Raw genomic sequence first — 57,671 nt, forward strand, 5'->3', positions numbered from 1 at the left:
TTTGGAGGAGTTACTGGTGATGTACTTGGTGCTACGGTGGAAGGGACGGAACTTATTCTATGGATGATGGTTTGGCTATTACATTATTTCGTCATGGTATAACAATGGGGAATAAAATGAAGCAATATTTGGGATGGAATGATTCCCCATTAAGTGAGGAGGCTATTCAAGAGTTGTTAGCCTACTCCTTAGACCAAAAACCATATGATTTATTTCTAAGTAGTGATTTACAACGCTGCTTAACTACTTTTTCCCTGCTATTTCCTGAAGAGCATCCAATAACTCTTACGGAATTGAGAGAGATGGATTTTGGAATTTTTGCAGGAAAAACGTATGAGGAATTAAAGGAAAGTAAAGCTTACCAGAGTTGGTTGAATCAAATAAAACAAGTGAAACCTCCTGGAGGTGAATCCTATGCGTTATTTACAACTAGGGTTCAAAAAGGCTGGGATAAAGTGAGAGATATTATCATAGATAATGGAGCAACAAACCCATTTATTGTGACACATGGAGGGGTAATTCGCTACCTGTTGTCTCGGTATGGACCAGTAGAAAAAAGTTTTTGGGAGTGGAATATTCCGCATGGGACAGGGATTGTATTACTGTTTAATCAAGACCAATTAAGGAGGGGAGAGCGATGCACTTTGTTACGGGAGGTGCTTTTAACGGAAAACGAGGATGGGTAAAAAAATATTATCCATCGTATGATTGGATTTCCTTATATGATGGGGATGATTTAAGAAATGATTTTTCACATATGAATAGTTCCATCCTTGTAATAGAAGGGATTGAAACGTGGTTTAAAAAATTGTGTTACGAAATGGATGTAACAGAAGCTATTTGTGAATGGAGAACCATGTTGGAAAAATGGGAGGAATGGGAATGTAAAGATCCCAACCGGCAAGTTATTATTATTGGTACAGATATTACAAAAGGTATTGTTCCGATAGAAAAGATAGATAGAAATTGGCGGGATTTAACAGGATGGGCTTACCAAGATTTAACGCATAAAAGTAACCGGGTTGATATCATCTGGTATGGATTATGTCATAGGATGAAGTAATATAGTGGAAGGGGGAGTTTTCGGTGAATAGTAGAAAAATAAGTATACTAGCCTTATTTATTGCTTTATCTGTAGTTGGTGCAGCAACAAAAATTCCAGCTATCATAGGAAGTGTTGCGTTAGACGCTTTTCCAGCTTTACTTGCAGGCACATTTTTCGGTATAGGAGCCGGTGCGGTCGTCGGCGGATTTGGTCATATGGTGTCTGCATTAATTGGAGGGATGCCAATGGGGGCTTTACATGTTGTTATTGCCATTGAGATGGCATTATTAGTTGCTATGTTTACCATTTTAATCGAGCGAGGAAAAAATATCTTTGCTGCAATTATCTTTGTTATCGGCAATGTTTTACTAGCTCCTGCTCCTTTTATTTTTTTATTTGGAGTTGAGTTTTATATGGCGCTAATACCTTCATTGTTCATTGGTTCTGTATTAAATGTATTGGTAGCACTCATCGTTTATTCTCGTATACGACCATTTTTTGTAGCAACTTATTTTAAGGAGGAAATGAAAGGATGAGAAATGCTATAACCATTCCATTTAATCATGAGGAAATGCTCGTAGTCACTAATGACAATAGTGGAGCAATAGGAATGAAAGAAGCGGACAAGGTTCACGTTCCATATGAAATGGTAGGTTATTATTCTTTCCGAGTAGCAGTAATGGAATGCATGGCTTCAGGGGCAGAGCCTATTTCTGTTGTGATACAAAATTTTTGCGGGGAAGATGCTTGGAAAGGATTAGTACAAGGAATTAAAAAGGGCTTAACTGAGTTACTAATGGAGGATGTCGCTATAACAGGATCGACTGAAAGCAATTTTTCTTTAACACAGTCAGCCGTTGGATTACAGGTTCTTGGCAAAAAGTTAAAAATTAGATCTGAGGAAGAAAAGTTTTATTTGGAAAATGTCGCATTAATTGGATTGCCATTAGTCGGGGAAGAGGTTCTTTCTCAAAAGAAGGATATTGCCCCATTATCCATTTTCCGAGACCTTAACAACCTTCAAGATGTTTTTGTATGGCCTGTTGGTTCGAAGGGAGTACTTTCCGAAATAGAAAAAATGGCACCTATGTTTAGGGACAAAGTGAATGTATCTGGGGAAATTGATTTGAAAAAGTCAGGTGGACCTTCTACTTCATTCTTGGTTACTTATTCCAAAGAAAAAGAGAACCAAATCCGGACGATTGCAGGAACATATTACCACAAACTTTAAGGAGGAATACCATGTTACATATATATTTTGTTAGACATGGTGAAACAGAATGGAATAGAGAAAGCCGCTTACAAGGTCGTTTAGATTCTCCTTTAACAGTAAAAGGGATACAGGATGCAAAGCAACTAGGAGAACGATTAAAGCCAATAAATTTCCAGCAAATAATATCTAGCCCGAGTGAGAGAGCGGTTAAAACAGCGAGATTACTAATTGAAAATCGCAGTTTACCTTTTAAAACAGATAAAAGACTGATGGAGATTGATTTAGGGAGCTGGCAGGGGAAAACGATTAAGGAAATTAGAAAAGAAGATCCAACTACATATAATCAGTATATCCATTATCCCCATTTATATGATAAACAGGATGGGGAAACAATAAGAGATGTTCAATTTAGGATAAGATGCTTTTTGAAGAATCTTGAAAAGGTATATACGGCAGGTGATGTCCTAGTAATTACACATGGAGTTGTTATAAAGGTGTTACAAAGTCTATGTAAAAATATTTCCCTCCAAAGAGTATGGGAGCCACCGGAGATTGATGGAACCAGTGTGACAATTGTTCAATTAACTAATGGAAATAAAAAGCTTCTTTTAGAAGGAGATACTTCACATAAAAATCATATAGTAACATAAATAAGAAAAATAAAGTAGAATTACAAAGCCTTGGGACGCAAGTATGATGGGATTTCTTGTGTTTCAAGTTTTTTATCGCAGGTTAAGGGGCAGTAATAACCCCATTGATTAAAGATTCACTTTATGGCGTTAAATAATATAGGATGTGCAAGTTTTAGTTGTGCGCGATGTTTTCATTGCCGACTGTCGCGGTCCATAAAAAGGTACGGTTTTAGCCTTCTCAAAGAAATCCCCCTTCATGCATGAAAAAATGGGATTAGCTTAAAAATAAGATATATTCCGATTGTGGAGGGGGTGACTGAATATGCGCTTCTTAAATAGTGTTGCATTAACATTGATTATTATTGGTGCTATTAACTGGGGGCTTATTGCGTTTTTTCAATTCGATTTGGTTGCTGCGCTTTTTGGAGGACAAGATGGCTTTTTAGCGAGAGTGGTTTATGGATTAGTCGGTATTAGTGGGCTATATTATCTTACAAGAGCTATATATCCAATAGGTGACAATCCAGCGAATCGTCCGGACCTGAATACGGGGAAATTGAATTATGGAACGGAATTTGGAGAAGAGGAGACCGATATAGATAACCCATCGGCACATTCATTGCAGACATCTGAACAATTTAAAAGACCAACAGGACATCATTATAAAGAGGATTAATTTAAAAGCCCAGTGTACAACTGGGTTTTATTTATCGCTGATTAAGGGACACTAATACCACCACTGATTTAAGATTCTCTTTATTTGATGGAATGATACCTTATATATAAAGGGTGTGGGGAATTCTAAACGAAATAGAAGTCTAAATCTAGTTTTTTAATGGTATACTAGTAAATAGCAATGACCGACTTCTCAGGGGGACGGCTTTAACTCCTAAAACCGATTTTGATATGTTGCGATGTCAGTTCGGAAGGGGGTGAGGCCTTTGGACGATTCTACCTATCAAGTTCTAAATTTACTTTTTCTGTTTGGAACATTGATAGTAATGATTATGTCCAATAAAGATTAAGAGACCTCCTCTGAGTTGGCTGCTCGTAATTGGGAGATCCCTATTATGTGAGTCGTCCCCTTGATGGGGATCGGTCATTGTGAAACGTTCCATGTTAAGTCATGGAACGTTTTTTATTTTATGTCCCTAGCACCTATAGTATACCATTTTTTAAAAAGTTAAGCTGCTTTTGTATATTTTCATGCTTTATTCTCCATTAAAGCTAATACTTCATAATGGTTTGAATTGATTTTTACAAAAAGCTATAGCATATTTCCCTAGCGGTAGTTACAACAATAGAGTTGTGTCCCCATTTACATAGATAAAAATCAAATATGGATTGAATTATCAACCCTAATTCTCGAGTGAAACATAATTGTAATATCTTTATAACAATTATGTTATTTAGAAATGATATACTTCAAAAGCAATAGATTTGAAATATTAAAGTTACTAGGTAATATAGCAAAATATAATTTTTTTAAAGGAAGCAGGGAAAAAATGCGTTATAAAATGACTATCTTTACCTTTGCTTTAGCCTTAATAATAGGATTTACATACTTTGACTCTTACGTCTATGCAGATACAAATCAGGATATAAAGCAGATTCAAAATGAGCGTAAGGATATTAAAGGTAATATAGCGGAAGCAGAGGAAAAAGTATCAAATATATTATCGGAAATAAAATCCTTGAATAACGAGATTAAACAAGTTAATCAAGAATTAATAGAAAAACAAGAAGAAATAGATCATACACAGGAAGATATTGATAGATTAATAGAAGAAATCAATGTACTTCAGGATGAAATCAAAGAGTTAGAACAAAGCATTAATGAACGATATGAAATTTTGAGGGATAGAATCTCATCCTACCAGCATTCTGGTGGTTCGGTTAATTACTTGGAAGTAATTTTTGGATCGGAAAGTTTTAGTGATTTTATTAGCCGTGTAACAACTGTTAATAAAATTGTAGAATCAGATGCATCATTAATGGAACAGCTTGAGCGTGATATAGAGAAGGTAGAAAAAAATAAGGTCGATTCTGTAGAAAAACTTGATTTGCTAAATGCGAAAAAATTAGAGCAAGAAGCGGCAATGAAGGTTATGGAAGAAAAGAAGAGGTTGAATGAACAAAAGAAAGCCACATTAGAAAGTAAGAAAAAAGAGATTACATCATTGGTGAAAGAATTGAAAACGAAAGATAGCAATTTAGCATCATTAGAAGCAGATATTAAGGAAAGCTTGAAACCAGACAAGCAACAAGCTAGTCAAACAGTTAAGAAGGTACAAGAAAATTCCAATAAACAGGAGAATAAAGACAAAGAGACGTTTACTGTTACTGCTACTGCCTATACAGTTAGTAGTGCTGGTGGTTCAGGAATAACATATACTGGAATTAATTTAAGAAAAAATCCAAATGCCAAAGTTATTGCTGTTGATCCAAGTGTGATACCTTTAGGGTCTGTTGTACATGTAGAAGGATATGGCTATGCTGTAGCAGGTGATATTGGTGGTGCTATTAATGGTAAAAAGATTGATGTTTTTGTTCCTAACCAAAAAGCAGCAATGAATTGGGGAGTCCGAACCGTTAAAGTTACTATTCAATAAAAGAAAAAGTTTAATAGCAATAAAAACTGCACCGTAATTGCTGAATAAATTTTTAGCAATTATAGGTGCAGTTTTTTGTTTTATGTTTTTATTTAATATTTGAATGTAGTAAAAAAAGTGATATTGCTATAGATTTTAGGCGACCATTTCAAAGTTGCCTTTTGGATTCTAATTAATCAATAGCAGATAATTCATCTTCTACCACCCATTTATGATTGGTAACCTTTTTATCGGTAATTGTTGATACATAATTAATCATATATACCGTTGTTTTATTTATGGAGTTAATGGTTGCTGTTGCACCTCTCATACCCTTCATGTGATCTGCTTCTAATATTACTTCTTCTCCAATTGAAAAAGGATGCTTGTCGGCTCCTTTTATTTCTTCATGGATAACCCACTTATGGTTGGATATTTTACCTTCACCAGTTGTGGGAATAAAGGATACGGTATATGCAATCGTGTCGTATGCACCAACAATGGTTGCTTTGGCACCTTCCATACCAGCTTTATGTGCTGTATGTATATAAGCTTTACTACCAATTTGGAAAGTTGGATTTGCAGCTACCCTTAACCCCTTAGGAATGATTTCATCCATAACGGAATCGTTTTTTTCCACTTTTATTTCATTTGAATTTTTAACATTAGTAATATTTACTTCGGATGGTTGACTCGCATTCTCCCTCTCCGTATTACTATTTTCACAAGCCGATACAGTTAAAATAGTGAAAATAGCTATAAATCCAATAAAGGCATATTTCCAAGACATTTATTAAACTCCTCCCATTTTTAGACCTTATTAATACACTGCCCAGTTTTCCGTAAGTTTATGAAAGAATGACCTTTGCTCTCTACAAATGGTATTTGGTGGGGCGAGTAACCGCAGTTCCAGGATAGGAAGACCTTAGCGGAATAAAGGAATCAAGCGGATTCGAAAATGTTTAATGTAGAAAATGAATAATATATTGGATTGTATTAACTCATCAGCCTGTTATGCATGTTTTAGTTTAAATCGCTCAAACTAACTCCTATAAGAAGGGAGGAAAAATATACTTCTCCCTTTAAGTTAAAAGTATAGGAGGTATTTTGATGTCAGAAGAGAATAAAAATAAAAATAAAGATAAAGGCAGACAGAGAAATGTAATTAAGTATGATACAGAGCCTGAACGTGGTCGTCGGGATGTTGAATTCGCTGAGGATAGTGAATTTGTGAATATTAATGGTAGAAAAAATAAAAGAAAACGAAAATAGATTCTATGGATAGTATTAAAAAAAAGAAGCATGAAGGAATTTTTCCAACATGCTTCTTTCTTCGGATTTCAATCTTAGCAAAACGTATCTGTCTTTTTAGGGTTATTTAATCCGAATATTGGTCTTATGAGCAATGCTACTCCAGTACCGAGCATAGCCATAATCATCCAGACCCAGCCATGAAGACTGAAGGATGCAATTCCTCCAAAGTAAGCACCAATATTACAACCGAAAGCAAGTCTAGAACCATATCCCATTAATAGACCACCAATTACTGCTGCACCGGCAACACCTGGCTTGATTTTTTTCGGTTTAAAATTACCTTGTGCTGTTGCAGCAATAAATGCTCCAAGAATAATACCGAAATTCATTACACTAGTAGAGTCAGCTAAAACAGTTTGTGTTAATGCTTCTCCATTTGCTCCAGCAAAATATCCCCATGAAGAAACATCAACTCCAATGGCTTGAAGTGTTTTTCCTCCCCAAAGTGCAAATGCGGAGGTAATTCCCCATGGTGTACCTCTTACTGTTAATGTTAGTGCATTAAGAATAGCTAATATAATCCCTGCCCCAAATAAAGGCCATGCTCCTCTAAATATTTTTTTCCACCCGTTCGTGGTAGCCAGTGGTTTCATTTGTGGAGGATTTTTTTTCTTTGCAAACAATACTAGTATATAGTAGATAAGTCCAAATAATAATAATTGTAAAATCCATGCTCCCATATAACCCAAACTAGTTGATTCTGCTAGGGAGAATGGTTCAAGAGATGGTGTACTCATCCAAAATGGTAAATGATATGCACCAATGGTAGATCCGATAATAAACGCAGTAATGGTCAAAATCATAGATGATGAACCACCACCTAGGCTATATAATGTACCAGATGCGCAACCATTTCCAAGTTGCATACCAATACCAAAAATGAATGAACCGAAAATCACGCTCATACCTACTGGTGAGACGTATCCCGATGGAGACATTCCTGTAAAACTAAAACCTGTACTTAAAATAACGGCAAATAACGTTGTTGCAACAGCAAGCATTAGCATGTGTGCTTGTAACCCTTGCACATTACCGACAGACATTAGTCTCCGGAATGCTGAGGTGAAACCAAAACGGGCATGAAGCAAGGTAATCCCTAATGCCAATCCAATCAAATAAAGTATTCCCTGAGTAGCATTTGTTGTACTAACAATAGCAATAAACAATATCGAAGCAAGGATGATACCTAACGATAAGAATGGCTTTTGTATTGGATTTAAATCTTTAATGATTGTAGTTGGACTGCTTGTGTTTCTCTGTTGGAGAAAGCTCTGCTGTTCCATTGTACATTCCCCTCATTTCATATGAAAATAGTGTGAATTAATATGAATATAACGTAAAAGCAGCGAAATGTAAATGGAAATTTTTAGTGACATAGATTATTTAAAATCGTATAAGATATAAAGTGAATCTTCAATCAGTAGGGATTTTCTTTCATCCCACACCTAACCTCCATTTTTGAGGGGGGTATGATTGACCCTTAACCTGCGATAAAAATTATTGGAAAAGTTAAATTTGAATGGAGAACAAAGTTGACAAATTAAGAAAAGAACCAAAAAGTGACGGACACCATAGTGAGGTGAAGGAATAATGAAAGTAAAAATGGAACTAACGTATCGGACGCCAAGTGGTGTTGAAGCGATATTTTATACTGATGAAATGCGTGTAGAAAAAGCGCTTATGTTAATGGATGATATAGAAAAAAAAGGTCGACTAAAGAATGTCATTTTTATCGATAGTCAGGAACACATTTGGACATTAAAAGAACTAAAAAAATGGGAAGAAAGTATCCAAACTGAAACTCATCATGTAACGGTTTGTTTTGATGGGGGATTTAATGAAAGTTCAAAGAAGTCTGGCTTAGGATGTGCGATTTACTATGAGCAGAATGGAAAAAGGTATCGGTTGCGAAAAAATGCATTGGTAGAGGAATTGGATACAAACAATGAAGCTGAATATGCTGCTTTGCATCTAGGGTTACAAGAATTAGAGTATTTAGGTGTTCACCATTTAGATGTTACTTTTATTGGCGATTCTCAAGTGGTTATTAACCAATTAAGTGGGGAATGGCCGTGCTATGAGAAGGAACTATCTAAATGGGCTGATCGAATAGATGCGAAATTAGAACAATTGGGTATCCGTCCAGAATATCAGGCTATCTCCAGAAAAAAGAATCGTGAAGCAGATCATTTGGCATCCCAAGCGCTAAGTGGGATAGAAATTATGAGTACAATCGAAATAACTTCGTAAGCTTAATGTAGTAGTCCTTGTTTCACAAAACTGAACTATTGTAAAAGGGTTTAAATTTAAAAGCTCAATATATGAGAAATAATGGGGATTCTTGGTGTTTTTTTGATAAATATTAGTGCATAAAATATCAAGGTTCAACATTTTTCGGTGAGTACCAGGTACTAAACAGTTGTATTAATTGCTAGATTATATTACCATTTAAGATGGTGGAATATTAAATTTGGAATCGTTTAAATTTATGCATATGTAAAGGAGTAAGACAATTGAAAATAGGGATTGACAAGATAGGGTTTTATACCCCTAATTTATACGTTGATATGAATAAGTTAGCAGTTGCGAGAGATGTTGAACCGGAGAAATTTACGATTGGTATCGGTCAGGAAAAGATGGCTGTACCTCCTCTTACACAAGATTCTGTGACCATGGCTGCAAACGCGGCTTTAGAAATTATAGATGAAGTGGATAAAGAAGCGATTGACTTTGTTATATTCGGTACTGAAACAGGAATCGACCATTCGAAGTCAGCTGCTGTTTATGTACACCATCTGCTTGGGTTACATCCGAATGCTAGGTCGATTGAAGTTAAACACGCATGCTATGGTGCTACAGCTGCAATACAAATGGCTAAAGGACACATTGCTTTAAATCCAGAAAGCAAAGTATTGGTATTAGGGTCGGATATTGCCCGATACGGATTAAATACAGCTGGTGAATCAACACAAGGTGCTGGAGCTGTTGCATTAATCATTAGTGCTAACCCAAAAATTATGACATTGGAAGATAAAAGTACATATCTCACTTCTGACATTATGGATTTTTGGCGTCCAATTTATTCGGATAAGGCATTTGTTAATGGGAAATTTTCAAATGAACAATACATAGCTTTTTTCAATACAGTATGGGATAAATTTAAAGAAGAGACAGATATGGATTTAAATGATTTTGAGGCAATCTGCTATCATCTTCCATACACAAAAATGGGGCTAAAGGCGTTACGTACTATTCTTGATGATGTACCGGAGGATGTACAGGAAAAATTAAAAGCGAATTATCAAGCAAGTACGCAATATAATCGCAATGTTGGAAACATCTATACAGGATCCCTGTATTTAAGCCTACTTTCATTACTTGAAGAAAAAAGTGAGGACTTAGATTCGGGTTCAAGAATTGGGCTATTCAGCTATGGCTCTGGAGCTGTTGGGGAGTTCTTTACAGGTGTATTAGAGCCGAACTATCAAGAACATTTATACAAAAATCATCACGATGAACTATTTGCGTCTCGTAAGGAAATCAGTGTATCTGAATATGAAGAAATCTTTGAAGAAACTCTTCCCGCGGATGGATCAAATATTGAACTAGATATTAATGAAGATCCGGCACCAATTTGTTTATCAGGAATTACGGACAACATGCGTCAATATGTAAATAAACTACGTTAGAAAATAGAAAGAGGCTGGATTTCCGTAGCGGTTTATATGTATTAATCATATTCAAACCTTGCTTATGGAGAATATTATTATTCCAGCCTCTTATTTGTTATAGTGAAAGTTAAAAATAGATGATCTTAAATAGAGGAGCAAGTCAAATTCTACATAAAGATCTAGGTTTCAATAGATAAGGTCTTCAACTTCTTTGATTTTGATTGCTATTTCACTAGTTAATTCAGTTGCAGTTTTAGGAATAACAGTTTTTAATACCGGATTAATTGCAGGCCCTAATACACCTTTTGCTGTAATATCTAAAAAACCTGTGATGCTTGTTTTGGAATCCGTGATTGATCCGGCTTCAAAATAACCCTTCCCTGAAAAATTTTCATTTAGACCGGTTAAATTAAATGTAACTTTTGTAGGCTCTTGCCACATTGTAATGTCTATTTTCATGTGCAAGGTTCTTTTTATAATTCCTATATCACTTACAAATTTCCAAGTTGATTGCTTATCATTTATTATTTTATGTTCAATATACCCGGGCACTAATGGAGCCCAATTGTTTATATCACTCACAAAATTCCATACTCTATCGATTGATGTATGTATTTCAGTGGTGTATTTTCCATTTGGCATGTGAAAACCTCCAATTGGTGAGTTTCTTATATGAAAATATATGGTTAAAATACATTACTATTACCAATTTTATTGCAATTTTTTTAAATGATAATTTAGGTACAACTGTTCATTAGAAAGACAGTCTTTATTATCAGGAATTAAATAATAAAAATAAGGTGTAAGTAATTCCAAAAAAAGAATATCCTTTTACATTTACTTTACTTTGGGCTCCTACACATTCCAGGGATTAAAAAAATATCAATAAATAACCAAACCCAAAGTAAACCTAATGGAATATAGCCAATAAGTATCCAAGAAGTAGACCAACCGATAATTCCTAGTAATAACTGCATGATTCCTGTGCTAATTCTTCCAGTGTAAAAACGATGTATCCCAATTTGGCCAAGAAAGAACCATAGGACATAAGCAAGTGCAATATTTTTTTGACTCATAGGCAGGAAAACCTCCTTTATTTTATCGCAGGTTTAGGGTAGTATGTTTTAAGATTTAGGAGGATTTATATTTTGCCCTATACACCAGCTTAAACGGTAGTAATGTATCCTTATAGCAAACAAGGCGATAGAGTTCGTCTGCCATAAAAAGTGTAATAATGGATGTAATTCAAAAACAAATAAATCCGTTTACTCCCAAATAATAGTTGTGTTCATTATTATTTACCTATTTTACAGGGTTATTATATTTTTTGACTCCAAAATGGACTACGATTTTGATGAGCTGGATTCAGATTTAAAATATATTTATTACGTTAAGCAGTGCATTGTTCTTTTTTTTCAGTGGGGGTGAAAGAATCCCCCACTAATTTAAGATTTACTTTATACCATTATATAGCTTCCTAAAAATATACATCAGATGATAATCACTACTTAAAAAGTCGGGTTGGGTACACTAGGGCATGGATTTTTTGAGGATTTGGACTAGGAATTGTAGTTCTTCTTTGGTGATGGAGAGTGGTGGTGACATAGTTATTATATTGTTGTAGCCTGCTACAGTATCACTTGTTTTCCCTATGATAAGCCCTTGTTCCTTACAGCGTGCAACAACTTGTGCAACTAAGTTTTCTTCAAGTGGTTCTTTTGTTTGTTTATCTTTTACGAACTCAATTCCTGCGAGTAATCCCTTACCACCACGAACGTCTCCTACATTCGGATGGTCCTTTAATGCCTGCAACTCTTCAAACAACCAATTACCTAGTTCTTCGGAGTTTTTAACTAATTCTTCTCTTTCCATAATTTCAAGATTTTCAAGAGCAACAGCACATGCTGCAGGACTACCTCCAAATGTATTAACATGTCGGAAATGATTATATTCGTCGTTCGAGATGAAAGCCTCGTAGATTTCTCGTTTAACGGCGGTTGCTGCTAATGGCATGTATGCACTTGTCAACCCCTTAGCCATGGTAATAATATCTGGTTTCACATCATAGTGTGTAAATCCAAATGGTTTACCTGTACGACCAAAACCATTAATCACTTCATCCGAAATCAGTAAGACCCCATGTTTGTCACAAATTTCTCTTACACGTTTCATGTAATTATCATGTGGAACAAGTATTCCACCACCAGTAATGATGGGCTCCATGATAACTCCAGCAACAGTCTCATTGATTTCCCAGGTAATGGTTCTATCTATTTCGGCTGCAGATTGATCACAGCATTCCTCGTTTTTATTTGGGAAAGGACTTCTGTAACAGTCTGGTGGAGATACATGAACAAAGCCAGGAGCAAGAGGTTCATATTTAAAAGCACGTTGGTTTTGTCCTCCAGCAGCAAGAGTTGCAAAAGAGCTTCCATGATAAGATCGATAACGGGATATAAATTTATGTCGACTAGGCTCGCCTATTTGTTGATAATATTGTCTTGCAATTTTAAATGCTGTTTCATTTGCTTCTGATCCACTATTGGAATAAAAAATAACATATTCGTCACCAAGCCATTCATTTAACTTTTCGCTTAATAAAATACCTGGTATATGACTTTGTGTTAGGGGATAGTAAGGCATTTCTTTTAATTGCTTTGCAGCAGCATCAGCTAGTTCTTCTCTTCCATACCCTACATTTACACACCATAGCCCTGCCTGACCGTCTAAATACTTCTTCCCATCTATATCAGTTACCCACACACCATCAGCTTTCGTACTGATCATCGTACCCTCGGGATTGTATTTCTTCATGGCGTGCCATAGATATTTTTCATCCTTTTTAAGAAGCGATTGCTTTTCAGATTTATTTATCATACTCAAAAACTCCCTTCCCATTATCAATATGGCGATTGTCGTTTGTCGACAATGAAAACTAGACAATTCTAATTAAACACAGGTAAGCGGAAAAGTCAATGATTTTTGAATAAATTGAAAATTACGTCATCCCAATCATAAGGATTTTTTAACAATAAGGTGGATATTTTTTCTTTAACACGTAATAACAGACTGTAAGATTCCGATTCAAAATTAGCTGATAGTGGTTGATAGAAACCTCTGGTAATGACGTTTCATTATATATACATAAAATTGTATTAGTTTCATAACATTTTATGAGAAATATTTTTTAATCATTTCGATTGTCTTTTTATCTTATTTTGCATATGCTGCTATAAGGAGATAAATCATAATAATTATGTTCATAATATATTGACAATTCAAGTTCCAAGATTTATTATTTACTTAGAATTGCCGACAATCGACTAGGATGTTTATAAAAGTGAGAAAGGAGAGGTATTTCATCTTTTACTAATCGCTTTATAAATATATAAAACTATCTTGATCCCTTCCATAACAATAATTACTCCAGTTAGACTTTCTCTTTTCTCCTTAGAATCAATTGAGGTAATCAATCTTTTACAAATTAAAAATGGGTTGTTTAAAAAGATACGAAAAAGCGCTTACAGCATAAACTATCATAAGAAACTTTTATATTTCCAAACAAATTTATTTATTAAGTGAAACTTTATAATTGGAGGGGTTGGTATGGTGTTTTTCCCAATTTCTGAGTATCATGAAAGATTAGCAAAGACGAAACACCGTATGGCCGCCAGTGGAATTGACGTATTGTTAGTAACAGATCCAGCAAACATTAATTATTTAAGCGGTTATGATGCATGGTCCTTTTATGTGCATCAGCTGCTTGTTATTTTTATAGATGAAGATCAGCCATATTGGATTGGTAGGGGGCAAGATGCAAGTGCTGCGATGCATACTTCTTGGCTGGATAAGGAACATGTTTATGCATATGCGGACGATTACGTACAATCAACCATAAAGCATCCGATGGAGTTTGTAGGTGATTTTATTAAATCCAAAAATCGCGATAAACATACCATAGGAGCAGAATTTGATGCTTATTACTTTACGGCTAAAAATTTTATGAAACTTAAAGAGTGTTTACCTAATGCAATGTTTAAGGATGGAACTAATCTTGTTAACTGGGTGAGAATCATAAAATCGGAAAGGGAAATAGAATGCATAAAAATTGCATCCAAAATTTCCGAGAAAGCAATGCAGGCTGCTTTTGATACGATTGAACCTGGTGTAAAACAATCAGATGCAGTGGCAGCAATCTATCATGCGCTTATTCAAGGGACGGAGGATTATGGAGGAGACTATCCTGCTATAGTTCCATTATTACCTACAGGTGATAAGACATCTGCATGTCATTTAACTTGGACAGATGATCCTTTCATTCAAGGTGATCCAGTTATCATTGAATTAGGAGGGTGCTACAAACGATATCACTCACCGCTTGCAAGGACGATCATTTTGGGGATACCTGATGAAAAGTCACAGTATATTGCAGATGTTGTAGTAGAGGGAATTAATACAACGTTAGATGTCATCCAGCCGGGTATGACCTGTGGGGAAGTTGAGTTAGTCTGGAAAAAGGTAATAGAAAAACACGGTATTATAAAGGATTCCAGGCTTGGTTATTCCATGGGATTGAATTATCCACCAGATTGGGGAGAGCATACCGCTAGCTTACGTGCGGGCGATAACACGGTATTAGAGCCGAATATGACATTTCATATGATTCCAGGAATTTGGTTGGATAATATGGGGATTGAAATTAGTGAATCTTTTCGTGTAACAGAGTCGGGATGTGAAGTATTGGCTGACTTTCCACGTGAGCTATTAGTTAAACCAAATATACGCTTGGCTTAAATTTTAGGAGGTTATTTTGTTATCAATACACGATTAAAAAAGCTTTGTCCATTGTAAAAAGGACCAATTCCTTAAAATAAAAGGAACTGGTCCTTTCCATTATGGGTAACAAAAGTAGTCTAATTAAATTCAGCTTTCTTTATTCAAGTTTTCCCATACTTTAGGGTTGATTAGATTTTTTGGTCTTTTTCCATTTAAACCAGCCAGCAAATTTTCAGCTGCTAATTCGGACATTTCTAACTCCGTTTCATAGGTTGAGGATCCAATATGTGGCAATGTAACAACATTGTTTAGATTTAAGAGTTCATTTTGTGGATCGACTGGCTCCTGTTCAAAAACATCTAGCCCCGCTGCAAGAATTTCTTTATTTTTTAATGCATCGATTAATTCATTTTCTACAACAGTACCACCACGAGAAGCATTGATAAAAATTGCGGAATTTTTCATTAATTGGAATTCCCGCTTACCAATCATTCCCCTTGTTTCTTCAGTCAGCGGGGTAATTAAGCAGATAAAATCGGATTCTTTTAATAAGCTATCTAAATCCTTATATGTTGCTGCAAATTTCTCTTCTGCGTCCGTTTTACGCGAGCGGCTGTGGTAAAGAATGTTCATATCAAAACCAAAATATGCCCGTTGAGCAATGGCATTACCAATCCTACCCATACCTATGATTCCTAATGTTTTATGATGGACGTCAACACCGTAATGCTCCTCTGTTAATGATTCGGTCCATTTTCCAGACTTCACAAAATGGTCTAATTCTGGCATTCTTCTTGCCGTAGAAAGTATTAGGCCAAAAACCATATCTGCAACTGTATCGGTTAGAATTCCTGGTGTATTCGTTGCCATAATATTCCGTTTTGTTAATTCGGCAATGTCGAGGTTATTATAGCCAACCGATACATTACTTACTATTTTTAAATTCGGTGCTTTTTCTAGTAATTGCTGGTTGACAGGAAGAGCCAAGCCAATTATTCCCTCTGTTTTTTCTAAAAAATCAAGAAATTCCCTATCACGGTTGGTGTCAATGTTTTTAAAAAACCGGACATCATGCTTCTGTTTTAGTGCTTCTAAAACAGGTTTTTCTAATCGTTCATATACTAAAATTTTCATTCGATATCTCCCCCCCATATAAAGGTAAAACATCCTTTATACATATACGTTCAAAATAACCGGTATATTAATAGAAGTCAAGCGGGAGTTTAAATAATTAAATTATTCAAATTATTATTGACAACTTTAAATTGGGCTATTACAATGGAATTAACTTAATGTCGACAATCGACTAATATATTTTTAATGAAATCCAATGAAGGAGACAATCAGGATGAGTAATGAAGGGATTATAGTGAAAAAGTCATTAGGTGAATTAATTGCAGATCACCTTAGAAGGGATATTTATAATCAACATATTAAATTTGGGGAACGATTAATTGAAGCCGATTTAGCCGAACGATTTGATGTGAGTAGAAGTACCATTAGAGAATCTTTAAAAATCTTGGAACAAGAGGAATTAATAGTAAGTAAAGCACGAAAAGGGACGTTTGTTTCGGAATTCACAAAAAATGATCTTGATGAGATGACTGAAGTGCGTTTACTTATTGAAGCTCATGCATTCGTTACGGCATTAGAAAATTTAAATGAAAAAAACTTCTTAGAGTTACAAGCTATCATCGAAAATATGAAAATAGAGGCAAAAAAAGGTAATTGGAATGAATTATTTGATTTAGATATGAAATTTCATCAGTATGTCGTTAATATGTGTGGAAATTCTAGGATTATAAAAATTTATGAATCCATTCGTATCCAAATTCGTATCTACTTTGCGCATCTTGATCAGTATTATTCTAGTCCTATGTCTTTTTATAAGGAACATAAGGAATTATTTGAAGTTTTATTGCATAAAGATGGAGAGTTGGTTAAAAAACAAATTGAAAACCATATATTTTATGTAGAAGAGAAATTACTTCAGCAACCAGAAAAGTGATAGTTTATGTAAGAAAGAAGTAGGGAATTTTAGAAAATAAAAGATGGGAAGTGCTGTCAATGAGAAAATATCAAATCTATATTAATGGAGAATGGACAGGAGAAGAATTACAAACGTTAGCTGTTACCAACCCTGCTAATGGTCAACTTGTTGGGGAAGTACCTTACGCAGGTGAGGTGGAAACCAACGATGCTATTGATGCCGCACATACTGCCTTTCAATCTTGGTCACAATTAACAGCGTTTGAGCGTGCAGGATACTTAAAGAAATTTTATCAGCTTATGCTAGACAACCAAGAAGAATTAGCCGAAATTATGACTCTTGAGATGGGAAAGCCAATTAAAGAATCGCGCGGTGAGGTTCAATATGCTGCATCCTTTATTGAATGGTTTGCTGAAGAGGGAAAACGCGTATATGGCGAGACCATTCCTTCTCATGTACACGCAAAGCGTCTTCAGGTTTGGAAGAAGCCAGTAGGTGTAGTGGCGGCGATTACGCCATGGAATTTCCCGGCTGCTATGTTAACGAGAAAAATGGGTCCGGCGCTTGCAGCAGGGTGTACGGTTGTCATTAAGCCCTCCAGTGAAAGTCCTCTAACAGCTATTAAATTACTTGAATTATGTGAGAAAGCTGGGTTTCCAAGAGGGGTCGTTAATTTAGTCACGGGTTCTTCTTCTAAAATAGCGAAGGCAATCATGGATAATGAAAAAGTACGGAAGATTACATTTACTGGTTCCACGGAAGTAGGGAAAATTTTAATTCGCCAAAGTGCTGATCAAGTAAAGAAACTTTCCTTAGAATTAGGTGGGCATGCACCTATGATTGTTTTAAATGATGCTAATGTCGATGTAGCGGTAAAAGGTGCTGTTGCATCGAAATTTCGGAATACGGGCCAAACCTGCATTTGTGCAAACCGAATATATGTTCAGTCCGGGATATATGATGAATTTATTGAAAAGTTTGCGACTGCTGTTAAAGAGTTGAAAGTGGGAGACGGAATCGATGAAACCGTAGACATTGGCCCTCTAATTAACCAGGAAGGTTTTGAAAAGGTTACTAGTCATGTAGAGGATGCAGTGAGTAAAGGAGCATCCGTTGTTACTGGTGGAAAAGCGATACGTGATGAGAGTGGGGCATTTTATTCACCAACAGTGATTAAGGATGTAAATGAATCCATGGTCGTCATGCAGGAAGAAACATTTGGGCCAGTCGCTCCGGTTCAAAAAGTAGAATCTGCCCAAGAAGCGATAAAATTTGCAAACAGCACGCCATATGGATTAGCTGCTTATGTTTTCACAGAGAATGTAGCTAAGGGTATGCAAGTCATTGAACAGCTTGATTTTGGAATTGTCGGCTGGAATGAAGGAGCACCGTCAGCAGCACAGGTTCCATTCGGAGGAATGAAAGAAAGTGGTGTAGGAAGAGAAGGTGGTCACGAAGGAATTGAGGCATTTATTGAGTCGCAATATGTTGCAATTGGAATGGAGTAATGGATTGGTAAGCTGTAAAAGCGATGAAGACTAGAGCCGATTAAGGTCAAAAACCCGTCTTTATCACGGGAATGAAGACCAATGGGTGATTGAAAATAAGAAAAATAGGTCTTCATGCCGCAAAATATCCACTTGATTTTAAGGCATGCAAAACACGAAGAATATAGGTTAAAAGTATTCAAGTTTTTCATGAAAGGGGAAGGTCATGAAAAAGAAAATTTATACAGAAAATGCACCAAAGCCAACTGGTCCATATTCTCAAGGTGTTGCGGCCGATGGACTGATTTTCGTTTCCGGTCAGGATGGTGTATTTCCGGACGATACGACAGCCGGTAACAGTCTAAACGAACAAACTGAAGCTTGTTTACAAAATATAGAAAATATCTTAAATAAGGCGGGAGCAACTTTAGATGATATCGTTCATGTGACATGTCATCTAGCAGATTTAACAGAGGAAAATGTTCGCGAGTTTAACCAAGCATACGCTAAATATTTTGAAGATATCGAGATTAAACCAGCCAGAATAACGGTTGGAAGTGTGTTAATGGAAACAGATATAGAGATTACAGCCATTGCCTATAAAAAATAGTTCTCAGGGTATTGGGAGGGGGGATGGTTTATTGACACTTTCTAAGCAAATGGAACGATTAACAGCTGATATGATTTATTGGAGACGTCACCTTCATGCTAATCCAGAGTTAAGTTTTCAAGAACAAGAAACGTCCCGATTTGTGGCGAAGGAGCTTGAAAAAATTCCCGGGATGCGTGTAGACCAGAGAGTTGGTTATCCCACAGCGGTTGTTGGTATGCTTTCCTCTAGCCCCGGGCCCACCATAGCAATCCGTGCAGACATGGATGCTTTACCAATTCAGGAACAAAATGACGTTACGTATAAGTCAAAGAGAAACTCTGTTATGCATGCTTGTGGTCATGATGCACATACAGCAATTGTACTTGGAGTCGCCAAACTATTAAGTAAATATTTCCAAAAGGGTTTACTTCAAGGGACTGTTAAATTTCTGTTTCAGCCAGCGGAGGAACATGTGGATGAACGTGGATATAGTGGTGCAAAATATATGGTTGAAGCTGGAGTTTTAGATGATGTTGATGCAGCCATTGCCTTGCATATGAGTCCGGAAAATCGCGTAGGAGAGATAAAAATAAATGATGGGTATAGTATGGCGAATGTCGATGTGTTCAAGGGAAAAATACTTGCTACAGGTGGGCATGGTGCCTACCCACATTTAGGTACGGATCCTATTTGGATGTCTGCGTCTGTCCTCCAAGCATTATATGGAATTACAGGTCGTAGGATAACCCCTTTAGAGTCTGCGGTAATAAGCATTGGACGTGTTCAAGGTGGGACTACAAGTAATGTTATTCCAAGTAGTATGGAAATAGAGGGAACGATTCGTAGTTATCAACCTGAAGTGAGAGAACACCTTCTTAAGGAAGTAGAAAATGCCTTCAAAATGGTTAAAAACTTAGGTGGTGACTACCAACTTCAATTTATTGAAGAAGACCCGGCTTTAAAAAATGACTCAGAGATTAATAACATAATAAGAAAGATTATAGAAAATAAGTTCCCATATATTCAAGTTATTGAAGAGCCTTTTGGTTTGGGTGGAGAAGATTTTGCCCATATGGCTAAACATATCCCAGCTTCCATGTTCTTTTTAGGGTGTGCAATCGACGATGGAAAAGCCAGGAATCTGCACACTCCCTATTTTGATATAGACGAACAGGTACTCCCTATCGGTGCAATGATTCTTTCTGAAGCAGCTAAATATCTATTGGTTAGTGGAAAAAGGAATGATAGAAATGGGAAGGGAGTGGATTTATGATAGAAAATAAGGTTGAATTACAAGAAATATGGCAGGCTCGAAAAAGAATATCAACTATAGTAAAACATACTCCCCTCATTTATTCCGATGAACTTTCCAAACTAACAGGAAAATCCATTTATCTAAAACTAGAAAACCTTAATACAACGAATTCTTTTAAAATTAGAGGAGCTGCTAATAAGATTTTAAGTTTATCAGAACAAGAGAGAGAGAAGGGAATTACAACCTTTTCAACCGGTAATTTTGGATTAAGTGTTGCTTTTGTTGCTAAGACATTAGGAATTAGAGCAGTAATATGTATCTCCGGTCGAGTTCCAAATGCAAAAGTAAGCGTATTAAAAGAAACTGGTGCTGAGATCCAAATAGTAGGAGAATCACAGGATGATGCTGAAAAACATAGCTACTACCTTGAGAAGGAACAGGGGTTAACGGTTATTCATCCATTTGATGATCCGTATGTTATTGCAGGTCAAGGTACCATTGGATTGGAAATTTTACAGGATTTACCTGGGGTGGACACCGTACTTGCAGGTCTATCTGGTGGAGGACTTCATTCAGGACTTGGTATCGCTTTAAAGAATTCGAGTTCATCCATTAAGCTTATCGGTCTTTCCACTGCAAATGGGGCGGCTATGTATGAGAGCATACAAGCTGGAAAGCCAACTGTAATTGCGGAAAAAGACACACTTGCTGATAGTTTATTAGGAGGAATCGGTCTTCATAATAAGTATACATTTCAATTCGTTCAGGACTTTGTGGATGACATCATTTTATTAAATGAAAAAGAATTTGCTGACGGGATGGTCTATATTTTAGAAAAGCACCGCATGGTCATTGAAGGAGCGGCGGCATCTGGGGTTGGGGCAGTTTTAAATGGAAAGGTTACACTCGGGGAAAATGTTGTGATTGTTTTAAGTGGAAGTAGTGTCGATCTTCCAATTATTATGAATTTAATAAAAGAGCAGTAGAAAACCTTATCATCGTTAATGAAACAGCATAGTTATTCATAGAATATAGTAAGCCTTCCTACATTGCCTTAAGGAGGAGTTACCGTATGAATAAAATATTAATCAATGATTCTATAATGGAAAGAAAGAAAATGATTGATATTGAGGATCGTGGTTATCAATTTGGCGATGGAATTTACGAGGTAATTGGCGTATATCAGGGAAAGTTTTTTATGCTTGATGAACATTTGGAAAGGCTGGAAAGAAGTGCTAGGGAAATTCAATTATCCCTTCCGTCTTCTATAAGTGAGATAAAAGAAAATCTCATGGAATTGGTTCAGGTGAATAATTTGCAGGAAGGTGTTATTTATTTACAGGTAAGTCGTGGTGTAGCGGAGCGTTGGCACTATTTTCCGAGCTCAGATACGAAGCCTGTCCTTGTTGCTTATACAAAGCTAGAAGAAACGATGCGTGAGGAAGAGGATAACGGAGCTACAGCAGTTCTTACAGAAGATATTCGTTGGCTTCGTTGTGATATAAAGACATTGAATCTCCTCCCAAACGTACTTGCTAAACAGAAAGCGGTAGAGCATAAAGCAGTAGAAGCCATTTTTTATCGTGGCGATGTCGTTACAGAAGCAAGTGCTTCAAACGTGTTTATCGTAAAAAATAATGAGGTTTTAACACACCCAGCTAATCATTATATTTTAAATGGAATAACACGTAGAAAAGTACTGTCCCTGTGTGATGATTTGAATATAAACCTACAGGAAAAAGCATTTACGGTAAAGGATTTATTAGAAGCAGACGAGGTGTTTGTTACGGCAACGAAATTAGATGTTGTTCCCATTATAAAGGTCGATCAACAAACGATTGGCACAGGTTCGCCAGGTAGGACCACAAAGAAAATCTTGCACGCTTTTAGGGCATCTATAAAGTGAAACTTCATTCAGCGGAGGTCTTACTACCAGTTAATTCGGTAAAATGATTCGGTTGGATAGCATCCTTACTTAAACCTCGTTTGGAGGGATTGTAATGCTTCAACACGTAAATTCTCTCGTTGAAGGTCACACAGTTGCTGAGATAAATCTAGCTGCTCTCCGTTCAAATGTTCAAGCACTTAAAAATAAAATAGATCACCGCATCTTCTTAGCGGTGATCAAAACAGATGCTTACGGACATGGGATTATTCCGATTGCCAAGGAAGCTTTAAAGGCTGGTGCTGATCGGCTTGGTGTTACAACCGTAGAGGAGGGGATTCTTCTTAGGCAAAATGGAATATATATTCCCATTCATATTCTCAGTACGATTACCCCGGAACAAGCAGAGTATGTTGTTCGTTATCGGTTAATTGCCTCTATTAGTTCAGAATATACCGCTAGAGCTATTAGTAAGGAAGCGGTAAAGCAGAACCAATCTGCATCCGTACACTTAAAGGTGGATACGGGCTTACATCGGTTTGGTATTGATCCATTGAAAGCTATAGAATTTTGTCATCATTGCTATTATCTCCCTCATTTATTCTGGGAAGGAATTTATACTCATTTTTCTAGTGCGGATGAAGGAGAATGGGATACAACAGAAAAACAATTTCAATTATTCATGGATACGGTGAAGAATTTAGAGAAAAAGCAATTTTACTTTCCTTTAAAACATGTTGGTGCATCAACCATTACAATAGAAAGAAAAGATATGCATTTAGACATGGTGCGTCCTGGGATAGCTTTATTTGGTTATCATCCAGCAGTTCGACAACGAAATATAGTTACTTTAAAACCTGTCATGACATTAAAAACGAAATTAGTTCTTAAACGTTCCCTTGCTGCTAATTCTCAGGTTGGATATGGTGGTGATTATGTAACAAAGGGCCAGGAAACAATAGGGATAATACCAATTGGGCATGGGGATGGATATAAACGAAGATTATCTAATAATGGGCATGTGCTAATAAGAGGAAAACGAGTGGAAATTGTCGGTACTATCTCCCTTGATCAAACCTTTATCAATATTACTAATCTTATAGATGCAAAAGAAGGAGATGAAGTTGTTTTGATAGGGAGACAGGGTCAGGAAGAAATTTCAGCTCGAGATATCGCTGATTGGATTCATAGTAATGTAGATGAAGTATTAGCAAGTCTAATGTATCGGATCAAAAGAAAATATATTGATGAATTTTCATAAAGGGGGAGCCAATGAAATCATTTAAAATAGCACTTATACCAGGAGATGGAATCGGCCCGGAGGTAGTGGCAGAAGGGGTTAAAATTTTAAAAGCGATAGAAGAAAAGGATCCATCTTTATCCTTTTCATTTACGGAATTTCCTTGGGGATGTGAGTATTATTTAGACCATGGGACAATGATGGATGAAAACGCGTTAGATATACTCAAAGATTATGATGCTATTTATTTAGGTGCAGTAGGCTATCCAAGTGTACCAGACCATATTTCCTTACGAGATTTATTGATTAAAATACGAAAAGGCTTTGATCAATATGTTAATTTAAGACCGATTGCGTTGCTCCATCCTGAATTAACCCCTTTAAAAAACAAAAAAGAAAAAGATATTGATATGCTAGTAATCCGTGAAAATAGTGAAGGGGAATATTCTGGTGCTGGTGAATGGTTGTTTAAAGATCAACCGGAAGAAGTGGTTCTGCAAACGGGGGTTTTTTCTCGAAAAGGAGTAGAGCGGATTATCCGCTATGCATATGAAGAAGCAAGTAAAACAAATCGAACGCTTACAAGTATTAGTAAGGGAAATGCGCTAAACTATTCTATGGTGTTTTGGGATCAAATATTTGAAGAAGTTGGCAGGGAGTATCCAAATGTTGAAACCTATTCTTATTTAGTCGATGCAGCGAGTCTTTATTTTGTATCACAACCAGAACGTTTTGAGGTGGTTGTTACTTCCAATCTTTTTGGAGATATTGTAACAGATATTAGTGCTGCAATTACAGGTGGATTAGGTTTAGCGACTGGAGCAAATATAAATCCGGAAAGAAATTATCCATCAATGTTTGAGCCTGTACATGGATCAGCGCCTGATATAGCTGGAAAAGGTGTTGCGAATCCAATTGCAGCTATTTGGTCGGTTAGCCAAATGTTAGATTTCTTTGGATTAGAGGAATGGGGCTCTGCGGTTCTTGCTACTATTAAGAAAATTATTCGTGAAGAAACATATCTTACACCTGATTTAGGTGGAATTGCTTCAACACAGGAGTTGGGCAATCATTTTGTTGAGTTATTGATGAAGGATAATTAATCCTTTCATTTTACGTATAGGAAGACCATACTTTCTAGCAAGGTAGCTATTTGCCATAGTAATTAATAATTTAAAAATATATAAGTAGAAAAATCAGCACATTCGTAAGAGGAAACGAATGTGCTGGTTTTCTAATATAAAGAAAACCCAATTAATCAGTTTTACCGATTGAGTAAGTTGTTTCACTTCTTTTTTTCCCTCATATTAGAAGGATTGTGCACCGTAACTCAGTATCAACAAACATCCCTATAGTTAGCTTCATTAATTCTGCATAATCTTTCCACGTAATTCACCGTTTGGTTTTCTTTTTGATTGAATTTGAACAAATGCTTTACCTGTTTCTATCTCATGAGCTAAATCGGATATAGATTTTCCTTCTAGAGGTCCTTGGAGGATTTCCGACGTGATGTAACCTTCCATTACATCGGAGTTAGTGGGATTGGGAAGTATTGCTACTTTTGGCCCGATGATATTTCTTCTACCTAAATGAATATTTGCTTCGGAAATGAAATCAATTCCAGCAACATCTAATCGAAAACGTATCTGATTTCTTCGTTTATCTAAATGAAATAAGGCAATGCCATCCGCATTTGATTGAACAGGTGGAACTTCCTTTGAACCAGTTAATAGAGCCATATAAAACTGATCATGCATGTATAAAGCCTCCTTTTCCACTATTTATCATAGGTTTTAGGGACAGTAACCCCAGCTATTAGGATTTATCGCAGGTTAAGGGGCAGTAATACCCCAACTCAAAAATGGGGGAAACTGCTCTTAAAAACCAGATTTGCTCATCTAACAATTCAGTGGGAAAAGTGGAAGTAGAAAATATGTTGATTCTTGTGATAGGATTTGCATTACTTTTTACGTACCGTGCACTCCACTGGTTGAAGATTCACTTTACTTCATCCTATTTCGGTGGGAAAGGCCTTGCCTGTACTACTGTCATTAGGGATGTTAATTAGATAAAATTTGGCGAAATCCTAAGAGACGGAGGTCTATTTATCGATATTTACTTCATACTTTTTTATTCTGTTATAAAGAGTCACTCTTGAAATTCCAAGTTTTCTAGCTGTAGCAGATTTATTTCCATTCATCTTATTCAGGGTTTCTTCTATTAGTTTTCTCTCTATTTCTTCCTTTTCTTGTGGGAGGGAAAGAGTTTCTTTTACCATTGATTTTGTAGGAGTGGGATTGGATGGTAGAAAAAAGTGATACAGATCCGCTCCATGAATAATTGGTTTCTCAGATAAAATAACAATCCGTTGCATGACATTTCGTAGTTCTCTTATATTACCTGGCCACTCATAATCAAGCATTAATTGTAGTGCATCTTTTTCCAGTTTTGGTATTGGAGTTTGATATTGTGAGGCAAACTGATGGAGAAAAATATGTGATAATTCAGCAATATCTTCCATTCTTTCTCGTAAAGGAGGCATTCTGATTTGAATTACATTCAATCGATAAAATAAATCCGAACGAAATTTTTTTTCATTCATTTGTTTCTCTAAGTCTTGATTGGTAGCTGCTAAGAAACGTACATTGACCTTCTTTCCTGTCGTGTCACCAATACGGTAAATCTCATTTTCTTGCAATACACGCAATAATTTAACTTGCATCTCTAGTGGAAGTTCACCGACCTCATCTAAAAAGATGGTTCCGCCCTCAGCCATCTCAATTTTTCCTGCTTTTCCATTCTTTTCGGCTCCGGTAAATGCTCCACCCTCATACCCGAATAATTCACTTTCGAATAATGCACTTGGAATAGCGCCGCAGTTTACTGGAATAAATGGTCCGTCTTTACGATTGCTTGCTTCATGGATAGCACGTGCACAAATTTCTTTCCCTGTTCCACTTTCACCAAGAATTAATGTAGTGGCGTTTGTATTAGCAGCTTTTTTGGCAATTTGTACTGTTTTCTGTAGTGCTTGGGAATTCCCTTTCAGTTTGGAAAAGGGTGAATCTTCCTTTGCTGTATACACCTTTTTTCTTAATTCATATAGTTCTGCAGATGTGGTGATTAGATTATCGTTTAATTTCACAATTTGAGTGATATCTCGTTCAACAGAAACCGCTCCAATTAACACGCCATGTCTGTCAAAGACGGGTGAAGCATTAATGACTACATGTTTATCATGTCGTGGGCGATGATAGGTGTTTTTAACAGATTCTCTCGTTTTTAGTACAGTAAGAACCATTAAATCATCATGATGGAAAAAATCGTTTATTTTTTTGTTAAGAATTTCAGATTGCCTAATATTGTACGTTTTTACAGCAGCATCATTCCAGAAAATAACTTCTTTATTCCGGTTTATGACGGTTATGGCATCATCTTCAGCTTCTAAAATTGCCTTCATGTAATGGATATCCACCATAATCCCCCCAATTTATTGAAAAATAATTGTTTATATAATGTACAGTATGTTTACATCCTTGTAAAAAGAACTTACAAAATTTTCATATCATTTATTAACCCTTTTATAACTCGACGGAAGACTAACCTCATATCACAAGGGTTTCTACCTTTCTTATAGACGTGGCATGATTTTTGCTTGTTGAGTTGTGATAGCTTTTATCTAGTGATTCGAACGTATAAGAAGGATAAGGAGGTATTAAGAATGGTTTTACCATTTAAACATGAACCATTTACGGATTTTAGTAATGAAAATAAACGTAGGGAATTTGAAGAGGGCTTGAGAAAAGTGAAAGAAGAATTAGGAAAAGATTATCCGATTGTCATTAATGGAGAAAGATTTTTCACAAATGATAAATTAGTATCTATCAATCCAGCAAATAAAAAGGAAGTTATTGGCCATGTTTCAAAAGCAACGAAAGAACACATTGATAAGGCATTTGAATCGTCTTTGGAAGCGTTTAAATTATGGGGGAAAATGGCACCAGTAGCTCGTGCAGATATATTATTTAAGGCAGCAGCAATTGTGCGGAGACGCAAGCATGAATTTTCAGCATGGTTAGCATTTGAAGCAGGTAAACCGTGGGGGCAAGCTGATGGGGATACAGCAGAAGGGATTGATTTCTTAGAGTACTATGGAAGACAAATGCTTGATTTGGTAAATGGAAAGCCGCTAGAGGATCGAGCTAATGAGCATAATTCTTATTTCTATCAACCTATGGGACCAGGTGTAACTATTCCACCATGGAACTTTGCATTTGCAATCGTATGTGGAACAACAGTAGCACCAATTGTTGCTGGAAATCCTGTTTTACTTAAGCCTTCTGAAAATACACCTGTTATTGCTTATAAACTCGTAGAAGTACTAGAGGAAGCAGGTCTACCAAAAGGTGTCTTAAATTTTGTGCCAGGTGATCCTGCGGTGATTGGAGATTACCTGGTGGATCACAAGGAAACTCGTTTCATTAATTTTACAGGTTCCCGCGCAACGGGTACAAGAATAATTGAAAGGGCATCAAAGGTACAAGACGGCCAACAGCATCTTAAACGTGTGGTGGCAGAGATGGGGGGAAAAGACACAATTATTGTAGATAAAGACGCTGATTTAGATCTTGCCGCAGATGCAATTGTCAACTCCGCGTTTGGCTTTTCTGGACAAAAGTGTTCGGCATGCTCTAGAGCTGTCCTTCATAAGGATGTCTATCATGAGGTTCTAGAAAAAGCAGTTCGCTTAACCAAAGAATTAACGGTCGGTAATCCAACCGAAAAAGATGTCAATATGGGTGCTGTCGTTAATAAAAAACAGTTTGAGAAGGTAAAAGAATATATAGAAATTGGTAAAAGAGAAGGAGAGCTAGTGTTAGGTGGAGAAACAGATGATTCAGAAGGATTTTTTGTGAAACCAACTATTTTTAAAGATGTTGCACCAAAAGCAAGACTAATGCAGGAGGAAATCTTTGGTCCAGTTGTTGCTTTTGCAAAAGCAGATAATTTTGATGAACTACTTGAAATTGCTAACAACACGGAATATGGGCTAACAGGTGCCGTCATCTCTAATAACCGTGAGCATCTAGAAAAAGCACGTTACGATTTCCATGTTGGAAACCTTTACTTTAATCGAGGCTGTACAGCAGCTATTGTAGGGTACCAGCCATTTGGTGGTTTTAAAATGTCTGGTACAGATTCTAAAGCAGGTGGACCTGATTACTTACAGCATTTCTTAGAAGCAAAAGTTGTGTCTGAAAGATATTAGATAGTAGTCATCTTTATCGCGGGTTTACTGGCTGTAGGCCCCTAGCAAGAAAGAATTCGAGGAGAATCCGAAAAGATAAGTAGGAATCAACAAACAGGAAAAGCCTGATTCGTTCAAGGGTCTACTGGTCTCTCATGTGATAGCAACAATAGGTGGGGGATAAAGACCCCCACATTGAAGTTTCACTTTTATATTGTAGTAGTTAAGTTTCTACCACAATTATTTATAAATTTTTTTAAATTGGATGTATAAAGGGAGATGCGGAAGATGAAAAATATAACTAGGAATTTTTTCATCGGTCTTTCCAATAATAAATTATTAAATGAAAATGCTAAACGCTGGGGAGGTTGTTTTGGTTCAAGTAAATTTATTGCGGGGACAACTATCGAAAGTGTTGTTGAAACAGTAAAATTATTAAATCAACGAGGTATAAGCTGTACGCTGGATAATTTGGGGGAGTTTGTTGTCGATAAATTAGAAGCAGCTCAGGCTAAAGAACATATTCTTACTATTCTAGATGTGATTGCCAAGCACAAATTAGACTGTCATATGTCCGTTAAATTAACACAACTTGGTTTAGATATTGAGCAAAAATTTTGTGTAGATAATATGAGAGAGATAGTAGAAAGGGCAAAGAATTATAATATATTTATTAATATTGATATGGAAGATCACTCTCATTATGTACAGACACTTAAAGTCCTTCAGGTCCTTCGTGTTGATTATGATAATATAGGAACGGTAGTACAATCGTATTTATATAGAGCCGAAAATGATTTAGAACATCTAAAGGATGTACGACTAAGAATTGTGAAAGGTGCTTATAAGGAAAATGAAAAGGTAGCATATCAAACTAAAAAAGAAATCGATCGGAACTTTATCTTACTTGCCAAGAAACGATTGTTGGGGGATACTTTTACTTCAATTGCAACACATGATCATCATATTATCAATGAATTAAAGGAATTTATTAAGGAAAACAACATTAGCAAGGATAGATTTGAATTTCAAATGTTATATGGATTTCGAACGGAGATGCATCATGAACTTGTTAGTCAGGGGTACTTATTTTGTACGTATATTCCATTTGGAAAAGACTGGTTCGGTTATTTTATGCGCCGTTTGGCTGAGCGTCCACAAAATATGAACTTAATATTGAAAGATTTGTTTGATAAAAGGAATAAGGTGAAAAAGAAATCTGTAATTACCGTGGCAATTGCTACTGCTATTTTAGTGGTTTGGAGGAGAAAGAATAAAATAATATAACCAAGTTAGTTTTCTTAAAGTGCAATCCCACACACTATATTTTTATCTTCAAGTATAGCCCCTTGTTTTTAAAATAACTGAATAATTCGATTTTATGGAAATCTAAAATTAACAATAATGTGATGGAATTTCATGTTATCATAAAAAAATATGTAGAATAAAAGGGGAGATAGAATGACAGAAAATACGTATCAACTATTAGCTATCTTGATCTATTTAGTTGGAATGGTTTTAATCGGCTGGTATGCTTATCGCCGAACGAGTAACTTTGATGATTACATGCTTGGTGGTCGGAAACTAGGGCCGGCAGTATCCGCGTTAAGTGCAGGAGCTAGTGACATGTCACAATGGTTGTTGATGGGTTTACCGGGGGCAATCTATGTATCTGGACTTGTTGAAGGGTGGATTGCTATTGGTTTAACTATTGGTGCTTGGCTAAACTGGATTTTGGTTGCACCAAGGTTACGAGTGTACACCCACGTGTCAAATAACTCAATCACTATACCAAGTTTCTTTGATAATCGATTTAAAGGAAACACGAAAGTTTTAAGAATTGTGTCAGGTATTATTATATTAGTTTATTTTACATTTTACGTTTCTTCAGGAATGGTAGCAGGTGGTGTATTCTTCCAAAGTTCATTTGGTTATGATTACCATATGGGTCTTATTGTCGTATCTGCCGTTGTTATTGCCTATACCTTGTTAGGTGGGTTCCTAGCAGTAGCCTATACGGACTTTATTCAAGGTATGATTATGTTTTTGGCCCTCATTATCGTTCCAATCTTGGGGCTCTCCTTAACTGGTGGAATTGGAGAAACGCTAGATTCTATTCGTGCGGTTGATCCTCATTTACTTAGTTTCTTTGCTACAGCTTCTGCAGCTGGGGTAATTTCATCGTTAGCATGGGGATTAGGGTACTTTGGTCAACCTCATATTATTGTTCGTTTTATGGCTATTAAGGATGTCAAAGAAACAAAATCCGCAAGAAGAATTGGTATTGGCTGGATGATTTTAACATTATTAGGTGCTGCAGCCACTGCGTTAATTGGGGTCGCCTTTTTCCATCAAAATCCAGGAATGTCCTTAACAGATCCAGAGGCGATTTTTATTGAAATGGGACAAATTACTTTTCATCCGTTTATTGCAGGTATTTTGTTAGCTGCTGTCCTTGCAGCAATAATGAGTACGGTATCGTCTCAGTTACTAGTTACTTCATCCGCATTGGTTGAAGATATTTATAAATCTGTGTTTCATACCAATGCTTCTGAAAAGCACTATGTTAACCTAGGTCGAATTGCTGTCCTTGCTATTTCGATTATTGCAGGTATTTTTGCTTGGCAACAAAATGATACGATTCTTGGGTTAGTTTCATTTGCATGGGCTGGATTTGGTGCGGCCTTTGGTCCGATTATTTTACTAGCACTTTATTGGAGGAAAATTACTGGTACTGGAGCATTATGGGGAATGATTGTTGGTGCAGTTACCGTATTTATTTGGGGGAACACAGCATTATCTGGTTACCTGTATGAAATTGTGCCGGGCTTTATTTTAAACGTCATTGTGACTTATATTGTAAGTTTAATAACCTATAAACCCAATAAAGAAATTGAGCAGGAGTTTGATAAAACGCTAGAAATAATTAATGAACAAAAATAGGAAATCAGAGTATAAAAAATGGAATGCGGTTAGCATTCCATTTTTTGTTTAAATACATAGTAGGTCTAATATAGAATATTTTTATGTATAATGGATATAGATAAAGAAGAATTGAAACGAACTACTCTTGCAAACTCTACCATTAGGGTGATGGTTGTCAAGTAAATTTATTATTGTCGAAAACCACCCCTATACTTATGACGATACGGGGTGGTTTTCTTGTTATCTAATATGTTTTTGAATGGTATATGCGAAAAATTCATGGTTGTTATGCCAAAGAAGTATTTAATCAATCCACTCAATCTGAAAAGCCATCCCGCCTTTGATAAATGGTAGTAGGAATCGGTCTTCATCGATAACCCGACCGATAACGTTAACTTTTTCATCAGCAGGGAGGGGACGCTTCGTAATTTGAATCTCTCCTTGATAACGACCGTATTTCTCATTATCTACAGTGATCGATCCTTCTTTTCTTTCGATGGTGTGGTCAGGTTTTATCGGGAAGTCGCCGATTAGCCCGTATTGCCTCGATTCGGCAGAGCGAATGACATCTCTTGCTGCGTCCAAGCGATTAGTTTGTTTTACCCGCAAGCGTTCTTTACTTGTTTTATTGTCGCTATAGCAAAGTGCACGGAGTAAAATGGTATCATGTTCATATTTAGCAAACTGTTTTTCCGATGATTTGCTGATTGATGGATCGCTGATTAAAACTTTATCTACCCATTTGTTGTTCAAAAATTCTAAGTAAGAAGAGAAGGTAGAACGGTTTCGATGTGCTTCTATCGTTGGCAGTCCCTGAAAAAGGGGACCCCGCTTCTCACCATCTCCTGGAATGAAGGCCATCACGTTTACTCCTTCATTTTTTAAGAAGCGGTTTTTTTCATTAAAGTCTTCCAGGCTCAGTCCTGTTTCAGGACGAGGGTAGTAATTATGCCAGGCCTCTATCGATGAAAAGTCAGCATCATATTTTCGTAAACGCTTCATGTTTTCGTGGGTGATTGTACTAGCGTTGAGAGCAATGTTTATTTGCTTGGATAACTCGGCAATGGTTTCGTCCGCTATCCCGTAATCCACACGCAGTCCGGTTACTCCCCATTCCTGCAATTGATGCACATTTTTAAATGTGTAGCCAAGATATCCCAGTGACTTAGGGGAAATATCCGCAAATAATTCCATGTTGTACAATTGGGTGAGCTTCCCTAAATCTGCTAATCTCTCTTTATAATTTTTTGAGTTGTCCTCTGGGATATGCAAGGAGGTGAATACATTGTCAAAGCCCAATTGACGCATTTTTTGAATATAGGATTCTTGCTCTTCCATCGATTGATTGGTTAAATAGATTGAAATACCAAGCATTGTTACACACCTTTCGCGAGTTAACTAGTCTAAGTTATCGGCCATTTCCTCTTTAAATCCGAAGAAATAGGTAATGATAAATCCTGCAGTATAGGTGATCACTACACCTAAGAAATAAAGGAAATACTTGTTATCGACTATTAATGGGATTAACGGGATACCTGAAACACCAACCCCAGCGGCTGCTGTTTGCATAATTGCTTGGAAAGCTCCGCCTACTGATGCACCAAGACAAGCGGTTAAAAACGGCCGTCCAAGTGGCAAGGTAACACCGTAAATTAACGGTTCTCCAATTCCTAAAAATCCAGTTGGGAGTCCACCTTTAATCACGTTACGGAGTCGCCTATTCTTCGTTTTGACATAAATCGCAAGTGCGGCACCAACTTGACTAGCACCAGCCATCGCTAGGATTGGCAATAAGGCGGTTGATCCAAAGGTATTAATTAATTCCATATGAATCGGTGTTAATCCATGGTGAAGACCAAGCATGACTAATGGCAAGAAGAAACCTGCAAGCAAGCCACCTGCAAGGGCACTTCCAATAGTACCGCCTAAGCTAAGTACCGCATGAATGCCGGAGGTGATTCCAGTAGATAGAATACCAGCAATTGGCTGAACCAAAACGAGTGTTAATGTACCAACGACTAAAATGGTTAATAATGGTGTAAAAATGATATCGACAACATTAGGGATAAACTTTCTGAATTGCTTTTCGAAAAATACCATGAGCCAAGCAGCAAACATTGCCCCAATAAGCCCCCCGTAACCCGGACTTAATTCATTTCCGAAGATCGTAATGTCCGCTAGTGCGGGATTCATCGTTATGATCCCTGCAATGGCACCTAATACTGGTGTACCGCCAAATTCCTTCGCTGTATTCCAACCGACAACAATTGCTAAATATCCAAAAATACTTCCGCCAAGTACAGTAAGAATTTGCATCCATGTTAATGTAGGATCCACACCTGAATTGGTTAAGAATCCTGCGGTACCATTGATAATACCAGAACCGACAATACCAGGGATAAGCGGTATGAAAATGCTTCCAATTTTTCGAAGCAAATTTTTCATTGGCGTGTTATTTTTCTTCTTGATGTCAGATTTTACTTTATCTGCTACATCATCCTCATTGACATCTATTGCTTCGCCCATTTTTATTCCTGTGATGTTCGTAATATGGTCAGAAACTTTATTCACCGTACCAGGTCCGACAACAATTTGAAGCGTCTCATCTTCAACGACACCCATGATCCCATCTGTTTGTTTTAAATGTTTTAGATTTGCTTTATCATTATCTTTTAAATCTAAACGTACACGGGTCATACAATGGGTGAAGGAACGAATATTTTCCTCACCACCAATTTGTTCCAGTATCTCTCTGGCCAGTTTCTCTTCTTTTTTCATTTGATCTCCCTCCAAATCAAATTATTTCGATTGACGAATGAATCCATTAGCATCTTTTAACTTTTCAATTGCTTGCTCCAGGCTACAGTTTAGTAGAATCATAACAATCGCAGCTTTCACATTATGACCAGATTTTTCTAAGTAGTTTGCTGCTGTATCGTAGTCTGCATTGGTTGCTTCCATGATAATTCGTTTGGATCGTTCGATTAATTTCTTATTGGTTGGCTTAAGATCTACCATTAAGTTTTGATAAACCTTGCCAATACCTATCATAGCGGTTGTCGTAATCATGTTTAGCACAAGTTTTTGTGCTGTTCCTGCTTTTAATCTGGTAGATCCTGTGATAATTTCGGGACCTGTCACTACTTCAATTGCAACGTTAGCGATTTCCCCTATTTTTGAATTCTTATTGTTACTAATGCTGGCTGTGCTAGCACCAATTTGATTGGCGTATGTTAAGCCACCGATTACATAAGGTGTTCTACCACTGGCAGCGATTCCAATCACGGTATCTTTTGCTGTTAATGAAAGATTTTTCAGGTCATCACCACCTAAAGTTTCATTATCCTCAGCACCTTCAATCGCATCTGTAACCGCCTTCATTCCACCTGCAATTAAACCTTGGACCATGTCTTTCGATACACCGAAAGTCGGGGGACATTCAGATGCATCTAAAACACCTAATCGCCCACTTGTTCCAGCACCGAGGTAGATTAACCTGCCACCTTGGTTAAAAGATTGAATGACGAAATTGACAGCGGTTTCAATTTGTGGAATCTCTTTTGCGATTGCTGATGGAATTTCTTCATCTTCCTGGTTCATCATTTGCAATATTTCATTAATTGACTTTGTATCTATTTGCATGCTTTTGGGGTTTCTTCGTTCTGTTGTTAATTTGTTAAGCATTAACCCTCACCCTTTCTGTAAAAGAATAGTTTATAATTATATCCTACACAATATGAAATTATATGTCAATTTAATTTTTGTAAACAATGAAATTAAATTTCATATCGTGTAAAAAAGGGACATTTCCCAGCTATCTTCTTAATCGTATGACTTCATTCCTTGCTTTATGGTATTGCGGTAAAACATTTTCCCCTTTAGCATTAAATACACTTAGATACAGTGCGTCAATAATCGTCAGTTGTGTCATTCTGGAAGGGATACTGCCAATACGATAGTCTTGTTCAACAATAGGTGTACATAGACGGATATCAGCTTCTTTATATAGTGGTGATTTATCTAAGTTTGTAATTGCGATAACGATTGCACCTTCTTTTTGGGCAAATCTGGATAGCTCCAAAACATCATTTGTTTTACCGGACATACTAATTGCGATAATGACATCATTTTTAGTTAAATATGGGATAGATGATAGCAAAAAGTGAAAATCCTGATGGGCTGTACATGGATATCCAAGTTTAGTGAATTTATAATACCCATCAACGGCTGCAGTTGCTGATCCGCCAACACCGTAAAAGATTAGTCTTCCAGCATGTTTCACCGTTCCCACTGCTTTTTCGAATTCTTTTCTATCAAGTGATGTAGATATAGCTTCAATAGCTGATTTATTAACATGAGTCACTTTTTGAAAAATATCATAGGGTTCACTTTTACTTTGTAAAAAGTTAAAATCAGTAAGGTTCATGTCCTGCGTGGCCAACTCTTTGACAAGTTCCATTTTAAATGATTTAAAGCTTCCTATTCCAATTGACTTACAGAAACGAACGACACTAGATTCACTAGTTCCAGCTTTTTTGGATAGATCTTTTGTTGTCATATTTGGAATGAATTCAGGATTTTCCAAAACATACAAGCCCATTTTTTTCTCTGCTTCCGATAGTGTATGAAGATTTTCTTTAATTCTTGTTAGTAATGAACTCATTAGATAATACCCCTCTTTTTGTAGTTGTAAAATCATTATACATAACCTGAAAAATAAAAAACACCACTTACCTGGTATAGACATTTGTATGTCTATATTGCTTATAGGTTATTTTCCAGTTATAATGAAGTTGTAACATATTATAAGCAGAGGAAATTTGAACTTTGCTCCCACAGAACAAGAGGAAAGCTTCGAAAACGAAGTATTCCTTGTCCTGTAAGAACGGCACGTGTCAAGACGTGAGCAGGAAGTGGCTTTCTTCCAAGGAGACTGAGTCTTGTGCCCACAGAAAGCGTAGATATTTTCTGAGTCCCAGCACTCAGAAAACTTCAGAATAAGTAAGAGAAGGACCTAAGTATTTTTTGATTTAGCTGTCCATTTGAACTTGTTTTTATTGGTGTAAAGGTTGAGTATTTATATTTAAAGTAGGGAACATAAGAAGTAAAACGGTATATATGAAAGGATTGTGATTGGAATGTTTAAAAATCTTTTTAAGAAGGGTAAAAAAGAAGAAAAACTCGTTGCCTCTATGAATGGAAAAGTAGTGAAATTAGAAGATGTTCCAGATCCAGTATTTAATCAAAAAATGATGGGCGAAGGAATAGCGGTAGAACCAAGTGAAGGGGAAGTATTTTCACCAGTGGATGGGAAAGTTTTACAAATTCCTGATTCAAAACACGCCATTGGCCTCGAAACAGACCAAGGAACGGAAATTTTACTTCACGTTGGTTTGGAAACGGTAGCATTAGAAGGAAAAGGGTTTACCCCGAATGTCAATGTAGGGGATAAGGTTTCCGCTGGGCAGTCTCTTATGACATTTGATTTGGAATTTATTCGTGAAAATGCAAGCAGTGTCATAACGCCAATGGTTATTACAAACAGTAAAGATATAGACAAGGAAATCAGCCTTGCGGAGGAACCAGAAGCCAAAGCAGGAGAAACCGTTTTAATTACAATAGGATAAAACAATCAAACACTGAAATGAGGTTCGAAACAGTGGTCCATAAATATTTTAATCAGGTGAAAGATATTTTAGATAAAGTAGAAACAAATGAAGGATTGAAAATAGGAGAAGCAGCTGAGAAAATCAGTGCAACGCTTCAACAAGATGATGGGGTGGTCCACTTATTCGGCTGTGGGCATTCCCATATGCTTACAGAGGAAGTGTATTACCGTGCAGGTGGGTTAGTTCCCGTTCATCCGATTCTCCATGAGCCGTTAATGCTTCATGAAGGAGCCATCAAGTCATCTGAACTGGAGCGGCAGCCTGACTATGCAAGGACGTTTATGGAGGAACAAGACATTCGAGAAAACGATGTGATGATTGTCATATCAACATCTGGAAGAAATCCTGTTCCACTGGATACAGCGCTTATTGCTAAAGAAAAAGGGGCGTTTGTGATTGGTTTGTCTTCCTTTATATATGCAGAAGGTCAGACATCCAGACACACTAGTGGTAAGTTTCTTCATGAAGTTGTTGATTTAGGAATTGACACCCATATTCCAGTAGGGGATGCTTTGTTATCCGATACCAGTGTGGCAGTGAATTTTGCACCAGGTTCCACAGTTGTTGGGGCGTCAATTCTTAATGAGATGATGGGAAAGGTGATATCAAGCATGGCTGAGAACGGTTTTGACCCCCCTGTGCTTTTAAGTGGAAATGTTGATGGTGCAGATATGCATAACAAAAAAATAATGGAAAAATATAAGAAAAGAATTTCTTTTTAATAAAAGATATATAGTGGTATAGATGACTATAAGTATAATCTTGTAATAAGAGTAAAGGAGGCGGTGTCTGCAATTGGTAACGGATGCATTTAAAAATTGTTTAAAGGTAAGTCATAGATTTTATCAATTTTAAAAAGTGGGGTTTTATTTATGATGAAATATCTTCAAAACCTTGGTAAGTCCCTTATGCTTCCAGTTTCTGTTTTACCTGCAGCTGCGATTTTAATGGGGATTGGTAATGCGATAGACTCCGGTGGCGGGAATTTCCTTTCAGCATTTTTAATTAGTGCTGGTAGTGCAATTTTAAACTTTATTCCAATCTTATTTGCTGTCGGTGTTGCGATTGGGATGACCAAGTCAAAAGATGGACCAGCTGCACTTAGTGGTTTAGTCGGTTATTTAGTTGTAACGACAGTACTATCAACAGGTAATGTTGCAAATATACTTCAGATAGAAGTTGAAAGTGTCAATTTAGCTTTTGAAAATATTGAAAACGTGTTTGTGGGTATTATTTCTGGTCTCGTTGCAGCTGCTTTATACAATCGTTATAGTCATGTGAGATTGCCGGATGCATTGGCTTTCTTTAGTGGTAAACGACTAGTACCGATTCTTACAGCGGCAGCAATGGCAGCGATATCTCTCATTTTACTGTTAGTATGGCCTGTTGTTTATACTGGATTGGTTACATTTGGTGAGGCAATTAGTGGATTAGGTGCGATTGGTGCTGGTCTCTATGGCTTCTTTAATCGAATTTTAATTCCAACTGGACTACACCATGCACTAAATAACGTATTCTGGTTTGATTTAGCTGGTATTAATGATATCGGTAAATTTTGGTCCGGTGAAGGTACACTAGGTGTTACTGGAATGTACCAGGCAGGGTTCTTCCCGATTATGATGTTCGGTCTGCCAGCTGCAGCACTTGCGATGTATCATACCGCTAAAACGAAGCGGAAGAAACAAACTGCATCACTATTAATGGCAGTAGCGTTTGCATCATTCCTTACGGGTGTAACAGAACCACTTGAATTCTCATTCATGTTCTTAGCACCAGCACTCTATGTGGTACACGCAGTATTAACTGGTTTATCCCTATTTATTGCAGCTACATTCAGCTGGACAGCTGGATTTAGTTTCAGTGCTGGGTTAGTCGACTTTGTATTAAGTGCTGGACTTCCATTAGCGAATCAGCCGTTCATGCTCATTGTACAAGGTCTTGTGTTCGCGGTTATCTACTACTTCTTATTCCGCTTTTTAATCGTGAAATTCAATTTCAAAACGCCAGGTCGTGAGGATGACGATGAAGGTGAAGAAGTGGTAGATACAGAAGCTAATCAAGCTACTTCTGGAAAAGATAAATATGCGGTCATGGCTGAGCAAATTTATGACGGCCTTGGTGGAGATGGAAATGTTAGATCTGTTGATAATTGTGCCACTCGTCTGCGTTTGGAAGTAGAAGACATGGATAAGGTTGATCAGAAGAAAATTAAGGATACTGGTGTTCCTGGTGTCAATGTAGTTGGTAAACATAACGTTCAAGTTATTGTCGGAACTCAAGTTCAGGCAGTTGCGGATGAAGTGCATAAATTAAGAAAGAATGACTAGTAAATAGGGCCGGTATTCTAAAAGGATGCTGGCCTTCCTTTAAAGTTTTACGGAGGGATAATTATGAAGAGGTTGTTGAATTGTTCGGCATCAGACTTTGCTCATATGAATAAACAAGCGTTGTTACAGTCGATTCGTGCAGCGGAAGGAAGAACCATGATTGCAGAGGTTATGTGTCAGACCGCTCCATTGTACCCTGGGTTAACAAATGCAGAATATGCATCGGCTTTTGGAGCAGATATGATTCTTCTAAATTTGTTTGATGTGTATGAACAAAGGGTGGAAGGGTTAGAAAGCATGGAAGAAGGCGAAATCATTCATGAAATCAAGAAACTTATTGGTAGACCGGTTGGAATTAATTTGGAGCCGGTAGATGATACTGCAGAAGCTTTAGAAATATTGGACAAGTTACCAGAGGGTAGGAGAGCTACAGCAGATTCATTAGCAAAGGCAAAAGAATTAGGTGTGGATTTTATTTGTTTAACTGGGAATCCTAAGACCGGTGTATCTAATCAAGCAATTGTAAACAGCATTAAGGCTGCGAAAGACCTGGATTTATTGATTATTGCTGGAAAAATGCATGGTGCGGGTGTGATCGAAGACGTAGCAGCAGTTGATACAGTTAAAGGGTTGATTGGTGCAGGTTGTGATATTGTTTTATTGCCAGGTGTTGGAACGGTTCCTGGAACAACGTTAACGAAAACGGAGAAATTAATAGAAGCAGTACATGAAGCAGGAGCCCTTGTTTTAACAACCATTGGTACAAGCCAGGAAGGGGCCGAAAAAGAGACAGTCCAGCAAATCGCATTATATAACAAAATGGTGGGAGCAGACCTCCATCATATTGGAGATGCTGGAATGAATGGCATCTCTGTGCCGGAGCGCATTATGGATTACTCTATCGCCATTCGGGGGAAAAGACACACCTATATACGTATGGCTAGTTCCATACGAAGATAGGGCACGATACGTGGCACTGATTTTAGTAGAGGTGGAGGCGCCAGCTCTAGTCCCGCTTCATTTGCATTTTAAATTTGTATTTGTCAGAGCGATAGGTGGATGTAACATATTCAATTGGTGTCTCTTTAACATCGTTCAGGTAACTGGTTCGGTGCATGACTAGGACTGGATCATTTTCATTAATGTTTAAGTAATGGATTTCATCCTCATTTGCAAGTGATGCTTCAATCGTTTGATCACCATAATCGATGGTTAAGTTTAATTTTTTTTCAATATAGTCGTAAAAAGATATGTCTATATCCTGCTCATTTAATTCTCCGACCAATGCCTTTGGTGTGTAGACGGTTTCTAATGCAACAGGTTCTTCATTTGCAAGGCGAATTCGTTTGATTTCGTAAATTTTATCCGTTGTTTCCATTTGTAACTTAGAGGCGACTAAAGCGTTTCCACTAGTTTCGTTAAAACTAAGCAATTTACTGGATGGGGTCAACCCACGATTGATCATGTCTTCACTAAAACTAGATAGTCCGGACAAGTCTTGTTCAAATTTTTTATCAGCAACAAAGGTACCTCTTCCTTTTTGGCGGTAAATCAGTCCTTCTTTGACCAAGTTTGAGATAGCCTGTCGAACAGTCATTCTGCTAATATCATACTTTTCGGAATAGTCCCGTTCGGAAGGGAGTATATCACCTGGAGCCAGTTCTTCCAGTATCATGCGACGTATCTCTTCTTCTAGTTGATAGTAAATAGGAATGGGTGAATTTTTATTAATCATGTTTTTTCCCTTTCTATAGTTAATCTAACATTAGTTTACCAAAAGTATTTTAACTTGTACATAAATATATAAATGTATAGACAACTATACTAATGTATGCTAATTTATAGATAGAAAGGAATGATAATCGGTTATGGATACAACAATAGTGATTAAGAATGCAACAATTCTTCTTGAAAATCGGGAAGAGATTAATGGAAGCATTCTATTAAAGGATGGAAAAATCAACACCATTTATACTGAGAAAAATCAACTAGGTAATGTCCTTGAAAACGCTCGAATCATCGACGCTACGAACCTGACTGCCATTCCCGGTTTTATTGATAGTCATATTCATGGGGCAAACGGAGCGGACACAATGGATGCAACCGAAGAAGCCCTTGATGGGATGGCTTCCATTTTACCAAAAGAAGGAACCACAAGCTTTCTTGCAACGACCATTACACAAGCTCCAGAACAAATTGATAAAGCATTGGAAAATGTCGCAATCTATAAAAATAAACCTGGTCATGCAGAACTGATTGGAGTTCATTTGGAAGGCCCGTTTGTTGAAAAAACAAAAGCCGGTGCCCAACCATTAAAATACATTGTGGAACCGGATGTTGATCAATTCATGAAATGGCAGGATATATCTGGGAATACGATTCGGACCATTACTATGGCTCCCGAGCATGATGTCGATGGAACCTTTATCCGTACATTAAACGAACAAGGTGTAACGGTTTCTGCAGGACATACGGATGTAGGTTTTGAAGGTATGAAAAAGGCTGTTGCGCAAGGGGTTACACAGTTGACTCACTTATGCAATGCGATGAACGGAATTCACCACCGCGATATTGGAGCAGTTGGAGCGGCATTTCAATTAGAGGCGTTACAGGCAGAATTGATTGCTGACGGGATTCATGTTGCACCAGAAATGATGCAGCTTATTTATAATAACGTTGGATGTGACAGGCTTATCCTGATTACAGACGCAATGCGTGCGAAAGGGTTACCAGCTGGAGATTATGAGCTGGGCGGGCAACCTGTAAAAGTAAATGAAGATCGTGCGGTTTTAGAAGATGGAACACTAGCAGGAAGTATTTTGAAAATGGATGACGCTGCTCGTAGGATGCTTGGACTTGATGGGGTAGACCTGCATGACGTGGTTAACATGGCTTCCATCAATCCAGCAAAACAAATCGGTGTCTATGACAAAAAAGGAAGCATTACAACAGGAAAAGATGCGGATATTTTACTTGTGGATGATGATTTAAATATTAAATATACCATTTGCCGTGGTGAGATTGCGATGGAAGTGGAGTGATAGGAATGAATTTGATAAAAGTAAAAGACTACGAAGAAATGAGTAATCGTGCTTGCGAGTATCTTGTAAAAAAAATACATGAACTGGATAATCCAGTGCTAGGTCTTGCAACGGGATCAACACCAGAAGGTTTGTACAAGCGTTTGATTGAAAAATATAATAGCGATGAAGTATCATTTAAAGGTGTTACAACGTTTAATCTAGATGAGTATGTCGGACTAAGCAAAGAGGATCCACAGAGTTATCATTATTACATGATGGATAAATTTTTCAACCATATTGGGGATATTTCTTCGGAAAATATTCATCTGCCAAACGGCACTGCCGAAGACTTAGAACAGGAATGCAAAGATTATGAAGTACTTATTCGAAAGGCAGGCCATGTTGATATTCAAGTTTTAGGAATAGGGAAAAATGGTCATATCGGTTTTAATGAACCAGGAACACCGTTTACAAGCAGAACCCATGTGGTTGAACTTGATGAATCCACTCGTCAGGCAAATTCTAGGTTTTTTGATTCCATGGATGATGTTCCAAAACAAGCAATTTCAATGGGCATTGAAACAATTATGGAAAGCAAGGAAATAATTTTGCTTGTCTCTGGCGAGGGAAAAGCAGAAGCATTGGCTCGATTGTTGGAAACGGACGCGGAAACGACTGAAGATTTTCCAGCATCGGTATTAAGAAAACATAATCATGTAACGATTATTGCGGATGAAGCAAGTAGGTTGAAATAAGTGGGAGAAGAAATTATGAAGAACACTTGGGCCTTGGACGGTCCAGGTGTTTTTTTGTTGTATTGGTATGCCGAATGTGGGGAAGGTGGTAGAATTGTAGATGAATAATGACACATCAAAAGGTACCATGCGCGGGCGTCGACACGATTATGTGCGACTCCATCCAACTGACGTGCGATTTAAAGAAGCTATTAGCCTTAATGTACGATTTTAAACCAGGAAAGTGCAATTATGACATCGGGTGATTAAGGAGAATAGTGAGAACCTCAATTTAACACAATTCGACAGCCTACATTTCATTTGATATCTTATATATACAGAATACTAGATTTTTAGACATAGGAGGACAAAAATGTTAGCGCATACAGAAATCCAGACTTTACAAGATAAATTTCCAATCATGAAAGAAATACTGAAGTTGAAACCGGTATTTTGGGTAAATCCGAAGGCTAAGAAATTAGAGGAAGGTAGTTTTTCATTAGGGCATAAAGATGTCGTAGAAGCTGAAAATCTTTGGAGGCGATATACCCCCTTTTTTAAAAAGGTATTTCCGGAAACAAAACAACTTAATGGTTGGATTGAGTCTCCTCTTGAAAAAGTAGATTCAATGAAAAACGAGCTGGAAAAATTCTATGCTACTACACTAGAAGGGGATCTCTTTTTAAAATGTGATAATAAGCTCCCTATTGCTGGTTCGGTAAAAGCTCGTGGGGGGATTTTTGAAATATTACATTATGCGGCAACACTCGCTCAAGATGCTGGTCTTATTGGAAAGGAAGAAAGTTTTGAAAGTTTATCCAATCCGGAGTTTAAGGAACTTTTTAGCGAGTATACCATTGGTGTTGGTTCAACAGGAAACTTAGGCTTGAGCATTGGGATTATGAGTGCAAAACTAGGTTTTCAAGTTAATGTATACATGTCAAAGGACGCTAAACAATGGAAAAAGGATCTTCTCCGTGAAAAAGGTGCAACAGTTTACGAGTTCACCGGAGATTTTAGTGAGGCTGTTACAGAAGGAAGAAAGAAAACAAACGCGAATCCTAAAGGTTATTTTGTAGATGACGAGAACTCCAAGCATTTATTCTTAGGATATAGCACGGTAGCCTTTCGTTTGAAAAAACAACTAGATGAGAAGGGTATAGTGGTTGACCAGGACCATCCATTGTTTGTATACCTTCCATGTGGAGTGGGTGGTGCACCAGGTGGAATAACATTTGGTTTGAAACAATTATTCGGTGATCATGTACACTGCTTTTTCGCTGAACCAGTACATTCACCAAGCATGTTGGTTGGACTTTTAACAGGATTAAAAAATGAAGTAAGTGTGCAGGATATTGGGATAGATAATCAAACAGCAGCAGATGGTTTAGCAGTTGGAAGACCTTCCATATTTGCCAGCAGTTTTAGTGAGCAATTAGTAAGTGGTATTTATACTATTGAGGATGATAAATTATTTCAATTGCTACAGTTATTGGCCAAAAGTGAGAACATCTATGTAGAGCCGTCAGCTACAGCAGGCTTCTCAGGACCATTTGAAGTATTAAATTCAAATTATATGAAAGATAAATCAATGCAAACGGAAAAGGCTACACATATTGTTTGGGCAACTGGTGGTGGATTAGTGCCAGAAGATGAAATGAATACGTTTTTAAATAGGTAAATTATGGTTGATAGTGACAGAAACATATTAATCTGATATGAATGATTTTAGTGGTAAAGAGGTAATTTTATGAAAAGGAAAAAATTGCAAAAGACGAATGCAATTAGATTATTAGAAAAAGAGAACATTGACTATAAAATTCATGAATACAAATGGAATGAAATCTCAGAAGCGAAAAAAATAGCAAATGATGTAGGTATTTCACAAGAGAAAATTTATAAAACTCTAGTTTCTGTTGGGGATAAAACAGGTGTTCTTGTAACCTGTATTCCGTCTTCATCCGAATTAGATTTAAAAGCACTTGCAAAAGTTAGTGGAAATAAAAAAGTTGAAATGCTTCCAATGAAAAATTTGGAGAAAACTACAGGATATATACGTGGTGGTTGTTCGCCTATTGGGATGAAGAAGCTTTTTCCAACTTATATTTCGTCTACAGCTGAATCCATGGAAAGCGTCGTTGTATCTGCGGGTAGAAGGGGACTTCAAATAGAAGTTAATCCGGACGAACTTCTGGCAGTGACGAATGCCAATTATGCTATTATAACCATTTAAAGAAATAGGTAGAAGATCTTAAAACTTCTACCGGACTTCGATAAATACTATATAAGTTAAGTAACTTACTTAAACAGACAAAAAATCTTCAGCTTTTTCTTTAGGTGGTTTAGTTATTAGGCTAACACTGATGTACAGGAAGGTGGATAGAATAATTCCCCATAGTCCCGAAGAGAGACCCAATGGCTTGAGTTGCGTAAATTCAATTACAATCACTACTAATCCACTAATGATAACACTGGTGAGAACTGCTGGGGCAGTTCCTCGCCTCCAGAAAAAAGCACCAATGATTGCTGGTACAACGACTAACAGACCTGCCGAAGATGAAACAGATAATACAGCTATTAAGTTAATCTCTAGCTGTGCGAACAAGAATGCAAGAGCTGCAATGATAGGAATAATGATTTTTCCCACATGAAGCTGCATTCTATCACTAGAGTCTATGTTTATGTTTCCATAAATATCTCTAGCAAATAAAGATGACAATGTCAGAAGAATAGAATCAATTGTTGAAATGGCAGCTGCCATAATACCAACCATCACAATTACACCTAATATCGGTGGTACCAAATCAGATTGTAGTACATAAGGAGTAGCCATATCTGCCTTCTCTAAACTTGGGAACATAATTAATGCTGAATATCCCCAAACAACAGCAACGATTGTATATATAAAGCCAAAAATTAAAAACCCCATAAGCATATGTCTTAAACTCTTTAGTGATGCTGGCATGTACAATCTTTGGCTTACTTGTGGATTGGAAAGGCTGAAGAAGAACCAAGGAATCGTTAAGCCTAAGAAATTTAAAAAGTTGAAAAAGCCGTTGCCTGGTACTGTTAAGTATTCTGGATAGTTCGTTTCAAGTGTATGAACAAAACTATTAATCCCACCTAATCCTTGTATTAATACGATGACAACAATCGTTGCAGTGATAATCATGAATAAAGCTTGTAAAGAATCTGTCCAAGCAACAGAACGTATTCCTGCTATATAAGAAAATAAAAGTGCTAGTAGTGTTGCAAGAATTACTCCTGTTGAATAGGAAATCGCATTATTTGTAACACCTTGCATAAGATAACCAACACCGGATAATTGAACGGCACTGTATGGTATTAGAAAAATTAAACTTGAAATAGCGGTAATAACTGCTACTCCTTTGTTTTGATAACGATCCCCTAACATTTCTGATGGAGTTACATACCCGAACTTTTTCCCAACTTTCCAAAACCTTGGTCCAAAAAAAGCAACAAGAGTAACCCCCATCAGGTAAATTAGCTCGAATCCGAGTGCACCTACACCACCATTATAAGTAAGTCCAGCTAATCCTACTAACATAAAGGCACTATAGGTTGTTGCACTATAACTAAGTGCAGACACAAACCCATTCATTTTACGATCTCCAAGAAAATAACTGTTCATATTATTTTGTTTACCTGACCTAGAAAGAACAGCTATAATAATCGCTATGATGACATATATGGTGATAGCCCACCAGACAATCGTGGAACTCATTCTTCTTTACCCCAATTCTTTGTTAAAATATAATTAATAACGATAACGATTAATGTAAGGAACGTCCATAATAAAAAACTACCATACCACTTTGCAACATTTGAAAGCACTGTATAGGGTAGAATATAAGAAATAAATAAAATTAATAAAATGAAAGCAGCCCATTTCTCCTCATTTAAATTCAAATAAACCCCCCCAATCTGTTATATATTGAGAACTTCCTATTATATTTACCAATCCGGTATCTAATTATTCCTTTTAAAAGCTTAATGTGAATATATTCACATTAAATAAAAGCGTTTATCATGTGTTCAGAATAATTATAGCAAATTAACCAATTCTTAGAAACACTTACTTTAGGGTAAGAAGGAAGAGAGAGGAGAGGCGTGACTTTATTTGTGGAAAGTGAAATAGGTTAAGGGGGAAGAATGGAATGAGTTAATCATTCATTTCTTCCCATTGTTTTTTAACTTGTTTTAGTGCTAACTCCAATATTTGATCATAATCAGTTTCTCTACTCGTTATGACATTGGTATGATACGACTGCCCTTCATAATCAACCGTTACATTTACTTGAATCATACATAACACTCCTTATATCTTTGTTGAATTTATAATTTTTAAATAATTTCCATTTTTAATGAAATTATAGGGTAAGGATATGAATGTGTCAATAATGTGAACAAATATTTTACATTTATACCTTACAGTATATGCAAATGAAATTTATATTAGTATTGAATTGGCCTATTTATTATGCCAGTTACGATTTGATAAAGGATATTAAACTTGTAATTCCTTAAGTTGAAAGATAATTGACATGAATACAAATATACCATTTTAAAAATATGACTATATTAAATTTGATTAAGCCAAATATGAATGAGTAAAGAATACTATTATTCCTTCAATGAATTAATTTGTAGCAAGATGATATAGAAAGTCTGATAATCTTAAACTAAGTCCATGCTTCCTTTATCATCTGTCTTTATTATTGTTATAATCGTAGTGTTAAATGGAAGGTATTAGGTGATCTATCTACCTTATAAAAGAATAGGGGTTACTTGAATAGCTTAACGTACTAATCTAAAAAATAACCTTAATTGATACTATTTGTCGAATGATTGGTCCTATTTACAATATGGTTTATTTATCATAAGACGATATCGCTTCATCCTAAGAAGAATCCATTTTTGGTTCACTACGTAGGATGGTTTATGTATGGTCTATCGCCTAATATGCAAAATAATGAAAAAGGGAGAAAGGAACTGGGGGTTACCTTCTGAATAGCCATTGGAAGAAAGTTTTTCTTTGTTTAAATTTTTCTTCCTCCTCTGAAGCTGCAGCAATGAGTCGTTGTGTTTCTAACCTTTCCGTAATGGTTCGCATCAATTCCTTATCTCGTTCACTTAACCATTCGTTAATAACTTCCTGCTGTTTATCTAATCGTTCCATTAAACCATGAATTAATTCATTTTGATTTCGAATTAACCTTATTATTTCTTCATGGTTTGCACTATTATTTTTATCCATTGGTTCAACTAAACTAGGAGTGTTGGCGGTTTCTATCTCATTTGTTTCCTCGGTAGATACTTTTTCCATGACTATTTTGGTAGCCTGTTCTACGGTAATATTGGTTTTATCTCTTAATTCTTTTAGATATCGTATTGCTACGATATCCCTATCTACAAATAATCTTGCATTATTTTTATTCTTGAAAAATTTATATCCGGATTTTTCCATATGCTGTGCATATTTCCTTACTGTTGTTACACCCATGTCAAGCATTGCAGCGATTTCGCTTGTCGAATAAGCTTTCTCTGTCGTATTCATAGCATTTTGCATATCCATATCACCCCTTACTATAACATTCTACATTTTATTTCGTTTTCCTTTAGAGTTAATAGTTAATCGTAGGACAAAATTCGATAATAATTGTAATCGTGAGACCTACGGTATATGTTTTATCGCAGGTTAAGGGGCAGTAATACCCCCACTGATTGAAGATTCACTCTTTATTTTAATTCATTGACATATGTTATTTTTTTATGGTAAATTATACTTAATTAAAAATATCTTAATTAATTATATGAGTAGGAATTATGTTTATAATTGGAGGAGTATAAATGAATGGCTTAAAAGGAATGCACCATGTGACAGCTATCACAAGCAGTGCTGAAGAGAATTATAAATTTTTTACGTATGTATTGGGAATGCGTTTAGTTAAGAAGACAGTGAATCAAGACGACATTCAAACCTACCATCTATTTTTTGCGGATGATAAGGGAAACCCTGGTACAGACATAACATTTTTTGATTTCCCTAACATACCAAAAGGTACTCATGGTACAAACGAAATTTACAAAACATCTTTCCGTGTACCAAGTGATGAGGCATTAGAATATTGGGTAAAGAGATTTGATAGATTGGAAGTTCGACACGGTGGGATTAAAGATCAATTTGGTGTCAAAACACTTTCCTTTGTCGATTTTGATGACCAACAGTATCAATTAGTTTCCGATGAAAATATGGACGGTGTAGCACCTGGTGTACCCTGGCAAAAGGGCCCGATTCCATTAGAATATGCCATCACAGGCTTGGGTCCAATTCATGTCCGTATTGCAAACTTTGATTATTTTAAAGAAATGATGGAAAAGGTACTTGAGTTTAAAGAAATCGATAAGAAAGGCTCTTTACATTTATTTGAAGTTGGAGAAGGTGGTAATGGAGCGAGAGTAATTGTTGAAGAGAATGTAGTTTTACCGCAAGCACGCCAAGGTTATGGTACAGTTCATCATGCTGCCTTTCGAGTAGAGGACAAGGATGTTTTAGAGTATTGGATTGACCGTATGGCTAAATTTGGTTTTCAAACTTCCGGATTTGTTGATCGCTTCTACTTTAAATCATTATATGCGAGAGTTGCTCCGTACATTTTATTTGAGTTTGCAACAGATGGTCCAGGATTTATGGATGATGAACCATATGAAACACTTGGTGAAAAATTAGCTTTGCCACCATTTTTCGAATCGAAACGAGAGCAAATCGAGGGCTTAGTACGACCTATAGATACCGTAAGAAGTACGAAAGAATTTGAAAAAGAATATGAATAAAAATCAGCCGTCTACTTTTTTAGGGACGGCTGATTTTTTTAAATGTTCAACCCAAGTTTCTTTAACTCACGTATAACTCTAGCGACTGGTAAACCGACTACTGAAAAATAATCACCGTTTATTTTTTTTACAAGATACGCTCCAAGCTCTTGTATCCCATAAGATCCAGCCTTATCCATTGGTTCACCGGTTTCAATGTAATTCCAGATTTCTATGTCTGTGAGTGGCCAAAATTCAACAATTGTTTCTTCGTAAAAGGAAACGATTTGTTTGCCTTTTAATATAGATACACCAGTCAGTACAGAGTGTTCGCGGTCTGACAATTGTTTAAGCGTATGAAAGGCATCTTTTTTCGTTTTCGGTTTTCCTAATATTTGTCCATCAAGTTGAACAATGGTATCCGCTCCGATTACAAAGGCATCCGGATATTTATTTGCAATAGTAGAAGCCTTTTGATTAGCTAGTGACATGACAATTTCGCTAGGCGGTAATGTTTTATCAACCGTTTCTTTTACATTACTGACAATAACATCAAATGTAAGATGAAGGTTTTCTAATAATTCTTTTCTCCGTGGTGAACTTGAAGCGAGAATAAGCTGCTGTTCCATTTTTACCATTTTCCTTTCAGGTTAGCTATATTTTAATAGTTAAGTTATGGTATCAAACTGAGAACTTTAAGACAACATTTTCCTTTTTTGGATTAGGACTGCATTAGATGACTACATATTATATTTGCAGAATATTCTACCATCCTATAAACTGTTTATATAAGAAAGGGGATGAGTAAAGTGGAGAAGTTACATGTTGGTAGAGCGACTCTAACTTGGCTTAAGGGTGGTGTAACCTTTTTAGATGGAGGTGCCATGTTTGGGGTGGTCCCAAAGGCGCTTTGGAGTAAAAAGTACCCACATAATGATAAAAATCAAATTGAATTACGAACAGATCCAATTTTATTACAATTGGATGGAAAGAATGTATTGATCGAATCAGGACTTGGCAGAAATAAATTTTCAGATAAGCAAATTAGAAATTTTGGAATTAAAGAAGAATCTTTTATAGAAGATTCACTTAAAGAGCTTGATTTAACAGTTGATGATATTGATATTGTTTTAATGACACATTTACATTATGATCATGCTTCCGGTCTAACGAAAAAGGTCGGGGAGGATGAATATGAGTCTGTCTTTAAGAATGCTACTATCTATACTTCAGCAATTGAATGGAGTGAGGTGCGTAATCCGAATATTAGATCCATTAATACATACTGGGAAGAAAACTGGCAGCCTATTGAGGAACAGGTGGAAACCTTTGCTGATCAGATGGAAATTGTAAAGGGACTTCGAATGATTCATACGGGTGGACATAGTGATGGACATGCTATTCTTGTGTTTGAGGATAAGGATGAAACTTTCATCCATATGGCTGATTTGATGCCAACACATGGACATCAGAATAAATTATGGGCTTTGGCATATGATGATTATCCAGTAACCTCAGTACATGAGAAAGAAAATTGGATGGAGTATGGATATAAGAAAGAAGCGTGGTATACATTTTATCATGATGCTTATTACCGAGCTATCAAATTTGATACTTCAGGTATGAAGGTGGATGAAGTCAAGCGCATCCGTTATGATTATTTATAAAACAATTAAAGCTGCTCCATAAATTTAAGAAGAGCAGCTTTATTGTTTTTTCGGATTATAAAATCACTCATTTGTTTTATTGGATGAAATAATAGCACCTGTTTGTGCATCAACATAGAATTCAAATTGTACGTTATCACCATCAATGTTTCGAGTTATTCCGCCTCTATAAGCATTATAAACAATTCCATTTTTATGTACTTCTTCTGGTTTCATATAAATCCAAGAACCACTTATAGGACCCGATTTTTTAAACGCTTCCTTTGCAGTTTTTAAAGCATTTTCCGGGCTAACCTTTTGTCTCGCACCTATTTGTTGTTTGGTTACATAACCAATCGTAAAGCCCACCCCTAAAGCTAGTAAAATATTACGTTTTTTCATGTTTCTGCCTCCCTGGATAAGTATAAATGTCTATTCGGTTGCTTGTCCTAATAAGTTCTCTGTTTACGCATATCTTATATAATTATAAGTATAACTTATCCTTTCCTAAAATGAAATAACAAGGTCAACACTGGATAAAATTCATGATAATCCGTTATACTTAATACGTACTTAATAAAGTGGAGGTATCGGTATGAATCAGGAAACCCTTGATTTATTTAAAAATCTGACTGAGTTGCAAGGTGCGCCTGGCAATGAACATCGAGTTAGAGAATTTATGCAGAGTGAATTAAGAAAGTATTCAGATGAGTTGATCCAAGACAATCTTGGTGGTGTATTTGGTGTGAAACATGGTCATGGGCCAAAAGTGATGGTGGCCGGACACATGGATGAAGTTGGTTTTATGGTAACACAAATTACCGAAAACGGGATGCTTCGTTTTCAGCCGTTAGGAGGCTGGTGGAACCAGGTTATGTTAGCACAACGTATGCAAGTCATGACCAAAAACGGACCTGTTATTGGTGTGATTGGATCTATTCCACCACATCTATTAACTGAATCACAACGGAAGAAACCTATGGAAATAAAGAATATGCTAATTGATATTGGTGCGGATAACAGGGAAGATGTAGAAAGAATTGGCGTGAAACCAGGTGATTCTATCGTACCTGTCACACCATTTGAGCCAATGGCTAATGAGAAAAAAATTATGGCAAAAGCTTGGGATAATCGTTATGGCTGTGGTTTATCTATTGAGCTTCTAAAAGAACTGAAGGATGAGACACTTCCTAACGAATTATATTCTGGTGCGACAGTTCAGGAGGAAGTAGGCTTAAGGGGATCTAAAGTTGCAGCTAACATGATTAAGCCGGACATATCCTATGTACTTGATGCTTCGCCAGCCAATGATGCATCTGGTGATAAAACAGCATTTGGACAATTAGGAAAAGGTGCTCTTTTACGAATTTTTGATAGAACGATGATTACACATCAAGGAATGAAGGAATTTATACTGGATACAGCAGAATCAAACGATATTCCTTATCAATATTTTATTTCACAAGGTGGAACAGATGCAGGAAGTATTCACTTATCAAATGATGGTGTACCAAGTGCTGTTATTGGTATTTGTTCTCGTTATATTCATACATCTGCTTCCATTATTCATGTAGATGATTATGCAGCGGCTAAAGAATTACTTGTTAAATTAGTGAAAACAACGGATCAAAATACGGTAGAGCAAATCCGCTCTAAGTAAAACATTAAAGTAACTGCTGTCAATTTTGGCGCAGTTATTTTTTGTTTGCGTTGTTTATCAAACGAGAATTAAAGGAGTAAAAAATGAAAATTGTAATTGGTTCAAAAAATCCTACAAAAATTAATGCTGTAGAAGAAGTTTTTCCGGAATTAGAAGTTTCTTCCAAGGATGTACCTTCCAAAGTTGCTGCTCAACCTTTTTCAGATGAAGAAACAAGACATGGTGCTATTAATCGAGCAAAACAGTGCAAAGATATATCAAAAGGAACAATAGGAATAGGGCTTGAGGGTGGTGTTATGTATGTCGAGGATGAGCTATATTTATGTAATTGGGGGGCATTAGTGACAGAGGATGAACAAATTTTTACAGCAAGTGGAGCTCGAATAAAATTGCCTAAAGAAATAGATGAACAGTTAAAGAGAGGATTAGAATTGGGAGATATAATGGATGATTATGCTAAACGTGAAAATGTTCGTAAAAATGAAGGAACGATAGGAATCTTTACAAATGACCTCGTTTCAAGAAAAAACATGTTCCAACACGTTGTTAAATTGCTAAGGGGACAGTGGGAATACTGGGAAAAGCCTTAGAGCGTGATAATTAGATGTCTAGTACCTAATTATACAATCATGGAACAGTAAGTATCCTATTCTAATACACGTAGCTTCTTTTCGAGATATGAGGAGCTACGTGTATTCAAGTTAGATCATCTATTCATATATATATGCTAGAACATCTAGGGCTTGGTCAACGGTTTCTACCGTTACATTGGCTTTATTTGATAGTTCTTTTAAAGGATGTATTAATGAGGAAGGTCTTACTATAATTGTTGGTTTATTCATCGTGATTGCAGCACTTGCATCCATTGCAGTATTCCACTGCTTGTATTGTTCACCAAATAATGCAATAACGACATCAGCTTTCTGCAAGAGTACCTGTGTTCTAAGGTTATTAATGTCAGAGGCTGCATCATCTTTATATAATGGACTAGGTTGTTCCCCTAAGATATCTTCTCCGATGCTATCAGATCGGTCGTGACTAGTTTGTGGTCCAACAAATTTGATAGGAAGTTTTTTCTCCTTTGCTTTCTCTGCTACTAGGTTACGCCAGTCATCGTGTATCTGTCCGGCTAAATATACTACTAACTCCATATAATCTCCTCCTAATTAGTATCTATTTGCATATGTTAAATGAATTTTGATAAAATTTCCAATAAATTGCTTTTAACTCTAGGATTTTATCCCTGCTCTATTTTTAGTAATATATGAATAGTGTAGACCAATTATTATATGGAGGATAAAATAGTGAAGTTACTATATAAATTTTCAATTATAACTATATTATTTTTTGTTGTACTAAGTGGTTGTAATAACCTGTCAGAAGAGGAGGTTGTTCAAGAAGCTAGGGAAAAGGCCATGTTGACCTTTAAAGATGAAGAAAAAATGGAACCAAATAATGAAATCAATGGTGTCCCAATTTATATCCCAGATCGTCTAGACATTCAAAGTGGCGATGAGAATAATCTTATTTTGGAAGATGGAGACCAAACCTATATTATTTTCCATAATAAAATTGAAAATCAAAAAAGTACATTAAACTATAAATCCGCTCAAACTGATGAAGCCATTCTAATAGAAGCATTTGAAGATGCGGAGAAATTTGGCTATATTCGTATCCTTCCACCAAATAAAGAGGAAGGATATGAATTACAAGTTGGAGTCGGTGGAACGAAAATAACAACCTACACAACAAAAAGACAAATGATAGAAGATGCGAAAGATATGATGAAAACGGCTAAAGGTTTTGCATTAAATAATTAATCAGTTCAGTTAATTGAATAAGATGGAAATCAACGATAAGATGTAAATGAAATAGATAAGGAGTGGAAAGTAATGAAAGAGTTAGAATCTGTCAATCAATATAATGAATTAATTGCCAAGGATAATGTAATTATGCTATTTTCCGCAGATTGGTGTGGAGATTGCCGCTTTATTGAACCGGAGTTACCAGAAATTGAAGAAACTTTTCCGACATATACGTTTGTAAAAGTTGATAGGGATAAGTTTATTGAAATATGCCAGGAACATGCTATTTTAGGAATACCTAGTTTTCTAGCATATCAAAATGGAAAAGAAGTAGGTCGCTTTGTGAGTAAGGATCGAAAAACGAAAGAAGAAGTGATTAAATTTATAGAAGATCTACCCTCTATATAAATAAAGGAAATGGTAAGTAAAAGAAAGGAGGTTGTATCGTTGAAGAAAATGACTAGTTTACAGATGAAAAAAAAGCTTGAACAACGATTAAGTAATGATAAATATAAAACTTCTTATAATAGGGACAAGGATACACTTCGAATAGAGTGGAAGGAATCGAAACAAGGATTAACCATCTCTTTACCCAGTGTTATTGCAAAATATAACGAACGTGGAGAAATGGCTATCGAAGAATTAGAGGACCATATTACAGAAGCTCTTCGCATTATGAATGAAGATCATCAATTGTCCGGTAAGGAGAAAAATATATATCCTGTTATCCGTTCAACATCTTTTCCAACTGAAACGAAAAAAGGGAAAAAGCTGATAACAAAGGAACATACAGCTGAAACGAGAATATTCTATGCACTAGATTTGGGTAAATCCTATCAACTGATAGATGAAGGATTATTGGAAAGAGAAGGTTGGGATAGTGGGCGTTTGGATGAAATTGCAAGTTTCAATGTACGTTCGTTGTCTACAGAGCCAAAAAAGGATACGGTAGCGAAAAATGACTTTTATTTTATAGCTACACAAGATGGCTACGATGCTAGCCGTATTTTGAATGATGCATTCTTAGAGGAAATGAGTGCTAACGCTAAAGGAGAACTAGCGCTTGCTGTCCCACATCAGGATGTCTTAATTATTGCTGATATTCAAAATAAAACTGGATATGATATATTAGCACAGATGACGATGAAATTTTTTGCAGAGGGAAGAATTCCAATTACATCATTACCATTGATTTATGAGGATAAGAAATTAGAGCCTATCTTTATTCTTGCAAAAAATCGACCAGAGAAATAGTAGGAAGGATGAACGAAATGGATGTATTTTATAATCCAAATGGAATTGGAGATGTACTAATCCTCCCAATTGACGACGGAAACCGCTATGAAATCAGTCATGAAAAAATTGGGGATGTAGTAAGGATAGTTGCTAATGATGGGAAAGTATTAGGCTATAATATTTTTCAAGCAGCAAAATATTTTCAAATAAATGAGACCGGTGCAATTAAATTAACGGAAGATTTACTTGAGAAAATCAAAAAGCTTTTTACTGAAAATGGAATAAAAGATTCCTTAGATTTTGATTTATCACCTAAGTTTATTGTGGGATACGTGGTTGATAAGCAGCCTCATGAAAATGCGGACAAGCTAAGTGTTTGTAAAGTTGATGTCGGGGAAGATAATCCATTGCAAATTGTTTGTGGTGCACCAAACGTTGATAAAAATCAAAAAGTTGTTGTTGCAAAAGTTGGTGCAACCATGCCAAGTGGTATGAAGATAAAACCTACTGAATTACGTGGGGTACCATCCAATGGTATGATTTGCTCACAAAAAGAATTAGGTTTACCGAATGCTCCAAAAGAAAAGGGAATTTATGTATTAGATGAATCTTATCGTGTTGGTGAAGAATTTCAGTTTTAATTATAAGAACAACCCAAACTTTAGAGTGAGGGTTGTTTTTTTGTATTTCCACAGTGGTCATAAACGATGTTTCCCAATCAAACTAAGAGATTGACAAGAATCTACCAAAAGAGTTTTACCATTAAAATTCACATTTCTAAATGAATACAATTCCCTTACAATTAGTAAATTCTATTTCAATAATAACAAATCATGCTACAATAGTAATTACAAAAAATGAAAGAAATGGAAA

The 57,671-nt window shown here is 36.4% G+C and carries 60 protein-coding genes (1 of these 60 cut by a window edge); 40 read left to right on the forward strand and 20 right to left on the reverse strand.

Annotated elements, in window-relative coordinates; translation table 11 throughout:
* From cobS to CAO17_RS04200, 8 genes are all read left to right on the forward strand, one after another.
* Nucleotides 1-102, forward strand: partial view of an adenosylcobinamide-GDP ribazoletransferase gene (gene cobS / locus CAO17_RS04165; RefSeq protein ID WP_085991584.1) — the end only. The gene continues 690 nt to the left of window position 1, outside the view; only the last 102 of its 792 coding nucleotides appear in the window; the start codon falls outside the window, past its left edge; its stop codon occupies nucleotides 100-102.
* The gene (locus tag CAO17_RS04170) at nucleotides 72-686 is read left to right on the forward strand and encodes a histidine phosphatase family protein (protein ID WP_245831761.1); all 615 of its coding nucleotides are present in this window, start codon (nucleotides 72-74) and stop codon (nucleotides 684-686) included. The genes cobS and CAO17_RS04170 overlap by 31 nt, the downstream gene beginning before the upstream one ends.
* Complete coding sequence (locus tag CAO17_RS04175) at nucleotides 638-1,063, forward strand: bifunctional adenosylcobinamide kinase/adenosylcobinamide-phosphate guanylyltransferase (RefSeq protein ID WP_085991586.1); 426 nt, start codon at nucleotides 638-640, stop codon at nucleotides 1,061-1,063. Before CAO17_RS04170 ends, CAO17_RS04175 begins: the two co-directional genes overlap by 49 nt.
* Before the next feature lie 23 nt (nucleotides 1,064-1,086).
* On the forward strand, nucleotides 1,087-1,581 hold the full coding sequence (locus CAO17_RS04180; RefSeq protein ID WP_085991587.1) for an ECF transporter S component: 495 nt from the start codon (nucleotides 1,087-1,089) through the stop codon (nucleotides 1,579-1,581).
* Nucleotides 1,578-2,276 carry an ATP-binding protein gene (locus CAO17_RS04185; protein ID WP_085991588.1) on the forward strand — a complete coding sequence of 233 codons (699 nt, stop codon included), beginning with the start codon at nucleotides 1,578-1,580 and terminating at the stop codon, nucleotides 2,274-2,276. The genes CAO17_RS04180 and CAO17_RS04185 overlap by 4 nt, the downstream gene beginning before the upstream one ends.
* A gap of 11 nt (nucleotides 2,277-2,287) precedes the next feature.
* Nucleotides 2,288-2,908, forward strand: coding sequence for a histidine phosphatase family protein (locus CAO17_RS04190; protein ID WP_085991589.1), 621 nt, complete (start codon nucleotides 2,288-2,290; stop codon nucleotides 2,906-2,908).
* A gap of 304 nt (nucleotides 2,909-3,212) precedes the next feature.
* On the forward strand, nucleotides 3,213-3,566 hold the full coding sequence (locus CAO17_RS04195) for a DUF378 domain-containing protein (protein ID WP_085991590.1): 354 nt from the start codon (nucleotides 3,213-3,215) through the stop codon (nucleotides 3,564-3,566).
* A gap of 829 nt (nucleotides 3,567-4,395) precedes the next feature.
* Nucleotides 4,396-5,502 carry a PcsB-like coiled-coil domain-containing protein gene (locus tag CAO17_RS04200; RefSeq protein WP_245831762.1) on the forward strand — a complete coding sequence of 369 codons (1,107 nt, stop codon included), beginning with the start codon at nucleotides 4,396-4,398 and terminating at the stop codon, nucleotides 5,500-5,502.
* Between the two features lie 172 nt (nucleotides 5,503-5,674).
* On the opposite strand, the gene CAO17_RS04205 is transcribed toward CAO17_RS04200, so the two are convergent.
* Nucleotides 5,675-6,271 carry a YdhK family protein gene (locus CAO17_RS04205; protein ID WP_085991592.1) on the reverse strand — a complete coding sequence of 199 codons (597 nt, stop codon included), beginning with the start codon at nucleotides 6,269-6,271 and terminating at the stop codon, nucleotides 5,675-5,677.
* Between the two features lie 320 nt (nucleotides 6,272-6,591).
* Here CAO17_RS04205 and CAO17_RS20950 point away from each other — a divergent pair, with 320 nt between their 5' ends.
* Complete coding sequence (locus CAO17_RS20950) at nucleotides 6,592-6,753, forward strand: hypothetical protein (protein WP_179151887.1); 162 nt, start codon at nucleotides 6,592-6,594, stop codon at nucleotides 6,751-6,753.
* Nucleotides 6,754-6,827: 74 nt separating this feature from the next.
* Here the strand turns inward: CAO17_RS20950 and CAO17_RS04210 are convergent, their stop codons facing one another.
* A complete protein-coding gene (locus tag CAO17_RS04210; protein WP_085991593.1) occupies nucleotides 6,828-8,078 on the reverse strand; it encodes a YeeE/YedE family protein in 1,251 nt (416 codons plus the stop codon).
* 307 nt (nucleotides 8,079-8,385) lie between these two features.
* Here CAO17_RS04210 and CAO17_RS04215 point away from each other — a divergent pair, with 307 nt between their 5' ends.
* On the forward strand, nucleotides 8,386-9,045 hold the full coding sequence (locus CAO17_RS04215; RefSeq protein WP_085991594.1) for a ribonuclease H family protein: 660 nt from the start codon (nucleotides 8,386-8,388) through the stop codon (nucleotides 9,043-9,045).
* A gap of 263 nt (nucleotides 9,046-9,308) precedes the next feature.
* Complete coding sequence (locus CAO17_RS04220) at nucleotides 9,309-10,484, forward strand: hydroxymethylglutaryl-CoA synthase (protein ID WP_085991595.1); 1,176 nt, start codon at nucleotides 9,309-9,311, stop codon at nucleotides 10,482-10,484.
* Nucleotides 10,485-10,652: 168 nt separating this feature from the next.
* Here CAO17_RS04220 and CAO17_RS04225 read toward each other — a convergent pair whose 3' ends face one another.
* The 3 genes from CAO17_RS04225 to CAO17_RS04235 all read right to left on the reverse strand — a co-directional run bounded on the left by CAO17_RS04225 (nucleotide 10,653) and on the right by CAO17_RS04235 (nucleotide 13,343).
* Nucleotides 10,653-11,108, reverse strand: a complete 456-nt coding sequence (locus CAO17_RS04225) for an SRPBCC family protein (protein WP_085991596.1) — start codon at nucleotides 11,106-11,108, stop codon at nucleotides 10,653-10,655.
* A gap of 200 nt (nucleotides 11,109-11,308) precedes the next feature.
* Nucleotides 11,309-11,542 carry a TM2 domain-containing protein gene (locus CAO17_RS04230; protein ID WP_085991598.1) on the reverse strand — a complete coding sequence of 78 codons (234 nt, stop codon included), beginning with the start codon at nucleotides 11,540-11,542 and terminating at the stop codon, nucleotides 11,309-11,311.
* 454 nt (nucleotides 11,543-11,996) lie between these two features.
* Nucleotides 11,997-13,343, reverse strand: a complete 1,347-nt coding sequence (locus tag CAO17_RS04235; RefSeq protein WP_085991599.1) for an aspartate aminotransferase family protein — start codon at nucleotides 13,341-13,343, stop codon at nucleotides 11,997-11,999.
* Nucleotides 13,344-14,072: 729 nt separating this feature from the next.
* Between CAO17_RS04235 and CAO17_RS04240 the strand changes: the two genes are divergently transcribed.
* Complete coding sequence (locus CAO17_RS04240; RefSeq protein WP_179151888.1) at nucleotides 14,073-15,260, forward strand: M24 family metallopeptidase; 1,188 nt, start codon at nucleotides 14,073-14,075, stop codon at nucleotides 15,258-15,260.
* A 129-nt stretch (nucleotides 15,261-15,389) separates the two neighbouring features.
* Here CAO17_RS04240 and CAO17_RS04245 read toward each other — a convergent pair whose 3' ends face one another.
* Nucleotides 15,390-16,376, reverse strand: a complete 987-nt coding sequence (locus CAO17_RS04245) for a 2-hydroxyacid dehydrogenase (RefSeq protein ID WP_245831763.1) — start codon at nucleotides 16,374-16,376, stop codon at nucleotides 15,390-15,392.
* 214 nt (nucleotides 16,377-16,590) lie between these two features.
* Here CAO17_RS04245 and CAO17_RS04250 point away from each other — a divergent pair, with 214 nt between their 5' ends.
* The 8 genes from CAO17_RS04250 (at nucleotide 16,591) to CAO17_RS04285 (ending at nucleotide 24,794) form a co-directional block, all read left to right on the forward strand.
* Complete coding sequence (locus tag CAO17_RS04250; RefSeq protein ID WP_085991602.1) at nucleotides 16,591-17,250, forward strand: GntR family transcriptional regulator; 660 nt, start codon at nucleotides 16,591-16,593, stop codon at nucleotides 17,248-17,250.
* Nucleotides 17,251-17,309: 59 nt separating this feature from the next.
* A complete protein-coding gene (locus CAO17_RS04255) occupies nucleotides 17,310-18,740 on the forward strand; it encodes an NAD-dependent succinate-semialdehyde dehydrogenase (RefSeq protein ID WP_085991603.1) in 1,431 nt (476 codons plus the stop codon).
* Between the two features lie 205 nt (nucleotides 18,741-18,945).
* On the forward strand, nucleotides 18,946-19,329 hold the full coding sequence (locus CAO17_RS04260) for a RidA family protein (protein WP_085991605.1): 384 nt from the start codon (nucleotides 18,946-18,948) through the stop codon (nucleotides 19,327-19,329).
* 31 nt (nucleotides 19,330-19,360) lie between these two features.
* Nucleotides 19,361-20,584, forward strand: a complete 1,224-nt coding sequence (locus CAO17_RS04265) for a M20 metallopeptidase family protein (protein WP_245831764.1) — start codon at nucleotides 19,361-19,363, stop codon at nucleotides 20,582-20,584.
* Nucleotides 20,581-21,552 (forward strand): pyridoxal-phosphate dependent enzyme, encoded by a 972-nt coding sequence (locus CAO17_RS04270; RefSeq protein WP_085991607.1) that lies wholly within the window; start codon nucleotides 20,581-20,583, stop codon nucleotides 21,550-21,552. Before CAO17_RS04265 ends, CAO17_RS04270 begins: the two co-directional genes overlap by 4 nt.
* 86 nt (nucleotides 21,553-21,638) lie before the next feature.
* Entirely contained in the window at nucleotides 21,639-22,472 is an 834-nt protein-coding gene (dat, locus tag CAO17_RS04275; RefSeq protein ID WP_085991609.1) for a D-amino-acid transaminase, read from the forward strand.
* Nucleotides 22,473-22,566: 94 nt separating this feature from the next.
* Entirely contained in the window at nucleotides 22,567-23,712 is a 1,146-nt protein-coding gene (gene alr / locus CAO17_RS04280) for an alanine racemase (protein ID WP_085991610.1), read from the forward strand.
* Nucleotides 23,713-23,723: 11 nt separating this feature from the next.
* Nucleotides 23,724-24,794 (forward strand): tartrate dehydrogenase, encoded by a 1,071-nt coding sequence (locus CAO17_RS04285; protein ID WP_085991611.1) that lies wholly within the window; start codon nucleotides 23,724-23,726, stop codon nucleotides 24,792-24,794.
* Between the two features lie 261 nt (nucleotides 24,795-25,055).
* Here the strand turns inward: CAO17_RS04285 and CAO17_RS04290 are convergent, their stop codons facing one another.
* Nucleotides 25,056-25,448 carry a CHRD domain-containing protein gene (locus CAO17_RS04290; RefSeq protein WP_085991612.1) on the reverse strand — a complete coding sequence of 131 codons (393 nt, stop codon included), beginning with the start codon at nucleotides 25,446-25,448 and terminating at the stop codon, nucleotides 25,056-25,058.
* A 104-nt stretch (nucleotides 25,449-25,552) separates the two neighbouring features.
* On the opposite strand from CAO17_RS04290, the gene CAO17_RS21315 reads away from it, so the two are divergent.
* Nucleotides 25,553-25,759, forward strand: coding sequence for a hypothetical protein (locus CAO17_RS21315; protein ID WP_218775531.1), 207 nt, complete (start codon nucleotides 25,553-25,555; stop codon nucleotides 25,757-25,759).
* A gap of 33 nt (nucleotides 25,760-25,792) precedes the next feature.
* On the opposite strand, the gene CAO17_RS04295 is transcribed toward CAO17_RS21315, so the two are convergent.
* On the reverse strand, nucleotides 25,793-27,151 hold the full coding sequence (locus CAO17_RS04295; RefSeq protein ID WP_425435906.1) for a sigma-54 interaction domain-containing protein: 1,359 nt from the start codon (nucleotides 27,149-27,151) through the stop codon (nucleotides 25,793-25,795).
* A gap of 261 nt (nucleotides 27,152-27,412) precedes the next feature.
* On the opposite strand from CAO17_RS04295, the gene pruA reads away from it, so the two are divergent.
* The 3 genes from pruA (at nucleotide 27,413) to putP (ending at nucleotide 31,882) form a co-directional block, all read left to right on the forward strand.
* The gene (gene pruA / locus CAO17_RS04300; RefSeq protein ID WP_085991615.1) at nucleotides 27,413-28,960 is read left to right on the forward strand and encodes an L-glutamate gamma-semialdehyde dehydrogenase; all 1,548 of its coding nucleotides are present in this window, start codon (nucleotides 27,413-27,415) and stop codon (nucleotides 28,958-28,960) included.
* A 267-nt stretch (nucleotides 28,961-29,227) separates the two neighbouring features.
* Nucleotides 29,228-30,226, forward strand: coding sequence for a proline dehydrogenase family protein (locus CAO17_RS04305; RefSeq protein ID WP_085991617.1), 999 nt, complete (start codon nucleotides 29,228-29,230; stop codon nucleotides 30,224-30,226).
* A 174-nt stretch (nucleotides 30,227-30,400) separates the two neighbouring features.
* Entirely contained in the window at nucleotides 30,401-31,882 is a 1,482-nt protein-coding gene (putP, locus tag CAO17_RS04310) for a sodium/proline symporter PutP (RefSeq protein ID WP_085991619.1), read from the forward strand.
* A 285-nt stretch (nucleotides 31,883-32,167) separates the two neighbouring features.
* Here the strand turns inward: putP and CAO17_RS04315 are convergent, their stop codons facing one another.
* The 4 genes from CAO17_RS04315 to CAO17_RS04330 form a co-directional block, all read right to left on the reverse strand.
* Nucleotides 32,168-33,238, reverse strand: a complete 1,071-nt coding sequence (locus CAO17_RS04315; protein ID WP_085991620.1) for a DUF871 domain-containing protein — start codon at nucleotides 33,236-33,238, stop codon at nucleotides 32,168-32,170.
* Between the two features lie 24 nt (nucleotides 33,239-33,262).
* Nucleotides 33,263-34,642 (reverse strand): PTS transporter subunit EIIC, encoded by a 1,380-nt coding sequence (locus CAO17_RS04320; protein WP_085991621.1) that lies wholly within the window; start codon nucleotides 34,640-34,642, stop codon nucleotides 33,263-33,265.
* A gap of 21 nt (nucleotides 34,643-34,663) precedes the next feature.
* A complete protein-coding gene (murQ, locus tag CAO17_RS04325; protein WP_085991622.1) occupies nucleotides 34,664-35,548 on the reverse strand; it encodes an N-acetylmuramic acid 6-phosphate etherase in 885 nt (294 codons plus the stop codon).
* Nucleotides 35,549-35,678: 130 nt separating this feature from the next.
* A complete protein-coding gene (locus CAO17_RS04330) occupies nucleotides 35,679-36,527 on the reverse strand; it encodes a MurR/RpiR family transcriptional regulator (protein WP_085991624.1) in 849 nt (282 codons plus the stop codon).
* Nucleotides 36,528-37,002: 475 nt separating this feature from the next.
* Here CAO17_RS04330 and CAO17_RS04335 point away from each other — a divergent pair, with 475 nt between their 5' ends.
* The 4 genes from CAO17_RS04335 (at nucleotide 37,003) to CAO17_RS04350 (ending at nucleotide 40,820) form a co-directional block, all read left to right on the forward strand.
* Nucleotides 37,003-37,491, forward strand: coding sequence for a PTS sugar transporter subunit IIA (locus tag CAO17_RS04335; protein WP_085991625.1), 489 nt, complete (start codon nucleotides 37,003-37,005; stop codon nucleotides 37,489-37,491).
* Nucleotides 37,492-37,523: 32 nt separating this feature from the next.
* Nucleotides 37,524-38,255 (forward strand): SIS domain-containing protein, encoded by a 732-nt coding sequence (locus CAO17_RS04340; protein ID WP_085991627.1) that lies wholly within the window; start codon nucleotides 37,524-37,526, stop codon nucleotides 38,253-38,255.
* Between the two features lie 150 nt (nucleotides 38,256-38,405).
* Nucleotides 38,406-39,860: an N-acetylglucosamine-specific PTS transporter subunit IIBC gene (gene nagE / locus CAO17_RS04345; RefSeq protein WP_085991629.1), complete on the forward strand. Its 1,455-nt coding sequence runs from the start codon at nucleotides 38,406-38,408 to the stop codon at nucleotides 39,858-39,860.
* A gap of 63 nt (nucleotides 39,861-39,923) precedes the next feature.
* On the forward strand, nucleotides 39,924-40,820 hold the full coding sequence (locus CAO17_RS04350; RefSeq protein ID WP_085991631.1) for a DUF7916 family protein: 897 nt from the start codon (nucleotides 39,924-39,926) through the stop codon (nucleotides 40,818-40,820).
* 46 nt (nucleotides 40,821-40,866) lie between these two features.
* Here CAO17_RS04350 and CAO17_RS04355 read toward each other — a convergent pair whose 3' ends face one another.
* Complete coding sequence (locus tag CAO17_RS04355) at nucleotides 40,867-41,595, reverse strand: GntR family transcriptional regulator (protein WP_085991632.1); 729 nt, start codon at nucleotides 41,593-41,595, stop codon at nucleotides 40,867-40,869.
* A gap of 133 nt (nucleotides 41,596-41,728) precedes the next feature.
* On the opposite strand from CAO17_RS04355, the gene nagA reads away from it, so the two are divergent.
* From nagA to ybaK, 4 genes are all read left to right on the forward strand, one after another.
* Nucleotides 41,729-42,901 (forward strand): N-acetylglucosamine-6-phosphate deacetylase, encoded by a 1,173-nt coding sequence (gene nagA, locus CAO17_RS04360; protein ID WP_085991633.1) that lies wholly within the window; start codon nucleotides 41,729-41,731, stop codon nucleotides 42,899-42,901.
* Between the two features lie 5 nt (nucleotides 42,902-42,906).
* Nucleotides 42,907-43,638: a glucosamine-6-phosphate deaminase gene (gene nagB / locus CAO17_RS04365; protein ID WP_085991635.1), complete on the forward strand. Its 732-nt coding sequence runs from the start codon at nucleotides 42,907-42,909 to the stop codon at nucleotides 43,636-43,638.
* A 352-nt stretch (nucleotides 43,639-43,990) separates the two neighbouring features.
* Nucleotides 43,991-45,298 (forward strand): D-serine ammonia-lyase, encoded by a 1,308-nt coding sequence (locus tag CAO17_RS04370; RefSeq protein WP_085991636.1) that lies wholly within the window; start codon nucleotides 43,991-43,993, stop codon nucleotides 45,296-45,298.
* Nucleotides 45,299-45,367: 69 nt separating this feature from the next.
* Nucleotides 45,368-45,850 carry a Cys-tRNA(Pro) deacylase gene (gene ybaK, locus CAO17_RS04375; protein ID WP_085991638.1) on the forward strand — a complete coding sequence of 161 codons (483 nt, stop codon included), beginning with the start codon at nucleotides 45,368-45,370 and terminating at the stop codon, nucleotides 45,848-45,850.
* Between the two features lie 69 nt (nucleotides 45,851-45,919).
* On the opposite strand, the gene CAO17_RS04380 is transcribed toward ybaK, so the two are convergent.
* From CAO17_RS04380 to CAO17_RS04395, 4 genes are all read right to left on the reverse strand, one after another.
* Complete coding sequence (locus tag CAO17_RS04380; protein WP_085991639.1) at nucleotides 45,920-47,362, reverse strand: sodium:solute symporter family protein; 1,443 nt, start codon at nucleotides 47,360-47,362, stop codon at nucleotides 45,920-45,922.
* Nucleotides 47,359-47,547, reverse strand: coding sequence for a hypothetical protein (locus CAO17_RS04385; protein ID WP_085991641.1), 189 nt, complete (start codon nucleotides 47,545-47,547; stop codon nucleotides 47,359-47,361). The genes CAO17_RS04380 and CAO17_RS04385 overlap by 4 nt, the downstream gene beginning before the upstream one ends.
* A 253-nt stretch (nucleotides 47,548-47,800) precedes the next feature.
* The gene (locus tag CAO17_RS04390; RefSeq protein WP_085991642.1) at nucleotides 47,801-47,944 is read right to left on the reverse strand and encodes a BA3454 family stress response protein; all 144 of its coding nucleotides are present in this window, start codon (nucleotides 47,942-47,944) and stop codon (nucleotides 47,801-47,803) included.
* Between the two features lie 693 nt (nucleotides 47,945-48,637).
* Nucleotides 48,638-49,207, reverse strand: a complete 570-nt coding sequence (locus CAO17_RS04395) for a MerR family transcriptional regulator (RefSeq protein ID WP_085991643.1) — start codon at nucleotides 49,205-49,207, stop codon at nucleotides 48,638-48,640.
* A gap of 281 nt (nucleotides 49,208-49,488) precedes the next feature.
* Between CAO17_RS04395 and CAO17_RS04400 the strand changes: the two genes are divergently transcribed.
* Nucleotides 49,489-50,472, forward strand: coding sequence for a ring-cleaving dioxygenase (locus CAO17_RS04400; protein WP_085991644.1), 984 nt, complete (start codon nucleotides 49,489-49,491; stop codon nucleotides 50,470-50,472).
* A gap of 38 nt (nucleotides 50,473-50,510) precedes the next feature.
* On the opposite strand, the gene CAO17_RS04405 is transcribed toward CAO17_RS04400, so the two are convergent.
* On the reverse strand, nucleotides 50,511-51,080 hold the full coding sequence (locus CAO17_RS04405; RefSeq protein ID WP_085991646.1) for a Maf family protein: 570 nt from the start codon (nucleotides 51,078-51,080) through the stop codon (nucleotides 50,511-50,513).
* Between the two features lie 180 nt (nucleotides 51,081-51,260).
* Here CAO17_RS04405 and CAO17_RS04410 point away from each other — a divergent pair, with 180 nt between their 5' ends.
* Nucleotides 51,261-52,118, forward strand: coding sequence for a YtnP family quorum-quenching lactonase (locus CAO17_RS04410; protein WP_085991647.1), 858 nt, complete (start codon nucleotides 51,261-51,263; stop codon nucleotides 52,116-52,118).
* Nucleotides 52,119-52,181: 63 nt separating this feature from the next.
* Here CAO17_RS04410 and CAO17_RS04415 read toward each other — a convergent pair whose 3' ends face one another.
* Complete coding sequence (locus CAO17_RS04415) at nucleotides 52,182-52,499, reverse strand: PepSY domain-containing protein (protein ID WP_085991649.1); 318 nt, start codon at nucleotides 52,497-52,499, stop codon at nucleotides 52,182-52,184.
* 193 nt (nucleotides 52,500-52,692) lie between these two features.
* Between CAO17_RS04415 and CAO17_RS04420 the strand changes: the two genes are divergently transcribed.
* Together CAO17_RS04420 and CAO17_RS04425 are read left to right on the forward strand one after the other, a co-directional pair.
* Nucleotides 52,693-53,757, forward strand: a complete 1,065-nt coding sequence (locus CAO17_RS04420) for a M42 family metallopeptidase (RefSeq protein ID WP_085991650.1) — start codon at nucleotides 52,693-52,695, stop codon at nucleotides 53,755-53,757.
* 83 nt (nucleotides 53,758-53,840) lie between these two features.
* Nucleotides 53,841-54,347 carry a DUF84 family protein gene (locus tag CAO17_RS04425; RefSeq protein ID WP_085991652.1) on the forward strand — a complete coding sequence of 169 codons (507 nt, stop codon included), beginning with the start codon at nucleotides 53,841-53,843 and terminating at the stop codon, nucleotides 54,345-54,347.
* Nucleotides 54,348-54,467: 120 nt separating this feature from the next.
* Here CAO17_RS04425 and CAO17_RS04430 read toward each other — a convergent pair whose 3' ends face one another.
* A complete protein-coding gene (locus CAO17_RS04430; RefSeq protein ID WP_085991654.1) occupies nucleotides 54,468-54,908 on the reverse strand; it encodes a YtoQ family protein in 441 nt (146 codons plus the stop codon).
* A 153-nt stretch (nucleotides 54,909-55,061) separates the two neighbouring features.
* On the opposite strand from CAO17_RS04430, the gene CAO17_RS04435 reads away from it, so the two are divergent.
* The 4 genes from CAO17_RS04435 to ytpR are packed head-to-tail and all read left to right on the forward strand — an operon-like array spanning nucleotide 55,062 to nucleotide 57,439.
* Complete coding sequence (locus CAO17_RS04435) at nucleotides 55,062-55,577, forward strand: hypothetical protein (RefSeq protein ID WP_085991656.1); 516 nt, start codon at nucleotides 55,062-55,064, stop codon at nucleotides 55,575-55,577.
* Nucleotides 55,578-55,628: 51 nt separating this feature from the next.
* Nucleotides 55,629-55,970, forward strand: coding sequence for a thioredoxin family protein (locus tag CAO17_RS04440; protein WP_281252958.1), 342 nt, complete (start codon nucleotides 55,629-55,631; stop codon nucleotides 55,968-55,970).
* A 48-nt stretch (nucleotides 55,971-56,018) separates the two neighbouring features.
* On the forward strand, nucleotides 56,019-56,816 hold the full coding sequence (locus CAO17_RS04445) for a DUF1444 domain-containing protein (RefSeq protein WP_085994404.1): 798 nt from the start codon (nucleotides 56,019-56,021) through the stop codon (nucleotides 56,814-56,816).
* Between the two features lie 17 nt (nucleotides 56,817-56,833).
* Nucleotides 56,834-57,439, forward strand: coding sequence for a YtpR family tRNA-binding protein (ytpR, locus tag CAO17_RS04450; protein WP_085991658.1), 606 nt, complete (start codon nucleotides 56,834-56,836; stop codon nucleotides 57,437-57,439).
* The last annotated feature ends 232 nt before the right edge of the window (nucleotides 57,440-57,671 follow it).

It is taken from the genome of Oceanobacillus senegalensis, from assembly GCF_900176885.1.
GTDB classification, from domain to species: domain Bacteria; phylum Bacillota; class Bacilli; order Bacillales; family Amphibacillaceae; genus Oceanobacillus; species Oceanobacillus senegalensis.

Bases quoted from the DNA above. Each gene is read 5' to 3' on its own strand.
- putP (WP_085991619.1), top strand. From the start codon at position 30,401: ATGACAGAAAATACGTATCAACTATTAGCTATCTTGATCTATTTAGTT.
- CAO17_RS04230 (WP_085991598.1), bottom strand. From the start codon at position 11,542: ATGAGTCAAAAAAATATTGCACTTGCTTATGTCCTATGGTTCTTTCTT.
- CAO17_RS04200 (WP_245831762.1), top strand. From the start codon at position 4,396: ATGCGTTATAAAATGACTATCTTTACCTTTGCTTTAGCCTTAATAATA.
- CAO17_RS04175 (WP_085991586.1), top strand. From the start codon at position 638: ATGCACTTTGTTACGGGAGGTGCTTTTAACGGAAAACGAGGATGGGTA.
- CAO17_RS04260 (WP_085991605.1), top strand. From the start codon at position 18,946: ATGAAAAAGAAAATTTATACAGAAAATGCACCAAAGCCAACTGGTCCA.
- CAO17_RS04405 (WP_085991646.1), bottom strand. From the start codon at position 51,080: ATGGAACAGCAGCTTATTCTCGCTTCAAGTTCACCACGGAGAAAAGAA.
- CAO17_RS04210 (WP_085991593.1), bottom strand. From the start codon at position 8,078: ATGGAACAGCAGAGCTTTCTCCAACAGAGAAACACAAGCAGTCCAACT.
- CAO17_RS04215 (WP_085991594.1), top strand. From the start codon at position 8,386: ATGAAAGTAAAAATGGAACTAACGTATCGGACGCCAAGTGGTGTTGAA.
- CAO17_RS04190 (WP_085991589.1), top strand. From the start codon at position 2,288: ATGTTACATATATATTTTGTTAGACATGGTGAAACAGAATGGAATAGA.
- CAO17_RS04335 (WP_085991625.1), top strand. From the start codon at position 37,003: ATGTTTAAAAATCTTTTTAAGAAGGGTAAAAAAGAAGAAAAACTCGTT.
- CAO17_RS04400 (WP_085991644.1), top strand. From the start codon at position 49,489: ATGAATGGCTTAAAAGGAATGCACCATGTGACAGCTATCACAAGCAGT.
- CAO17_RS04320 (WP_085991621.1), bottom strand. From the start codon at position 34,642: ATGAAAAAAGAAGAGAAACTGGCCAGAGAGATACTGGAACAAATTGGT.
- CAO17_RS04395 (WP_085991643.1), bottom strand. From the start codon at position 49,207: ATGCAAAATGCTATGAATACGACAGAGAAAGCTTATTCGACAAGCGAA.
- CAO17_RS04245 (WP_245831763.1), bottom strand. From the start codon at position 16,376: ATGAAAATTTTAGTATATGAACGATTAGAAAAACCTGTTTTAGAAGCA.
- ytpR (WP_085991658.1), top strand. From the start codon at position 56,834: ATGGATGTATTTTATAATCCAAATGGAATTGGAGATGTACTAATCCTC.
- CAO17_RS04430 (WP_085991654.1), bottom strand. From the start codon at position 54,908: ATGGAGTTAGTAGTATATTTAGCCGGACAGATACACGATGACTGGCGT.
- CAO17_RS04420 (WP_085991650.1), top strand. From the start codon at position 52,693: ATGAATCAGGAAACCCTTGATTTATTTAAAAATCTGACTGAGTTGCAA.
- CAO17_RS04390 (WP_085991642.1), bottom strand. From the start codon at position 47,944: ATGATTCAAGTAAATGTAACGGTTGATTATGAAGGGCAGTCGTATCAT.
- nagA (WP_085991633.1), top strand. From the start codon at position 41,729: ATGGATACAACAATAGTGATTAAGAATGCAACAATTCTTCTTGAAAAT.
- CAO17_RS04270 (WP_085991607.1), top strand. From the start codon at position 20,581: ATGATAGAAAATAAGGTTGAATTACAAGAAATATGGCAGGCTCGAAAA.
- nagB (WP_085991635.1), top strand. From the start codon at position 42,907: ATGAATTTGATAAAAGTAAAAGACTACGAAGAAATGAGTAATCGTGCT.
- ybaK (WP_085991638.1), top strand. From the start codon at position 45,368: ATGAAAAGGAAAAAATTGCAAAAGACGAATGCAATTAGATTATTAGAA.
- CAO17_RS04425 (WP_085991652.1), top strand. From the start codon at position 53,841: ATGAAAATTGTAATTGGTTCAAAAAATCCTACAAAAATTAATGCTGTA.
- CAO17_RS04185 (WP_085991588.1), top strand. From the start codon at position 1,578: ATGAGAAATGCTATAACCATTCCATTTAATCATGAGGAAATGCTCGTA.
- CAO17_RS04285 (WP_085991611.1), top strand. From the start codon at position 23,724: ATGAAATCATTTAAAATAGCACTTATACCAGGAGATGGAATCGGCCCG.
- CAO17_RS20950 (WP_179151887.1), top strand. From the start codon at position 6,592: ATGTCAGAAGAGAATAAAAATAAAAATAAAGATAAAGGCAGACAGAGA.
- CAO17_RS04315 (WP_085991620.1), bottom strand. From the start codon at position 33,238: ATGCTTGGTATTTCAATCTATTTAACCAATCAATCGATGGAAGAGCAA.
- CAO17_RS04250 (WP_085991602.1), top strand. From the start codon at position 16,591: ATGAGTAATGAAGGGATTATAGTGAAAAAGTCATTAGGTGAATTAATT.
- CAO17_RS04415 (WP_085991649.1), bottom strand. From the start codon at position 52,499: ATGAAAAAACGTAATATTTTACTAGCTTTAGGGGTGGGCTTTACGATT.
- CAO17_RS04380 (WP_085991639.1), bottom strand. From the start codon at position 47,362: ATGAGTTCCACGATTGTCTGGTGGGCTATCACCATATATGTCATCATA.
- CAO17_RS04290 (WP_085991612.1), bottom strand. From the start codon at position 25,448: ATGCATGATCAGTTTTATATGGCTCTATTAACTGGTTCAAAGGAAGTT.
- CAO17_RS04295 (WP_425435906.1), bottom strand. From the start codon at position 27,151: ATGAAGGCAATTTTAGAAGCTGAAGATGATGCCATAACCGTCATAAAC.
- CAO17_RS04370 (WP_085991636.1), top strand. From the start codon at position 43,991: ATGTTAGCGCATACAGAAATCCAGACTTTACAAGATAAATTTCCAATC.
- murQ (WP_085991622.1), bottom strand. From the start codon at position 35,548: ATGCTTAACAAATTAACAACAGAACGAAGAAACCCCAAAAGCATGCAA.
- CAO17_RS21315 (WP_218775531.1), top strand. From the start codon at position 25,553: ATGGGGGAAACTGCTCTTAAAAACCAGATTTGCTCATCTAACAATTCA.
- CAO17_RS04305 (WP_085991617.1), top strand. From the start codon at position 29,228: ATGAAAAATATAACTAGGAATTTTTTCATCGGTCTTTCCAATAATAAA.
- pruA (WP_085991615.1), top strand. From the start codon at position 27,413: ATGGTTTTACCATTTAAACATGAACCATTTACGGATTTTAGTAATGAA.
- CAO17_RS04225 (WP_085991596.1), bottom strand. From the start codon at position 11,108: ATGCCAAATGGAAAATACACCACTGAAATACATACATCAATCGATAGA.
- CAO17_RS04240 (WP_179151888.1), top strand. From the start codon at position 14,073: ATGGTGTTTTTCCCAATTTCTGAGTATCATGAAAGATTAGCAAAGACG.
- CAO17_RS04235 (WP_085991599.1), bottom strand. From the start codon at position 13,343: ATGATAAATAAATCTGAAAAGCAATCGCTTCTTAAAAAGGATGAAAAA.
- nagE (WP_085991629.1), top strand. From the start codon at position 38,406: ATGATGAAATATCTTCAAAACCTTGGTAAGTCCCTTATGCTTCCAGTT.
- CAO17_RS04255 (WP_085991603.1), top strand. From the start codon at position 17,310: ATGAGAAAATATCAAATCTATATTAATGGAGAATGGACAGGAGAAGAA.
- alr (WP_085991610.1), top strand. From the start codon at position 22,567: ATGCTTCAACACGTAAATTCTCTCGTTGAAGGTCACACAGTTGCTGAG.
- CAO17_RS04205 (WP_085991592.1), bottom strand. From the start codon at position 6,271: ATGTCTTGGAAATATGCCTTTATTGGATTTATAGCTATTTTCACTATT.
- CAO17_RS04330 (WP_085991624.1), bottom strand. From the start codon at position 36,527: ATGAGTTCATTACTAACAAGAATTAAAGAAAATCTTCATACACTATCG.
- CAO17_RS04445 (WP_085994404.1), top strand. From the start codon at position 56,019: ATGACTAGTTTACAGATGAAAAAAAAGCTTGAACAACGATTAAGTAAT.
- CAO17_RS04355 (WP_085991632.1), bottom strand. From the start codon at position 41,595: ATGATTAATAAAAATTCACCCATTCCTATTTACTATCAACTAGAAGAA.
- CAO17_RS04350 (WP_085991631.1), top strand. From the start codon at position 39,924: ATGAAGAGGTTGTTGAATTGTTCGGCATCAGACTTTGCTCATATGAAT.
- dat (WP_085991609.1), top strand. From the start codon at position 21,639: ATGAATAAAATATTAATCAATGATTCTATAATGGAAAGAAAGAAAATG.
- CAO17_RS04195 (WP_085991590.1), top strand. From the start codon at position 3,213: ATGCGCTTCTTAAATAGTGTTGCATTAACATTGATTATTATTGGTGCT.